We start from the raw sequence: 41806 nt of genomic DNA, 5'->3' as shown, positions 1-41806 counted from the left end.
CTTCACGCGCGCCCCCCACTCCCGGCGGGGTCCCTCGGCGCCCCGGGCCGGGGGGGCCCCCCCCCGGGCCCCCCCCCCCCCCCCCCCCCCCCCGGGGGGGGGGGGCCCCCCCGGGGGGGCCCCGGCCGGCCCCCCACGGCGGCATCCCCCACGGCCCGAACCCTGTGCTCAACGAGGAGGACAGCCATGGCCATCAGCACCTTCGACCTGTTCAAGATCGGTATCGGACCGTCCAGTTCACACACCGTCGGTCCGATGAAGGCCGCGACGACCTTCGTGTCGAGGTTGGCCGACGACGGTCCACTCGACCGGGTCGCGCACGTGCGAGTCGAGCTGTACGGCTCGCTGGCGCTCACCGGTAAGGGGCACGGCAGCGACACCGCCGTGATCCTGGGACTGATGGGGCACACCCCCGAGGGGGTGGACGTGGACGCGGTCCCCCTGCTCGTCGAAGAGGTCCGCTCCTCCCGGACCCTGCGTCTGGGCGGCCCCGACGGCCCGGTGGTCACGTTCGATCCGGCCGTGGACGTGGACTTCCGTCGCAAGGAGAGCCTGCCCGACCACCCGAACGGGATGCGGTTCGTGGCCCTGGACTCCGTCGGGGTGGAGCTGGCCGCCAAGGTGTACTACTCCGTGGGCGGCGGGTTCGTCGTGGACGAGCGGGCCGCGGGCGCGGACCGGATCAAGGCCGACGACACCGAACTGCCCTACCCCTTCTCCTCCGCCGAGGAACTGCTGGAGCTGTGCGAACGGACCGGCATGTCGATCAGCGCCCTCGTGTTCGCCAACGAGCAGGCGTTCGGACGCACCCCCGAGCAGATCCGCTCCGAGCTCCTGGAGATCTGGGCCGTGATGCGCCAGTGCGTGCGACGCGGCGTGATGACCGAGGGCAGTCTGCCCGGTGGCCTGAAGGTGCCCCGTCGGGCGCACCGCCTCTACCGCCAGCTGGGCGGCAACTGCGACGAGAGCGGCCTGCTCGCGCCCACCCACGTCGATCCGGACCCCATGCGCGGCAGCGATTGGATCAGCCTGTACGCGCTCGCGGTCAACGAGGAGAACGCGGCGGGCGGGCGGGTGGTGACGGCACCGACCAACGGTGCGGCCGGCATCGTCCCCGCGGTCCTGCACTACTACCTGCACTTCAGCCCGGGCGCGGGCGACGAGGGCGTGGTGCGGTTCCTGCTGACCGCGGCGGCCATCGGCATACTGTTCAAGCAGAACGCGTCGATCTCCGGCGCCGAGGTGGGTTGCCAGGGCGAGGTGGGTTCGGCGTCCTCGATGGCGGCGGCCGGCCTGGCCGAGGTCCTGGGCGGTTCCCCCGCCCAGGTGGAGAACGCCGCGGAGATCGCCATGGAGCACAACCTGGGCCTGACCTGCGACCCGATCGGCGGCCTGGTCCAGATCCCGTGCATCGAACGCAACGCCTTGGCCTCGGTCAAGGCCATCAGCGCCACCCGTATGGCCCTGCGCGGCGACGGCAGCCACTTCGTGAGCCTGGACAAGGTCATCAAGACCATGCGCGACACCGGCCGCGACATGCACGACAAGTACAAGGAGACCAGCCGCGGCGGCCTCGCCGTCAACGTCATCGAGTGCTGACCGGCGGCATCCGTCGACCTGGGCGGGAATGGACCGGGGCCGAAGCGGGTTGTACGGAGGGCACGGCCGAGGGCCTGGCTAGAGCGTTTCCACCCGTTCGCCGGTCCACGGTCGTCACCCCGGGTCTGGTGGCTTGAGCACCGCTCGCCACCAGACTCGCCCTTTCCGGCCCGGGCCTTCGCGCCCGGTCAGGCCAGGACGCGACGGGGGTTCTTGGCCGGAGCCGTCATCGACATCCGGATGACCGCCGGGACTTTCTCAAGGTCGAGCGCGGACCTCAGGTTGGTGAGCGCCTCCTCGCGTACCCGACGCCACACCCGCGCCACGTCCGCGTCCTCGTCCAGGGTGAGCGCCAACCGCAGGTGCGGTTCGTCGCCGGACTCGGTCAGGCGGGCCTTGGCCCGACGCACACCCGGATACTCGGAGACCTCCTGTTCGAGGGCGCCGCGGGCCGCGCTCTCCTGCATCTCCACGTTGCCCTCGTCGCCTCGGCCCAGATACAGGCGACCCACCGTGTCGTTCATGCCCTGCACCAACAACCAGCGAAGGGCCAGGAACCCGGCGACGAAGGCCACCGCCACGGTCACGTAGGGGACCCACTGCCCGGCCAAGACCCCTCTGGCGGTGTCGCTCAGCAGGGGATCGCCCGCGAGCCCCGAGCCGAAGAGCCCTTGCCCGGCCGCGAGGGCCGCGGCGCCGGCCGCGAGCAGCAACATCCCGACGATCACCAGGCCCAGGCGGTTGCCCCGCGCCGACCTGCGGTACCTGTCGCGAGCCATCGCTAACCTTCCGCGTATCGAACGTTCGTGACGATCCGCATGCTGCGCAGCGGAGCCAACTCTCGCAGTCGTCGCTCCACGGACCGCGTCACCTCGGTGGGCAGGTCGCCCGCCTCGCGCATCCCGGTGCGCACATGGACGCGAAGCCTGTTGCCGCGCACCGTGACGTGTGCGTTGTCGACCCCGCTGACCTCCTGGGCGGCGGCGGCCACCGCGCGACGCAGTGCCGGGCGGGTCAGTCCCACCACGAGCGCGGGGTCGTCGGTGCGCAGCGCGGTCCACCGGCTGCGTCCCGGGGCCAGCGCCACCACGATCAGCGCCAGCCCGATCAGCGCCAGCACCGCGGAGGCGATCTGCACCGAGGGTTCGGACCAGGTGGTGGTGGCCGCGTAGTCGGTGGCCGCACCCACCGGGAAGAGCCGTAGTGGGTTGCCCGCGAGCGCGGCGATGACCTCGGCCGCGGCGATCACCGCCACCGCCAGGACCAAGAACCCGGTGATCACCGCCGGCCACGAACGACGTGGCCGGAACGTGTGAACCGCGACTCGCCTGGCCCGACGGTCCACGCTCTGGGCCGGACGGCCGAGCGCCTCTTCCACGGTGGTCATCGCACCAACTCCGCGATCTCTATGTCGATGTGGTGGACCTGTTTGCCGGTGATCCGCTCGATCCGGCCCTTGACGTGTTCGCGTACGTCACCGGCCACCCGGGTGACCGATCGTGGATAGTCCACGTCGATCCGCAGCCTCAACAGGACCACCTCTCCGCTGACACTCGCCCGGGCCGACCGGAAGCGGGCGGCCCGGGCCCCGGAGACCTCACCGGTGGCCTCGCTCGCGGCCTTCTCCATGACGGATCCGGGGATGTCGACGCGGCCCCCGGGATCGCGCGTACGAGCCTGCCCGCCGCTCGACTCGCTTCGTGGGCCCGGCACCCTGTGTTGAGGAACCGTGTCGCTTCGCACCCCGACCACGTTCACTCCCCCGTCTAGGCCGAACGCCGAGTGAACATCTCGGCCAGGTCGAGTTCACCCTCCATCGCCCGGCCGGCGACGAATCCGACCAGGCCCAGGACCAGAACCAGCGCGAAGGCGGGGAACCCGCCGAACGCCGCAGCCAGCCCCAGTACGGTCCCGTAGGACAGTCCAACGATGGGCCACATGGCTTCCCCTCTCATCAAACGCCCTGCCTTTCGATCGGTGTTCAGCCGGTCGCGCGCGCTCCGTCGTCCAACCCGGCGACCACGTCCTCCACGGATACGTGGACGGTGCGGTCGCCGGCCAGCGGAGTCAGTCCCCGACGGATCTCAGTGGCGATCTCCGGAAGCGGACGCCCGTACCTGACCACCACTCCGACCTCGATGTGGTCCCCACGCACCGCGACGCCGTTGATCCGTCCACCCCGCGTGGCGGTGCTCAGGGTCCCGAAGGGCCCGGAGGACGGTTCGACCACGTCGGGGAAGCGGACCAGCTCTTCGACGATCTCCAGCGCGATCCGGTCGGGTGTCTCGCCACCGGCCATGGCTACTGGACCCTGGGTTCGGAGTCGCCGTTGTCGGAGGAGTCGTCCTCCGGCAGGTGGATGTCGTCCACCTTGATGTTGATCTCGGTCACTTCGAGCCCGGTCATCCGTTCGACCGCGCTGGTGACGTTGCGGCGGACCGCGGCGGCCAGGTCCTGGATGGCGGCCCCGTACTCGACGACGAGGTCGATGTCGACGGCGGCCTGGCGCTCCCCGACCTCGACCGACACACCCTGGGCGACCGTCCCGGAGGAGCCTCCCCCGCTCACTGCGTCGCGCACGACTCCGACCATGCGTGCGGTGCCGCCGCCCATGGCGTGGACGCCGCCGATCTCTCGCGCGGCCATGCCGGCGATCTTGGCGACGACGCCGTCGGCGATCCGGGTGTGTCCCTGTCCACCATCGGTGGCGTCACGCCTACCGCCGGATTCGCGGGCGCTCGGCACCGTGGACTGGGTCTTCATCTCCGACACTGGTCCCCCCTAGACAGTGTGCAAACCGTTCTGAACGTTCGGTCGAGACGCGTCAGTCGCGCTTGAAGACGTTCTTGATCTTGTCGCCCGCGGACCCGGTGCCGTCCTCCGCCTTGTCCTTGAGCTTGTCGGTGGCGTCCTTGGCCTTGGACTTGGCCTGGTCGACCTTGCCCTCGGCCTCGGTGCCGTGATCGCCGGTGGCCTTACCGAAGGCCTTCTTGCCCTTGCCGACCGCGTCGTCGAAGTGCTTGCCCATTTTTCTCCCCCTGATTTGAGCCCGTACGGCTCAAGGTGTGTGGACCGAAACGCCACGCCCTCGCCGATGTGCGGGGGACGCGGTGATTCGACCTCATCACACCATATAGACACTCTTCGTAGGCGCCAAGACACTTAAAGCAATGCTTTGCAGGTGGGAAGGGTCATGTTCTCACCATCCTTGCCCCAAACCCAGCCCAGGGAACCCTGTCCCGGGCAAGAAGAACGCCAGGGGTACCGGCCGGTACCCCTGGCGTCCGAAAATCGATTCTCCGGTCAGTCGAAGATGACCGTCTTGTCCCCGTTGAGAAGAACCCGCCGCTGGGCGTGCCAGTTCACGGCCCGCGACAACGCGACCGACTCAAGGTCGCTACCGATCGCGGTGAGTTGCTCCGGGCTGTGGGTGTGGTCGACCCGGGAGACCTCCTGCTCGATGATCGGCCCCTCGTCCAGGTCGGCGGTGACGTAGTGGGCGGTGGCACCGATCAGCTTCACACCGCGCGAGTGCGCCTGGTGGTAGGGACGGGCGCCCTTGAAACTCGGGAGGAAGGAGTGGTGGATGTTGATGATGCGACCGGACATCTTCGCGCACAGCTGCTCGGAGAGCACCTGCATGTAACGGGCCAGCACCACCAGGTCGACGTCGTAGGAGTCGACCAGTTCCAGGATCCTGCGCTCCTGCTCGCCCTTGGTCTGCGGGGTCACCGGCAGGTGGTGGAAGTCCACCCCATAGGAGTCCGCGAGGAACTCCAGGTCCGGGTGATTGGAGACCACCGCCGCGATGTCGATGTCGAGCAGGCCGCTGCGCTGTCGGTAGAGCAGGTCGTTGAGGCAGTGTCCGAACCTGGACACCATCACGATCATGCGCGGACGCACGTCCCGGGCCTGCAGGCTCCATTCGACGAACGCCCCGTCCGCGCTCCGCCCGAAGTCCCCGGACAGGGCCGCGAAGGCACCGCGCAGAACGTCCTCACCGGTGGCGCCCGAACCGCCGTCCTCGGCCATGAACTGCATCCTCAGGAAGAACCGTCCGGTGTAGTGGTCACCGTACTGCTGGCTCTCCGTGATGTTGCATCCGTGGTCGGACAGAAGGTTGGCCACCCCCGCCACGATGCCCCGGCTGTCGGGGCAGGACAGGGTCAGAACGTACTCACGCTCGCTCATCGAAGGAAACACTCCCGCAGATCGTCGGCCGAACAGCCTGACGACCCAGGATATCCAGGGCCTTCGCCCCTTGGGGTCGTTCCAGTCGTATCCCATGTCACCAGCGGGTACGTCCGAGCGCGCAGATCGGACCCCTCGGACAATATGAAAGAGATTCATGTTCTGGCATGCTCGACTCCATGACAAGCCCGCGTGAGAAGTACGAGGCCGCCACCCGGGAGCTCCAGGCACCCTTCGCCATGGTCGACCTGGCCGCCTTCCGCGCCAACGCCGCCGACCTGACGCGGCGCGCACACGGCCGTCCCATCCGCGTCGCCAGCAAGTCCGTACGCAGCCGCGAACTCCTGCGCCGGACCCTCGAACTTCCCGGATACGCCGGGATCATGGCCTTCACCCTGCCCGAGGCCCTCTGGCTGGCCCAGGCCGATCCCCACCTGAGCGACGACATCCTCGTCGCCTACCCCACCGCGGACCGCCCCGCCCTGGCCGAACTCGTCCGCGACCCCGCCGCCGCCCGCGCCATCACCCTGATGGTCGACGACACCGCGCACCTGGACCTCATCGTCACCGCCGTCCGAGCGGCGGACCGTGGCACCGACGTTCCCCGGATCCGCGTGTGCCTGGACATCGACACCAGCTGGCAGCCGCTGGGATCGAACCTGAGGATCGGCTCCTACCGCTCCCCCGTCCGCACCCCCGAACAGGCCCGGGAGCTGGCCCGCGCCGTGGTCGCCCGCCCCGAACTGGAACTCGACGGCGTCATGGCCTACGAGGGACAGATCGCCGGACTGGGCGACGCGCCCCCCGGCAGGCCTCTGTACGGGAGGATCCTGCGCGTGGTGCAGCGCCGCTCCGCCATCGAACTGGCCAGGCGCCGGGCCGCCATCATCCGCGCGGTCCGCGCCGTGGCCCCGCTGCGCTTCGTCAACGGCGGTGGCACCGGCAGTCTGCACACCACCGGACGAGAGAAGGCCGTGACCGAGCTGGCCGCTGGTTCGGGGCTGTACCAACCGCACCTGTTCGACCAGTACCGGTCCTTCCAGGGCAGACCCGCCGCGCTGTTCGCACTGCCGGTCGTGCGGCGCCCCGCGCCCGGCGTGGTCACCGTCCTGGGCGGCGGCTATCCCGCCTCGGGGCCGGCCGACGCGCACCGTCCGCCCGTGCCGTACCTGCCCGAGGGGCTCTCCTACACCGCCAACGAGGGCGCCGGTGAGGTACAGACCCCGCTGATCGGCGAGGCCGCTCGCGGTCTGTCCGTCGGCGACCGGGTCTGGATGCGCCACGCCAAGGCGGGCGAACTGTGCGAGCGCTTCGACACCCTGCACCTGATCGACTCCGACAGCGGCACCTACGAGGGTTCGGTTCCCACCTACCGCGGCGAGGGCCGCACCTTCCTGTGAGGCACCGGATCCGCCGGACACGGGACGGGGCCCGCGCGACCTACGCGCGGGCCCCGTCCCGTCGTTCCCGGGGGCCGGGAACCTACTTCCGCTTGCGGCGGACCGCCCAGGCCACCACGCCCACGGCGATGACCGTGCCCACCCCGGCCGCGAGGATCAGCGCCTCGGGAGGCAACCGACCGCGCGACTGGTAGGTGGTCACCACCCTGTCGTCGCCCTTGAGCACGATGCTGCCCTCTTCGGGATGCACCAGGTGGCTCTCCACCCGGACCGCTCCACCCCCTATCACCAGCGCACGGGCCTCGTCGAGGAGTCGCGTTCCGCGTTCCTTGGCCTTGTCGACCTGGCGTCGGGCGATGTTGGCGGGGCGAGCCCGCACACCGAGTTCGTCCAAGGTCTCGGCCAACCGGCGCTGCTCGCGGTCGATCTCGGCCTGGATCTCGGCGGCGGTCTGGCGCGGTTCGGTGTCGCCTGCCGTCATTGAGTGCCTCTCTCCACTAGCGCACGATTGTCTGAGAGCCCGAGTCCGAGCCGGTGTCCCGGCCCTGATCCTCCGCGCCGTCGGACGGACCGGAGAATCTCAGCGCGCCATCGATTCCGTCGACCACACGGAAGAAGTCCCGCGTGGACAACCACAGTTTATAGATGATGGCGATCTCGAAGGCGAGCAGCAAAACGCCCACAAAGGCCGTGATCCAGCCGATCACGGGCGGACCGAACAGGACCGCGGCCACCGGCGCGACCACGAAGACGGCCACCTGGAACTCGATGCCGCCCACCAGGTGGGTACGGACGCGGCGGGCGTTCAACGCCGCCCAGAACCGCTGATACCAGGGGAAACGCGTTCGGAATTCCTGGTGCAGGTCGACCTTGGGAAGGGTCAGGTCCGGCTGCTTGCCGGCCGTGCGCTGGTTGCGCGCCTCCCGCTCGTTCTGGCTGCGCAGAATGTGCTCCAACACGCCGATGCCGTGCCGCAGAACCGCCTGCTCGCCACCATCGCTCATCGTGCGGCCACCGCGACCGGTCGCGGCGCCCGTGTCATCGCCGGCGGGGTCCAGCATCGACAGGGCCGCCCGGGCGCGCTCCAACGCCGCCGCCAGGTGCGAACGCATCTCCCGCCGCACCTTGTACACCTGCAGGGCGTTAAGGTAGCGCAGCATGTCCAGGAAGACCACGGCCAACGCCAACCAGACGAACGCCACGTGCCCGGTCTCCCGGTACTGTCCGCCCATCAGCGCGACCACGCACACGAGCACCCGGAACCGGTCGGACACGTAGTCCATCCAGGCCCCGAAGATCGTCTCGGTGTCGGTGAGCCGGGCCAGTTTGCCGTCGACGCAGTCCACGAGGAAGCACACGTAGTACAGCGCGGCGCCCAGAATGAGCAGCGGCCAGTACCCGAACGCGAAACACACGGCGGCGCCCAGCCCGAGGAAGAGCGCGACCACCGTCAGCTGGTTCGGGGTGATGGAGGTGCGGTTGGCGAAGAAGCGGACCAGCCGGACCGCTATCGGGTCCACCAGGTACACGGTCCACCAGGAATCGCGCTCCTTGAGGGTGCGGGCCCTGACCTCGTCGAGTGTGAAACCGGACATCGGCGCGAACTACTCCCAAAGAGAAACGGATGTGCTCCGGCCCGGCTGCGACGCCGGACATGCCGGCGGGTCACCGGCGACCCGCGCACGCTACGGCATGAGGTCCAGAACAGGCCAACCGAGAGCGTTCGGTCAACAATAGGTGATCAGACCGTCGGCCACCCCCAATGCGGATGAACCGAACCGGAATCGCAACCGAAGCACGCACGTCACCCACGACCACCACCACGGATGCGTCCCCCACCCGCACCCCGTACCCACCCGGGCATCTCATACTGTGAGGCATGCAGAACACGGGCCGGGCACGCCCGGCCCACCAGCAGCGGAAGGAAGACACCACGTGAGCGAGACCATCCGTCTGGAGCCCGGAGACCAGGCCCCCGACTTCACCCTCAGCGACGCCGACGGTGACCCCGTCACCCTGAGCAAGGTCCTGGCCGACACCGGCAAGAGCGTCGTGCTGTACTTCTACCCGGCCGCGATGACCCCCGGATGCACCACCGAGGCGTGCGACTTCCGGGACAACATCACCGAGTTCGCCGACGCCGGCTTCACCGTGCTGGGGGTCTCCCCCGACAAGGCCGAGAAGCTGGCGCGGTTCCGGGAGCAGGAGAGCCTGACCTTCACCCTGCTCGGTGACCCAGAGAAGGAGACCCTGACCGCCTATGGGGCCTTCGGGGAGAAGAAGAACTACGGTCGCGTCGTCCAGGGCGTCATCCGGTCCACCTTCATCGTCGGTACCGACGGCAAGGTGCAGAAGGCCTTCTACAACGTGAAGGCCACCGGCCACGTCGACCGGATCAAGCGCGAACTGGGCCTCTGATCCGCGATCGGTCGTCCGGTCACCGAGAGACCGGACGACCGGTGCCCCCGGGTTCCCGTCCACCCCGCCGATCCCGGTAGAGTTACCCCGTTGGGGCCGTAGTCCAACCGGCAGGAGACGGCAGCTTTAGGTGCTGTACAGTGCGGGTTCGAATCCCGCCGGCCCCACTCTACTCGGAAACGACCCGGCTCTCGTCGGGTCGTTCCGTCGTTTCAGGGGTTCCACGGGCCCAGGGTTCTACAGGCCCAGCAGGGCCCACATGACCAGGGCGAGCAGTGCGAGCACACCCACGCCCACACCGACGGCCACCGGAAGCCTGCTCTTCTCCGCGTGCTTGCCCGGGCTGGTCAGCCCCATGTTGTCGGTGGACTCGCGGATCGACATCATGATCGAGTTCATCGCCTCGGGGCTGTTGTGCAGCCGCTCGCTGATGGACTCGGCCAGCACCCTCGCACCCGCGCGGAAGTGCTCACGGGCCGACTCTCGCTCCTCGGCGGTGACCGCGCCGTCGGAGTCGACCTCCGTCGACGACTCCTCCGAGTCCTTCTCCGAGCTCTCGGGCGACCACGGGGCGAGCGCGGCGATCCGCAGCATCTTGGTGGCGTTCTCCGCGCTCAGCCGCTCCGCCGGATCGACCCTGAGCAGACCGGCCAGCACCGGGGCCAGCGGCCCGGCGTTGGCGGCCGCCTTGGGCTCGTGCAGGGGTTCCTGGCGCAGGATCTTGATGTAGCCCTTGCGGTCGTAGGGCGGGTAGCCCTCGACCGCGGCGTACAACGTGGCGCCCAGCGACCACAGGTCGGACTCGGGGCCCACTGGACCGGCCTTGGCCCGCTCCGGCGGGATGTAGGCGGGCGAACCGATGATGCGACCCGAGGAGCTCAGCGCGGACTCGCCGTTCCAGGCGGCCAGACCGAAGTCGGTGAGCACCACCCGACCGGCGGCGCTGATCATCACGTTCTCGGGCTTGACGTCGCGGTGGACGATGCCCTCGCCATGCGCCACCTGCAGGGCGTCGATGAGCTGGAGGCCGATCTCGGCGACCCGCTGGTAGGGCAGGGGGCCGCCCACCTGGATGATCTCCTCCAGGGTGGAGGCCTCCACCAGCTCCATGACGATCCACGGCCGCTCGTCCTCGTCCACCACGTCCAGGACGGTGACCAGGCTGGGGTGCGTGAGGCGCCCGGCCACCCGCGCCTCGCGGGTGGTGCGCTGCAACAGGGAGTCGCGCTCGGAACGGCTCAGGTCCGCGGGCAGTCGCAGCTCCTTGACCGCGACCTCGCGCTTGATGACGAGGTCGGTGGCGCGCCAGACGGTGCCCACACCGCCCCGGGCGATCTCGGAGGTCAGCTGGTAGCGACCCTTGAGAAGTCGACCAACGGGCTCATCCACAGCCGCGTCCGGACGCGCGGAATCGAGCGACGTCTCTGGCCGCTGCGTGTGGGGGTTTTCTAGGGAGGACACGGTTATCCACGGGTCCATTCACCGGCCATGGTGGCCTCCTGCGGAGCATTGCGGTCGCTGTCACCACGTAGGTGCACGGATCACTCGTTATACCAGTATGACGCGGGTAGCACGCCTACGGTTAACCGATGAGTGACACATAGGTTCGGTTTCGTTATGTCCGAGCAAGCACGACACATGCCGTGAGGAGGATCTCCCTTGCCCTCCCTTGACCCGGACGTGGGTTTCGTGCACGCGCCGTTGCGCGTGCACGAAACCCTCAGAGATCAGCTCCAGAGGGACTCGGGGGAACGCACCTCGACCGGACCGATCCCGGCCTTGGTGAGGGGTTCGCGGAGACTGTCGGCGTCACCGACCACCACCACGACCGATTCCTCCGGGTGGAGGTGCTCGACCGCGGCGCTGTTCAGGTCCTGCGCGGTGAGCTTCTCGTAGCCGGCCCGCACCCGGTCGACGTGGTCGTCGGGCAGGTCGTGCACGACGATGTCCACCAGGGCGCCGGCGACCGCGCGAGCGGTGGAGAAGGCGACCGGGAGCCCCACGGTGTTGGACTCGCGGACGGTGGTCAGCTCGTCCTCGGTGACCCCGCCCTCGCGCAGCTTCCGAACCTGCTCGAAGGTGGAGGTGACCGAGTGCGCGGTGGTGCTCGCCTCCACCTGGGTGCTCATGAAGAAGACACCGCTGTCGCGGCGCAGGTCGAAGCGGCTGCCCGCGCCGTAGGTGTAGCCCAACCGCTCGCGCAGCTCCATGTTGAGGCGGGAGGTGAACATTCCGCCCAGGACCTCGCTGATGCCCTCCACGCGCGGCAGGTCCACCTGCGAACGCGAGGGGGCCCGGTGCGCGACCACCAGGGCGGACTGCACCGACCCGGGACGGTCCACGATGAGGACCCGGGGCAGTTCGCCGGGCGGCGGCGCGGGCTCGGTGATCAGGCGCTCGGGGGTGGCGGCGGCGTCGCCGAAGACGCCGCGACCCAGCTCCTCCAGGTCGACCCCGGCCAGGTCACCGACGACCACGAGGGTACCGGCGACCGAGGCGAGGGACTCGGCGTGGAAGGCGGCCACCCGCTCGGGGGTGACGTCGGCGAGCTTGACCGGGCCGCCCGCCAGCGGGGTGGCGTAGCGGCCGCTGAACAACTGGCCACCGAGGCTGCGCATGGCCAGGGTGGACGCGGAGGCGGCCTCCAGCCAGAAGCGCTCCAGGAGTTGTTCACGGCGTCGGAGGATGTCGTCGGGGTTCAGCGCTGGGCGGCGCACCGCGTCGGTGAACAGGCGGACGGCCTCGCCGAGGCGGTTGGTCGGCGCGTCCAGGCCGGTGATGAAACCGTCCCAGTTGACGCGGGAGATCCACTCGGCACCGTAGCGCTCCAGTGCGGGCGCCAGCGAGCTGTTGCCGTCGGGGCCGTCTTCGAGGACCTCACTGGTCAGGGCGCCGACGCCCATGGCGTCGAGGGGTTCGACCGCACCGCCCGCCGGGTGGATGAGGCGGAGCGAGGCCAGCTGCTGGCCGGGCAGGTCCACGGCGACGACCGTGCCGTTGCCGACACGGATGCGCTGGGGCTTGGGAAAGGTGTAGGACGCGGCGGCACCGAGGTCCGGACGGGTCTGCTGCATGCTGCGGCTCTTTCTGTGGCTGGGAACGACGGGGCCTGCGGTCACGAACGGGAAGCGTCGGCTTCTGCCCCGGATTCGGGGTCGAACCGCACGACCAGCATGTTCTCGTCGACCAGGAGGCGCGCGGCGGCGGCACGGACCTCTTCGGCGGTGATGTCGGCCCAGCGCTGCGGCCAGGTGTAGGCGAGCTCGGGGTCGCCGAACAACTGCGTGCAAGCACCGATGGTGTCGGCCAGGCCGGAGGGGCCGGAGATGTGGTGCAGGTGCTCGCGCTCCAGGACGGCGCGGGCCCGGTCGAGCTCCTCGTCGCTCACCCCGTCGGCGAGCTTGGCGATCTCCTCGCGGATGGCCTTCTCCAGCACGTCGCCGTCGACGTTCTCGCGGGCGAGCATGTTCACCAGCAGCAGGCTGTCGGTGTAGCGGAACGGCAGGATGTCCGCGGCGCCACCGCCGTCGTCCGCGGCGATGGGGCGGTCCACGACCAGCGAACGGTACAGGCGGCTGCCCTGGCCTTGTCCCAGGACCGCGGCGGCCAGCTGGGCGGCGTCGTGCTCGCGTTCACCGTAGGCGGGCACCCGGAAGCCGATGAAGACACCGGCGGCGGGGACGGTCTCGGTGACCGCGTCGCCCACCGGGCCGCCCAGCCCACCGGTCAGGGTGGAGTCGGGGACCTCGGGGATCTCCTCGCGGGCCGGGATGTGACCGAAGAACTTCTCCACCCGGGCCAGGACGTCGGCGGTGTCCAGGTCGCTGACGATGGTCAGGACACAGTTGTCCGGGCCGTAGTGCAGCTTGTGGAAGGACTTGACGTAGTCCAGGTCCGCGGCGTCCAGGTCGGCCATAGATCCGATGGTCGGATGATGGTAGGGGTGTCCCTCCGGGTAGGCCAGGCGCAGGATGCGCTCCAGCGCGGTGCCATAGGGCTGGTTCTCGTAGCGCTGGCGGCGCTCGTTCTTGACCACGTCGCGCTGGTTGTCCAGGACCTCCTGGGTCATGCCCTCGCGCAGGGTGGCCAGACGGTCGGCCTCCAGCCACAGGATCAGGTCCAGGGCGTGGGTGGGGACCGTCTCGAAGTAGTTGGTGCGGTCGGTGGACGTGGAGGCGTTGATGTCGCCGCCGAGCCGCTCGACCGCGTCGAAGTGGTCACCCTTGTCGGTGTTTCCGGTTCCCTGGAACATCAGGTGCTCGAACAGGTGGGCGAACCCCGTGCGCCCGGGCACCTCGTGGCGCGAACCCACGCCGTACCAAAGGTTGACCGCGGCGACCTGACCGGTGGAGGCCGGAGCGGTCACAAGACGCAAACCGTTGTCCAGCGTGTACTGCTCGACCCGCCCGGACGTTCCCATGGTGGTCACCTGCGCATGCACCCCATCAAATCGCGTTGACTGCTTCAGCGAATACGAGCCTATGGCCTCAAGGCACCCTCAGGACACGAGGTTCGGGCAATCCGTAGGGGTTTTCGTCGCCCTCGCCGACCGATACCGGGAAGGGCGTGACACCGGTGACGGCCGGATGGTCACCGAAGCGAAGCGGAGGCGCTGGAGGACACGGCCTCAGGAGTTCGCGCGGTAGGCGGTGGTGTCCATCGACGCGGCGATCTCGTCGTAGAGGGCGTCGTACTGGGCGTCGACGGACCACACGTAGAGCATCACGTCGCTCTCGGGCAGGAACCACATGCGCACCTCGAAGTTGTCGCCGTTGGCGCAGGTGACGCTCCAGATCGAGTGGTGGGACTTGAGACCGTCGGCGTGCTCGAAGACGTTGCCGCTGCCGTTGGCCAGGGTCGCCTCGTCCACGCCGATGTTGCCCGAGCCCGCGGTGTTGAGGCTGCGGCAGCCGTCGGTGTTGTCCGCCCAGCCGTCGTCGTCGTAGAAGGCGTCGTCCTTCTTGGGCCAGCTCTGGGGGTGGTCGGCGGCCTGCTCGGGAACCAACCGGACCGAACCGTAGGCGCAGGCGCTCTGCCCGGGCGGGGTCAGGCACACCTGGCCGCCCTCGTTCTGGACCTCCCAGTCGTCGGGGGCCTCGATCTTCACCCCGGCGACCTCGACGTTCTCGAAACCCTCCGGGCCGGGCGGGTCGATCGCGGGCATCATGCCGCTCTCGCCACGCTCCAGTTCGACCTCCTCGGGCCCCCCGGAGCCACAGGCGCCGAGGGTCAACAGTGCCACCGCCGCGATCGCGGCGCCCTGGACGCCCCTTCTCGCACGTCGCCGCACCTGGTCCTTCGCGCCCGTCATGGTGTCCCGCCCTTCTCTGTGGTCTCCGCCGTGTGGGGTCCTCGTCGGCTCGGAGCAAGGTCGACCCTAGCGCTATCCACAGGCTCGACGCACAGTGGAACCGTCGCGACTACCCTGGGCCCATGGTGGACCTCGCGAAGATCACTGAGCCCTTGTCCCTCAACCGTTTCGGCCCTCGACCCCAGGGTCCTCTGGTCCTGGAACTGGATCTGACGGAAGGGGTGGTCGACGAGTCTCCCGGCGACCCCCTGAGCCAGATCATGAACCGACGCAAACAGCAGTACCTGGAGGTACTGGAGGGTATCCGCCGCGGTGCGCGCGACCCGCGGGTGGGTGCGCTCGTCGTGCGGGTGGACGCGCGTTCCCTCGGCCCGGCCAAGGTCCAGGAGCTGCGCGACACCGTCGCCGACTTCCGCGCCACCGGAAAGCCCGCGGTGGCCTGGGCTGACACCTTCGGCGAGGCCGGTGACGGCAACCTCCCCTACTACCTGGCGACCGCCTTCACCCGGATCGTCCTGTCCCCCACCGGCCTGGTGGGGTTGAACGGCCTGATGTCGCGGGCCACGTTCTACAAGGGCGCCCTGGACAAACTCGACGTGAGGTTCGAGGCCGGTGCCCGCCACGAGTACAAGAACGCCATCAACTCCTTCACCCAGACCGGGTACACCGACCCGCACCGTGAGGCGGTCGGTCGGATCATCGAGTCCATGAACGACCAGATCGTCGAGGCGGTCGCCAAGAGTCGCGGTCTCACCGACAAGCGGGTGCGCGAGCTCGTCGACACCGCGCCGATCCTGGCGAAGGAGGCGCTGGAGGCCGGGCTGGTGGACCGGCTCGCCTACCGGAACGAGGTCTACGACGACCTGCTGAAGGAGGTTCGGGGCGAGGAGGAGAAGTCGCCCGAGCCCGTCCTGCGGTTCGTCGTGCGCTACCACCGCGGGCACGTCACCCCGCCCAAGCCCAAGTTCGTCGCCGATGACGCGCACATCGCCCTGATCTCCGCCACCGGTGGCATCACCCTGGGCAAGAGCCGCCGTTCCCCGCTGGGCGGCGCCGTGATGGGATCGGACACCGTCTGCGCGGCGTTCCGGGCCGCCCGCCAGGACCCCCGGGTCAAAGCCGTGGTGTTCCGGGTGGACAGCGGCGGTGGTTCGGCCATCGCCTCGGACCTGATCCGTCACGAGAGTCAGCTGACCCGTGAGGCCGGCAAGCCGGTCATCACGACGATGGGCGACGTCGCCGGTTCCGGCGGCTACTACGTGGCCCTGGGGTCGGACGCGATCGTGGCCCAGCCCGCCACCATCACCGGTTCCATCGGCGTGCTCACCGGCAAGCCGGTCCTGGGCGCCCTCAAGGAACGCTTCGGCATCACCTCGGACTCGGTGCGCCAGGGCGCGCACGCCGCGATGTTCGACTCCGAGAAGGGCTTCAGCGAGTCCGAGTGGGAACGGATCAACCTCCTGCTGGACAGCATCTACGACGACTTCGTCACCAAGGTGGCCGCCGCCCGCGGAAAGACCTGGGACGAGATCCACGAGGTCGCCAGGGGCCGGATCTGGACCGGCGCCGACGCCAAGGAGCGCGGCCTGGTCGACGAGCTGGGCGGTGTGGCGACGGCGGTGCGGCTGGCCAGGGACAAGGCCGGGGCCGGTGCGCTGCCGGTGCGTTCGTTCCCGCGCACCCACCCGTTGGACCGGTTGCGTCCGCACGAGTCCAGTGAGGACATGGCCACGGAGCCGCAGACCGTTCTGAGCGCCTGGGGTCCGCTGGAGCACGTGGCGGCCCGACTGGGTCTGCCCACCGCCGGCCCCCTGAGCATGCCCGGGACGTGGGAGATCCGTTGAGCGTGGACGGTGGCGCCTACTTGGGCGCCATGGCGATGTTGCCGACCGGGGTGACGGTGGTGACCATCGCGGACGGACGTGACGACATCGGGGCGACGGTGAGCGCCCTGGTGTCGGTGTCGGTGGACCCCCCGGTGGTCATGTTGAGCGTGGACTCGGAGGGGTACGTGGCCGAGGTCGTGGCGGAGGTGGGCGCGTTCGCGGTGAGCGTGCTCTCGGCCGACCAGCGCGCCCTGGCCGGCCGGTTCTCCGCCGAGGGCCGCCCCAGCGCCCGTCTGTTGGTGTCGGGGCAGCCGCACCATCGGGGCGAGCACACCAGGGCGATCGTGTTGGACGAGGCCCTGTCGGCCCTGGAGTGCTCGGTGCGGCAGAAGGTGGAGGTCGGCGACCACACGGTGTTCTTCGCCGACGTGGTGGGCCTGCCGGAGGTGGGCACGGACCGCCCCGGCCCCGCGATGGTGCGTTGGGGCGGGCGCTACCACTCGGTGAAGCCCTGAGCGTCGACCACGGTCGACGGCGGGCGGGGGCGGGCGGCCCCGCCCGCCGTTCGTTCACTCGGTGGCGACCAGGGCCCGGAAGTGGGCGGTCAGGTGCTCGGGGTCCGGAGTGAGACCGGTGATCAGCGCGAAGGCGTCACCGGCCTGGTGGACCGCCATCCCGCCGCCGTCCAGGGTCGCGCAACCGCGTTCGGTGGCGGCCGATAGCAACGCGGTGCGCAGCGGCCGGTAGACCACGTCGGCCACCCATACCCCGGGATGCAGAAGTCCCGGGTCCAGGGGCAGCCCGGGGTGGTCGGCCATCCCGGTGGGGGTGGCGTGGACCAACCCGTCGGCCTCGATCGGCCCGACCCGCAGGTCCGCCGGTTCCGTCGTCCCGACCTCCGCTTCGGGGAACACCCCGGACAGTCGTTCGACCAGGGCGGTCGCGTTCGCGGCCGACGTGTCCACCACGGTCAGTCGCCGGGTGCCGGTCCGCAGCAGGGCGTAGGCCACGGCCGCGCCGGCGCCCCCCGCCCCCAGCAGGACGACCCGCTCCCTGGGGGCTTGGGGAAGGCCGTGGCGCAGTGCCGTGGCGAACCCCGACCAGTCGGTGTTGTGCCCGACGGCCCCCTCCGACCCGAAGACCACGGTGTTCACCGCGCCCAGGGCGGCGGCCTCCGCGGAGAGACCGTCCAGGAAGGGCAACACCAGCCGTTTGCACGGGTGGGTGATGTTGAGCCCGTCGAACCCCAGGCGTCGCGCCGACTCCACCAGTTCGCCCACGGACTCCGGGGCCAGCCGCAACCGGTCGATGTCGATGGTCCGATAGACCAGACGGCGCCCGAGCCTGGCGGCCTCCCGTTCATGCATGGACGGGGTGAGCGAAGGCCCGATCCCCGCACCGATCAACCCGGCCAGGAAGGACCGCTCCCGCACGTCGTCGCTCATCCCCGTCAGCACCCGGCCTCCGACCGTTGCGCGGCCATGCGCACGGCGCTGTTGGCGGACCCGTACCCGTCGTATCCACCGATCCGCTGGACCACCTCGAAGAACAGGCGCCCGTCGACGGTGGCGGTGTAGAAGTGCCAGAACTCGCCGTCGTCGTCCCGATCGTAGAGGACGCCGTTCTCCCGCATGCGCTCACGCGTGTCGGGGCGCAGGTCGGTACGGCAGGCGAGGTCGTCGTAGTAGTTGTCGGGGATCGGCAGGGGCTCCACACCGGCGGCGCGCATCGTCTCGGCGACCGCGAAGACGTCGTCACAGGACAAGGCCAGGTGTTGGGCTCCCCCTTCGGCGCCGCCATCGGGTCCTCGCCCCAGGACCGACACGTTGAGGACCACACGTGGTCCCGTGCCCCGGCCGGCCAGGGCGCGGCTGCGCACCAGCCCGTCCGGCGCGGCCATCTCGACGTTCTCCTCGGGGGTCAGCCCGAACAGGGAACGGTAGAACAGCGATGCCTCGTCGAAGTGGTCGAACGGTTGGAACAGGCCGACGTGGTCGATGTGGGCCGCCCCGGAGGACGTCCCCTCGACCCGGTCATGGAGCGCGGGCGCCGAGAAGTCCGCGGTCCAGTCCGGCCCGCCCTCCCCCTCCGCGCAGAAGAACACCGCGGTGCCGTCCGGGGCGGCGACCGCGTGCAACTCCGACTCGGCCGGGTCCCGGCGACGGGGCAGCGCCGGGGCCAGCAGTCGACCGGCCCGCTCCACCGCCCCCTCCGGGTCGGGTACGGCCACGCCCAACGCGGTCACGGACGCCGCTCCGCCCCAGGTGTGCCCCAGCCTGGGATCGGTGGAGTTGAGCAGGACGCGCGCGTCACCGTGGCGCCACAGCTGGACGGGTTTGGAACGGTGGTCGTGGGTGTGCGCGAAGCCCAACGCCGACAGGATCGTGCGCACCCGCCCCGCCGACGCGGCCCCGGCGGCGACCTCCACGAACGCGTACCCGGAGGGACGGACGGGTGCGGGGAGGCGGGACGGCTCCACCTTCGGGCGCGGCCCATCCGGGTCGCGTCCCAGCGAGTCCTCCAACAGGGACAGCGAGCGCATGGCGTCGGCCGCGGTGCGCCGCGCGTCCGAGGCACGGAACACGTCGTTGAAGACCTCCAGGGACAGCGGTCCGGTGTACCCGGCGGCCAGGACGTGGTCGGTGAACGCGGTCAGGTCGAACCCGCCCTGCCCGGGGAAGCACCGATAATGCCTGCTCCACTGGAGCACGTCCATGGCCATCCGGGGGGCGTCCGCGAGCTGCAGGAAGAAGATCTTCTCCCCGGGGATGTCTCGGATCCCCGCCGGGTCGTCGTCCCTGGACAGGATGTGGAAGCTGTCCAGGCACACCCCCAGGGAAGGGTGGTCGGCCATCTCCACGATCCGCCAGGAGTGCGCGTACCGGTTCACCGCCCCACCCCAGGCCAGTGCCTCGTAGGCGACCCGGATCCCGTAGCGTTCGGCGGTCTCGGCCAGTCGCCGCAGCTGGGCGGCGGACCGGGCGTCGTCGTCCACGACGTCCGGTGAGGCGTTGGAGCAGACCAGGATGGTGTCCGCGCCCAGCTCCACCATGAGGGAGAACTTGGCCTCGGCGCGGCGCAGGTTCGCCTCCACCCGGTCATCGGCCACCCCCTCGAAGTCCCGGAACGGTTGGTACAGATCGGTCCCGAGGCCGAGCGACGCCACCAGGTCACGGATCTCGCGTGGCCTCAGCGGCGAGGAGATCAGGTCGTTCTCGAAGATCTCGACGCCGTCGAACCCGGCGCCGGCGGCGGCCCGGAGCTTCTCCTCCAGGGTTCCGCTCAACGAAACCGTGGCGATGGAACGCCTCATGGGTGTTCCCTGCCTTTCTTCTCGTGCTCGTGTACGGACCCCGCGGGTCAGGATCCGGCGTGCAGGGACTCGTAGAGCTCGTGCTGCTCGGCGTCGAGGTTGTCGGCGAAGTAGGCGCGGACCTGCTCACGGAAGGCGTCGACGTCCACGTCGTCGACGACCTCGATGGTGCCGTTGTCGGCCCAGTCCTGGACGATCTCGGCCTCGGCCTCCTCGACGCAGGCGCGGTTCTCCTCACGGACCTCACTGACCGACGTTTGCAGGGCGTCCTGCTGGGACTCGTCGAGCCCCTCCCAGTTCTCACCCGAGACGACGATCATCTGGGAGCCCACCTGGTGACCGGAGAGACTGATGTGGCTCTGGACCTCGTCGAAGCTGTCCGCGGACACGGTGGGGATCGGGTTCTCCTGGCCGTCCGCGGTGCCCTGTTGCAGGGCGAGGTAGACCTCCTCGAACGCGACGGTGGTGGGCGTGGCCCCCATGGCCTCGGCGTTGGCCAGGTAGATCGGGGAGTCGGGGAAGCGCATCCTCAGTCCGTCGAGGTCGTCGGGGGTGCGGATCGGCTGGTTGGCGGTGAAGTGACGGTCGCCGAAGTACCAGACGTCGAGGATCTTGACCCCGGTGGTCTCCTCGAAGTCGCTCTTGAGCGCGGTGGAGTCCTCGGAGTCGAAGTAGTCGAACATCTGGTCGACGTCGTCGAAGGCATAGGCGGCGTCCAGAATGCCGATGGGCTCGTGGGCCGAGCCGAGCGCGGCCGAACCCTGCACGTCCATGTCGATGTCGCCCGACATCACGGACGCGAACGTCTCGGTGTTGTCGCCGAGTTGGCTGTTGGGGAAGGTGTCGACGGCGAGCCCGACCCCGGCCTCCTCGACGCGTTCGGCGACCAGGTCGATGCCGCAGCGGGTATGGGGGTGATCGTTCGTGTAGCTGTTGGCGAAGGACAGGGTGACGTCGGCGTCGGAGTCGCCGGAGCCGCCGCAGGCGGTAAGACCGAGGGCGAGGGCCGGAACGAGGACGGTCCAGCGGTGGGGGTGTCGCATGGGGTACTCCCTGGTTTCGGTGTGCGGGGTCAAAGGCCCAGGTACCTGGGCAGGAACAGGACGAGGTCCGGGGCGACGGTGAGCAGGCCCAGCACCACCAGCAGCGGGACGAGGAAGGGCCCGGTACTGCGGAAGACCTCGTGCATCGGAGTGCGGGTGGCCGAGCCCAGGACGAACAGGACCCCGCCGATCGGTGGTGTGAGCAGGCCGATCATGAGGTTGACGATGACGATCACCCCGAAGTGGACGGGGTCCACGCCGAACTGCACGGCGATGGGCAGCAGCACGGGCACGGTGATCATCAGGGCGGCGATGGGTTCCAGCACGGTGCCGATGAGGATGAGCACCACGTTGACCAGGACGAGGAAGACGATCGGGTTCTCGGTGAGGCCCAGGAGGAAGGACGCGATGTCCTGCGGGACGCGTTCACGCGCCAAGACCCAGCCGAGCAGACCCGACGCCGCCAGGACGATCGCGATCGACGCGGTCGTCGTGGCGGTCTCCACGATGATCCGCCACAGCGAGCGCGGGTCGAGCCGTCGGTAGAGGAAGCCGAGGGCCAGCACGTAGGCGGCACCGACGGCGGCGGCCTCGGTCGGGGTGAAGAAGCCGCCCAGGATGCCGCCGAGCAGGATCACCGGGGCGCCCAGCGGCCCGATGACCCTCAGGGTGGCGGTGCGCGCCTCGGCGAAGGTGGGTTTCTCCCCCACCAGTTCGGGGCGTTTGCGCCCCCACAGGTAGACGGCCAGGGCCAGCCCCGCCGCCACGAGGAAGGCGGGCACGACCGCGGCCGCGAACAGCGCCGCGGTGGAGACCGCCGCCACCGAGGCGTAGACGATCGCCGGAATGCTGGGCGGCATGATCGGGCTGATCAGACTGGAGGCCGCGGTGAGTCCGAGGGCGAAGCGGCGCGAGTAGCCGCGCTCGGTCATCGCGGGCACCTGCATCTTGCCCATGCCGGCGACGTCGGCGAGCGCGGTGCCGCTGACCCAGGAGAACCCGACGCTGACACCGATGTTGACGTAGCCGAGCCCGGCGCGCACCCGACCCAGGAGGACCTGGGCGAAGGCGAAGATGCGATCGGCGATGCCGGTGTGGTTGGCGGCGACGCCGACCATGATGAACAGGGGGATGGCGAGCAGGGGGAAGCTGTTGATCTCCTGTGCCGCGGTGCGCAGGGCCAGGCCACTGGACTGTCCGGTGGAGGCCATGTACACCAGGCAGGGCGCGAGGATGGCGAAGGCGATCGGGACGCGCACCGCCAGCAGCACGACGATCCCCAGGAGGACGAGTCCGGCGCTCATCGGGTGGGCTCCTCGGGGGTGTCGGCGGGTGCGGTCGGGGGCACTTCGGGTTCGGGCGGTCCGGGAAGGAGGACCGCGTTGAGCAGGGCGCGCAGCGCGGCCAGGGCCAGTCCGACCATCGGGATGACGTACGTCCAGGTCAGCGGGATTTCGAGGACCGGGGTGGCCTGGGGTGAGGGCCCGAAGACCTGGTCGGCGGCGCCCAGGGCGAAGGAGAAGCAGGTGGCGGCCACGACGAGGTTGGCCAGGATCCACACCGTGCGCATCACCCACCCCTTGGCGACGAAGTCGACGAGCTTGAGGGTGATGTGGTCGTCGCGGCCCACCAGGTATCCGGCCAGGGAGAAGGCCAGCCACACCAACCCGAAACGGGCGAGTTCGCCGACCCAGACCCAGCCGTCCATCGGCAGGTGGCGTTGGGACGCCTGGACGAGCATCAACGCGAAGATCATGAGGAGCAGGAGGCCACCGACGAGCAGCTCGGCGGCCTCCAGCCACCGAATCGTCGCCGGACGCGAGTGGGGTGGCTCGCCTCCGTCGTTCCTGAGGGGGTCGGTCATCCGGAAGGCTCCAGTCCCAACGTCGGAGGGGCGCATCAGCACAGGTCAGACCCCTGAGTGACCGGGGTCTCATTTCGTTTTCGTGAACTCTAGGTTTCCTCCGAGAGGAATGGCAAGCGATTGCCAAAAGTTGCCATCGGCCCTACAAATGGGGACATGAGTCCCGCCAAGCGCAGCACCGTCTACGACGTCGCGGCGGAGGCCGGGGTAGCCGCCTCCACGGTCTCCCGCGCCTTCAGCAACCCGCGGCGGGTCAACGCCGCCACCCGCGAGCACGTCCTCACCGTCGCCGAACGGCTCGGTTACCGGCCCAACCCCCTGGCCAGCGCGTTGCAGTCGGGGCGTACCGCCACCGTCGCGCTGTTGGTCCCCGACATCACCAACCCGCACTTCTTCGGCACCATCCGAGGCGCGGAGCGGCGGGCCAACGCCTCGGGGCTGACCTTCATACTCAGCAACACCGAGGAGTCCGGCGACAATGAACGCCGCCAGATCGAACGTCTGGAACTCTCGGTGGACGGGTTCGTGCTGGCGGCGGGCCGCATGAGCGAGCGGACCACGGTGGAACTGGCCCGGGAGCACAACCTGGCCCTGGTCAACCGGCGGATCGAGGGGCTGCCCGGCGCGACCGTGGACGACGGGTCCGGCAGCCGACAGATCGTGGAACACCTGGCCTCGCTCGGGCACCGATCCCTGGTCTACCTCAGCGGACCCAAGGAGTCCTGGCACGCGGCCGAACGGTGGCGGGCGCTGAGCGCGATGGCGGGCCGGCGTGGGCTGCGCGCCACCCGCCTGGGCCCGTTCTCACCCAGGATGGAGAGCGGGGCGGCCGCCGCCGACGCGGCCCTGGTGGACGGAGCGACCGCGTTGGTGGCGCACAACGACCTGCTCGCCATCGGTGTGCTGCGACGGCTGGCCGAACGGGGCCTGGACGTGCCGCGCGAACGCAGTGTGGTGGGCTACGACGACATCTTCGGCGCCGACCTTTGCGTGCCGGCGCTCACGACACTGGCGGGACCGCACGAGGAGGCGGGCCGCATGGCGGTGGAACTGCTGTTGGAGCGGGTCACCCGGCCGGGCACCCCGCCCCGACAGGTGGTACTGCCCGCGCACCTGGTGGTACGCGGCTCCACTGGACCGGCCCCGGGGTGAGGACTCAGGCCAGGCCCTGCTCCCGCAGCCACTCCTGGGCGACGTCGGCCGCGTTCTCGTTGTCGACGACGATCCGCTTGTTGAGCTCGGTCAGCTCCTCGGTGGTGAGGGTGCCCGACACCTCGTCGATGATCCCCCGGGCGGTCTCGTCTACCTGCTCGGAGTTGATCAGCGGGGTGACGTTCTGCGCGCCGAAGAGGTTCTCGGGGTCCTCCAGGACCACGAACCCCTCCTCCACGATCTGCGGATCGGTGGTGAACAGGTTGGCGGCCTGGATGTCGTCGTCGGTGAGCGCCTTGGTGAGCAGGGCGACCTCCAGCGAACGGAACTCGCCGAACTCCACCCCGTACACCGATTCCAGGCCCATGACCCCCTGCTGTCGGGTCTCGAACTCCGGCGGCCCGCCCAGCACCAACTCGTCCGCCACGTCGGCGAGATCGGGGAGGGCCGCCAGGTCGTACTCGTCCGCGATCTCCCGGGTGACGGTCACCGAGTCCTTGTTCTCCGCCTCGGAGGAGGCCAGGATCTCCAGGCCCTCGGGCAGAGCCTCCTCCAGCAGGGTGTTGGTCTCCTCCGAGTCGGCGCTGGGCGCCTCGTCGTCCAGGTAGGCCAGGATCGCGCCGTTGTACTCGGGGAAGAGCGAGAGCGCCCCCGCCTCGATCTGGTCGTAGTACACCTCGCGGCTGCCGATGTTGAACTGGTAGTCCACCGGCACCCCCTCGGCCTCCAGCGCACGACCGTAGACCTCGGCGAGCAGGGTGCTCTCGGGGAAGTCCGCGGACCCGACGACGATGGCGTCACCGCCCTCGCCACCCTCGGCGTCACCACCCTCCGCGAAGGGATCACTGCCACCGCAAGCGCTCAGGAGAAGCACGAGGGGGAGCCCGGTCAGGGCGAGTTTCTTGCTCATGTCAGATGCCTCTTTTCGGATCAGCGTTCGGCGGCGGTCTCGGCCCGCAGCCCCGGGGCGACGAGGAGACGCCGCAGCCCGGCGAACAGGAGTGTGGTGACCACGGCCAACCCCACCACCAGGACGGAGCCGCCCAGCAGCATGGAAAGGTCTTGGCGGGCCTGCCCGTCCACGATGTAGCGGCCCAGACCTCCCACTCCCACGTAGGCGGCGATGGTGGCCGTGGCGACGACCTGCACGGCCGCGGTGCGCATCCCCAGGAGGATGAGGGGGGTCGCCACCGGCAGTTCGAGTTTGAACAGGACCTCGCGACCGCGCATGCCCATGCCCACGGCGGCGTCCCTCAGCCGGGGGTCAACCCCCCGCACCCCCTCGTGGGTGTTGACGAGGATGGGCGGGACGGCGAGGGCGACCAGCGCGCACACCACCGGGACCAGACCGATCCCGGCCAGCAGCACGATGAGGAACAGCACGCCGATGGTGGGCAGGGCGCGGGCGAAGTTGGCGAGGCTGGTGGTGAGGAACCCGCCGACGCCGGTGTGCCCGGTGAACAGCCCCACCGGTACGGCGATGGCGGTGGAAAGCAGCAGCCCGAGCAGCGAATAGTAGACGTGTTCACCGAGTCGCACGGGGATGCCGGCGGACCCGGTCCACTGGGCGGGGTCGCTGAACCACTCGACCAACAGGGTCAGGACGTTCACGGCGACTCCCTGTGGTCGGAAACGGTGCCGGAGCCGACCGCGGCGTCGCCGCCGGCGGCCGCCGCCTCGGCGCGGGCCGCCCGCTTGCGGGCGAGCCGACCCTTGCCGGCGTGCGCCCACGGGGTGAGCAACCGCTGGGCGATGACCAGGACCGCGTCGGTGACCAGCGCGAGCGCCACCGTGAGGACGATGCCCACGACGATGGGGGCGTCGAACTGGCGGCGGAAACCCTCACTGACGATCAGCTGTCCCAGCCCGCCCAGTCCCACCAGGGAGGCGACGCTGACCATGCTGATGGTGGCCACGGAGGCCACCCGCAACCCGGCGATGATCACCGGGACCGCCACCGGCACCTCCACGAACACCAGACGACGCAACGGTCCGAAACCCATGGCGACGGCGGCCTGGCGCACGTGCTCGGGTACCTGACGCAGCCCGTCCACCACGTTGGGCAGCAGGATCACCAGGGTGTACAGGGCCAGCGGGATGATCGCCGTCCAGTCGCTGAACCCGGTGTAGGGCAGCATCAGGAAGAACAGGGCGATGGAGGGCACCGAGTACAGGACGTTCACCCCGGTGAGCACCGGCGGGTAGACCGGTCTCCAACGCACACAGGCCAGGCCCAGCGGCAGCGCGATGGCCAGGCCGATGAGGATGGACACGTACGACAGACGCATGTGCTCCAGCAACCGGGCCAGGATGCCGCGGTCCGGCTCTCCCGGATGGCTCCAGTCGGCGACCGCCCAATCGACGATCCCGCCGACCCAGTCGTAGGCCGCGATCATTCGCTCACCGACCAGATCGCGGTGCCCAGGTCGTCCTGGGAGACCACGCCCAGGACCGCCCCATCGGTGTCCACGCCCACCGCCCGACCGGCGGGCGAGAGGACCGCGGCGTCCAGCGCGGCGCGCAGGGAGTCGGTGGCGACGTTGAAGATGTGCCCGTAGGGCGTGAGCCCCAACGACCCCAGGGTGACCCCGGCCGGGGATTCGTTGAGCTGACGCGCGCTCACCCAGCCCAGGGGCGAGCGCCCCTCGTCCACCACCAGTGCCCAGGGTTCACCGTCGGAGACGACGGCGTCACGGGCCCGTTCCACCCGGTCCTCGGCGTCGAAGACCACGTCCTGGCGCAGTGTGAGAGAGCCGGCGGGGAAGAAGGACAGGCGACGCACCCCGCGGTCGTAACCGACGAACGACTCCACGAAGTCGTCGACCGGTTCGGCGAGGAGCCGCTCGGGGGTGTCGTACTGGGCGAGCGTCCCACCAGGGCGGAAGACGGCGATCCGATCTCCCAGACGCACGGCCTCGTCGATGTCGTGGGTGACGAACACGATCGTCTTGTGCAGTTCCTGCTGCAACCGCAGCAGTTCGTCCTGCAGGCTCGTGCGCACCACCGGGTCGACCGCGCTGAAGGGTTCGTCCATGAGCAGCACCGGTGGGTCGGCGGCCAGCGCGCGGGCGACCCCCACCCTTTGCTGTTGGCCGCCGGAGAGCTGGTGGGGATAGCGCTTGGCCTGGGAGCGTTCGAGCCCGACCAGTTCCATGAGCTCGGTCGCCCTGGCCCTGGCCTTGGAGCGGCGCCAACCCAGCAGCAACGGGACGGTGGCGATGTTGTCCAGGATGGTGCGATGCGGGAAGAGCCCGGCCTGTTGGATGACGTAGCCGATGGACCGGCGCAGCTTCGCGGGGTCCTGTTGACGAATGTCCACGTCGTCGACCCGGATGGTCCCCCTGGTGGGTTCGACCATGCGGTTGATCATCCGCAGCGAGGTGGTCTTGCCGCTGCCGGAAGGACCGACGAAGACCGTGGTCCGTCCGGTCTCCAGGGTCAGATCCAGCTCATCGACGGCGACGGTGCCGTCGGGGTAAATCTTGGCGGCGCCCTCGAACGTGATCATGGGCTCTCCTTCGGGGGCGGGGCGATGCCGACCGGCGGCGGTGCCGGGGGGGCGGCGGCCGGTCCGAGACCGTAGCGACGTTACCCGAGCACACTGTGGACAAACCGCTGCGACGCGGCCCGTGACCGAATCGCGCCCGTGTCCTCCATCTCCCGTTTCGGTGGTCAGCCCGCGTTCCGGGCGGCCCATCGGGCGAGCTGGTGGAGGTCGTCGGCGATCACGTCGGCTCGTCGCGCCCGCGGGTCGGCCGCGTGCCGGTAGCCGTAGATGCCCCGGCGCAGCAGGGCCGTGCTCATGCCGGCCGCCCGCGCCGGCAGCACGTCGTTGTCGACCCTGTCGCCGACGTAGAGGATCTCGCTCGGCGCGATGTCGGGGACGTTCTCGCGCACCAGGTCCAGGGTGCGGTCGAAGAACTCGGGGTGGGGCTTGGCCACGCCCCAAACGTCGGAGATGCCGATGCCGTCCACCGGCAGGTCCATCGCCGCCAGCGCCGCACCGGCCTCGACCGGCTGGTTGCCCGCGATGACCAGGCCCAGCCCGGCCTCGCGCATGGTGTCGAGGGCCGGGCGTACGTCCGGGTACAGGTCGCCCTCACCGAAGTGCTCGCGTTCGCCCTCGGGGTCCTCCTCGCGCCATCGGGCGCTCTCGGCCGCCAGGTCGAATCCTGGGACCAGCAGACGGAAACCGTCCGTGAGGGTGCCCCCGGAGGCGATGACGCCGCCGATGGTGCCGAAGAAAGCCATGTGCGGAACCCCGAAACGGTCCGCCCAGCGCGCGAAGATGCGCGTCTCGTCGATCAGGGTCTCGCCGACGTCGAACACCACAGTACGAATTGCCACGATCAGGGAGTGTACCCAGGACGGGACCTAGGCCTGGCCGGGCGGGCGCAGGACGGCGAAGGCGTCGGTCACCTCCATCTCGCGGGTCCGGAACCGGAACAACGCCGCCGGACGGCCGCCCGAACGACCCGACGGCACCGAACGCCCCGTCTCCTCGATCTGCCCTCGGCGCAGCAACACCCGGCGCAGGTTGGTGGCGGCCACGTCGTGGCCGAGCGCGGCCCGGTAGTAGCCGGACAGCTCCGACATGGTGAACTCGGGTGGAGCCAACGCGAAACCGACGTTGGTGTAGCCGAGCTTGGAGCGCAGGCGCCGCCGCCCCGAACGCACGATCGAAGCGTGGTCGAAGGCCATCGGGGGCAGGCCGGAGGCCGGATGCCAGTCGGTGTCGTCGGGCACGACCGGGTCGATGTCCGCGGGGACCAGACCCAGGTAGGCGGTGGCCAGCGTGCGCCGCTGCGGGTCGCGTCGGGGTTCGCTGCGCGTCTCCAGTTGTTCGAGGTGACTCAGGTCACGAACGTCGACCTTCTGGGCGAGTTGTCGTCGGATCGAGGCGCCCAGGTCCTCCTCCGCTCCGAGTCTGCCCCCGGGCAGGGCCCACTCCCCCTCACAGGGCGGTAGGGCCCGTCGCCACAGCAGGACGCACACTTCGCCCGCGCGGATCTGGAGGACGACCGCTAGCGCCTCGTGCGCCGAGAGCGTGGCCTGTCCGTTTACCTCCGAGATATCCACCCTGTCCCTTCCGTTCTCGGTCATGTTAAGCTGCATCAGGTTTGTGCCTGCCAGACGAAAACCTGGTATCCACACCGCCCTCCCACGGCACGGCGCCCGCACGCCGAGCCCACAGCCTCGAGGAAGTAGTAGGACATGGCAACGGTCACCGCGACGGCGGACACCATGACCAGGCAGGAATGGGCCGCCGAGGTCCGCCGCCTGGCGGAGGAGCGCGACGCTGTCATCCTCGCGCACAACTACCAGCGCCCGGAAATCCAGGACGTGGCCCACCACACCGGTGACTCACTGGCCCTGTCCCGCCTCGCGGCGAGCGTCGACGCGAGCACCATCGTGTTCTGCGGCGTGCACTTCATGGCCGAGACCGCCAAGATCCTCGCGCCGGAGAAGACCATCCTGCTGCCCGACCCCAACGCGGGCTGCTCGCTGGCCGACACCATCACCGCCGAGGACGTGCGGAACTGGAAGGCCCAGCACCCGGGCGCGGTCGTGGTCGCCTACGTCAACACCACCGCGGCGGTCAAGGCCGAGACCGACATCTGCTGTACCTCCTCCAACGCCGCCGACGTCATCAGGTCCATCCCGGAGGATCGGGAGATCCTCTTCCTCCCCGACCAGTTCCTGGGCGCCCACGTCAAGCGGGTCACCGGTCGCGACAACATCCACGTGTGGATGGGCGAGTGCCACGTGCACGCCGGTATCGACGGTCACACCCTGCGCGAACGCGTGGCGGCCGAGCCCGACGCCGAGGTCTACGTGCACCCCGAGTGCGGCTGCGCGACCTCCGCCCTCTACCTGGTCGGTAGCGGCGCCGTCCCCGAGGACCGGGTCAAGGTCCTGTCCACCGGCGGCATGCTCACCGCCGCGGAGAACACCAGCGCCGCCAAGGTCCTCATCGCCACCGAGACCGGCATGCTGCACCAGCTGCGCAACGTCAACTCGAACACGGAGTTCGAGGCGGTCAACTCCCGCGCCGAGTGCCATTACATGAAGATGATCGACGCGGACAAGCTGCTGAACTCGTTGCGCCACGGCACCACCGAGATCACGGTCGACCCCGAGACCTCCGAGCGCGCCCGCCGTTCGGTGGAACGCATGGTCGCGATCGGTCAGCCCTCGCGCGGCGGAGAGTGAGGACACACCCGCCCCCACGGGTCGGGTAACAGAAGTCTCACCTTCAGGACACAGCTGATCGATTCCCGCACGCCACGGTTCTCCCCTCGCTACCGTCACCACAGACAGCGGGGGGGAATCGTGACCAGAGGTAACGAAAGAGACGAAGCGGCGGCACCGGTCGAGGAGCTCCACGACGCATACGCGCAGGCGCTCTACCGATACGCGTGGTCCCTGCTCGGTGGTGGCACCCCGGGCGATCCGGAGGACCCCGTCACCGAGGCCGTCCACGAAGGGCTCGTCGCCGGAGTGGTACTGGAGAGGAAGCTCCGCGACCCGGCCGATCGCGGCCCCTGGCTCTACGCCCTGGTGCGCGCCGCCTGCCAACGCCGCGGCTTCGCGCACACCTGTCCCTACACTCGGCTGGCCACCGTGCCCGCCGAGACCCCGGTCGCGCGCATGTTCTCCCGGTTGCCCGCCAGCCACCGCGAACTCGTCGAGCTGAACCTGCGCCACGCGCTGCCCTCCTCCGCGGTCGCCCGAGTACTCGGACTCGAACCGCGGATCTGTGACGAACTGTCCCGTTCGGCGATCCGTCGCGCCGCGGAGGGCCTGAACCGACTGCCCGGGCAGGACGATTCGGAGGACTCCGAGGAGAGCGCGACCCCCAACCGGCGCGACCAGATCCAACAGGTCTCCTCCGCGCTGGCCCTGCTCCGCCCGCCCGGGGCCCCGCCCGGACTACGCGAACGCGTCGTGCACACCTGCCTGGCCCCCGAGGCCGCCGAGGAACGCAAGCGGATCGCCGCAGCCTTGCAACCGCTCACCGAGGACGGTTACCCGGTCCACCGCGCCCGCGTCACCGGCGTCTTCGCGATCGAGGACGAGGGCGAGGAGGTGGACGAGACCCTGGTCCAGGCACCCCCCATCACTCCGCGTCCCCTGCCCGACGATCGGATCACCACCCGGGACCAACCGCTCCACGAGAACACGCGCGCGCCGCTGCCCACACCCGAGCGCAGGCGCTGGCCGCTGCCGGCCGTCTCCGGGCTGGCCACGGTGGCGGTGGCCCTGGGGTTGTGGTGGTGGGCCGGCATGGCGGGCGCTCCCCCGACCACGATCGACGCCGGCCCCGCCGAGACCGGCCGCGGCCACGACGGTTCCAAGGTGGAGACGGTCTCCACCGCCTCCGAGAACAAGCCCGGTGTCGACCCCTCGCCCGAGGTCGAGTCCACTCCCTCGGCTCCCTCCCCGGAGTCGACCACGGGCACCGCACCGGAATCGAACGGCCCCGAGGGCCCCGCCGATCCCGAGGACGGTCAAGGGCCCGAGGACGACCCTGGGCGGGATCCCGAACCGGAACCCGGCCACCCCGAGGCCCCGGAGGACGAGGACGACACCGCTCCGCCGGCGCCGCCCGCGGACGACGAGGCCCCCGAGGAGGAACCCGAGGGCGAGGAGCCGGGCGGTGGCTCCACAGGCCTGCTCGGTGGGCTGTTCGGGCTGTTCTTCGGCGAGGAGTGACCCGGGCGAGGATCAGAAGGAGACGAGGAGGCGTTCGGCGGTCACGTGCAGTCGCCGTTCGACCTCTTCCACGTCGCGCCGGCCCTTGAGCACCTCCACCAGCTCGAAGATCCACACGCTGGTCAGCGATCCGGCCAGGACGTACTCGATACCGTCCCGGTCCACCTCGTCCACGGAGGTGGTCTCCTCCACGGTGTCGGCGGGACGGGCCGCGACGAGGTTGCCGGTGGCCACCCGCCACACCAGGTCGGTGATGCGCACGTCCAGCTCGATCTTGACCTCGGCCATGATCAGCGAACGCACCAGCGCGTCGGCCAGCTCGGGCTCTCGCATGAGTCCGCGGGTGGCGCGCAACAGCACGTCGACGGCACGCCCCGCGGCGGTGTCGGCGGTGGGCGGCCGGCGGACGATACCGCCCTCCAGCAGGTCCAGCTCCTCGGTGACCACGGCCACGACCAGGTCCATCTTCGAGGGGAAGTAGCGATAGAGGGTGCCAAGGGCGACCCCGGCGCGCTCGGCCACCGAGCGCATCTGCATCGCCTCGACGCCGCCACGCACCGCCAGGGCGGCCGCGGTCTGGACGATACGTCGGCGACGCTGTGTCTGATTCCGCGTCATCGTTCCGATCGGTGCCTGCACCGCCACTGGGTCTCTCCCCTTCGTCATCGGTCCACCGCGAACGCGGTGGCCGAGAGCCGCCTCAAGGCCGGCGTGAGATCGCCGACCGTCATGAGAACACGTTATCTAACGCTTTCCCTCTCAGGCAGCCGTTCGAACCCATGATCCGCACCTCATCGCCCGACGTGGCAGAGGTAATACGAGATCGTGGTAGAGATTTTCGGGTCGATCGCCCGGCCAGGTAGAATATGTTCTACTTCGTCGAACACCTAGAGGCTGGACCGCAATCGTCCGGCTTTGGTCGCACTCCGCCCAAAAGTCCCAAGACCCCCTTCCCTAGAATCGAATGTGATTCGGTTTCCAGCGGAAAGGCCGTCCCACAATGCGCGAGGTTCCCCCGGTCGAGGACCTGGGCGAGGGGCTCTGGAGCATCCCGGTGCCCGTCCCCCACAACCCGATCGGCTTCACCTACGTCTACGTGCTCTCGACAACCGGTGGCCCCGTCCTCATCGACACCGGTTGGAACCACGACGACTCCTGGTCGGCCCTGGTCGACGGCCTGGCCCTGGCCGGTCACCGCGTCGACCAGGTCCGGGGCGCCGTCATCACCCACTTCCACGCGGACCACTCCGGCCTGACCGGCCGCCTACGCGAAGCCTCCGACGCCTGGATCGCCATGCACCCCCGGGACATCGCCATCCTGGCCAGGCAGGCGGGACACGGCCAGGAGGAAAGGGCCGCCACGATGATCGCGCAGATGACCCGCGCCGGGTTCCCCACCGAGGACATCGACGCCTTCCGCGCCTCCCCCACCGTCTTCCAGTCTCCCGCCACCCCCGACCTGGCCCTCCAGGACGGCGAGCGGGTCGACACGCCCGGCTCGGACCTGCGCGCCGTGTGGACACCCGGCCACACCCCCGGCCACCTGTGCCTGCACTTGGCCGACCGGGGCCTGCTGTTCACCGGCGACCACGTCCTGCCGCGCATCACCCCGCACGTGGGCCAGTTCCCCCTCGACGCCCCCGAGGGCGACCCACTCGGCGACTTCCTGGCCTCCCAGGCCCGCACCGGACGCCTGCCCGACGCCGAGCGACTGCTATGCCTTCCCTCACACGAGGAGCGCTTCACCGGGCTGCCCGAGCGCACACGAGCGATCACCGACCACCACGAGGAACGCCTGACCCGGATGGCGGAACTGCTCGACCGCGGCCCCACCACCCTGTGGGAACTCACCTCCGGCCTGGAGTGGCGGCGCCCCTGGGAGGACATGCGGATCCTGGCCCGGCACATGGCCGCCTCCGAGACCGCCGCGCACCTTCGCACCCTGGAGGAGCGCGGTCTGGCCAAGCGGGACGGTTCGACGGAGCTCCCCCGGTGGGCCACCACCACCTGAATCGACCACCCGGAATAGGATCCCCCTAGCCGAAGCCCGGCGCCGACCCCGAGTGAACTCGCGAGTAACATATGGGGGCGCCCAAACGGACCCGACGGCGGCCAAGGACGAACGGCGACTACCGGGCACGCGACCCAACGAAGAGGTGGACTCTTGACCCAGTCGGGCACAAGCACGGGACCGACCCCAAAGCCGTCCGGCGAACGCCGCCCCCTACGCGTCGCCCTCCTGTCGTACCGGAGCAAACAGCACGTGGGCGGACAGGGCGTCTACGTACGCCACCTGTCGCGCGAACTCGCCGCGCTCGGGCACCAGGTCACCGTCTTCTCCGGCCAGCCCTACCCGGTCCTGGACGAGGGCGTCACCCTGGAGAAACTCCCCTCCCTCGACCTGTACAACGACGCGAACCCCTTCGTCGCCCCACCCCTGCGCCAATGGCGCGACTGGATCGACGTCCTGGAGGTCGCCACCATGTGGACCGCCGGGTTCCCCGAACCGCTCACCTACTCGCTGCGCGCCAACCGCGAACTCCGCCGCCGCCTCGACGAGTTCGACGTCGTCCACGACAACCAGACCCTCGGCTGGGGCCTGCTCGGCATCAAGTCCGCCGGACTGCCCCTGGTCACCACCATCCACCACCCCATCAGCGTCGACCGCCGCATCGAGATCGCCGAGGCCAAGGGCCTACAGAAGCTCTCCAAGCGACGCTGGTACGGATTCGTGAAGATGCAGGCCCGCGTCGCCCGCCGCCTGGACCCCATCCTCGTACCCTCCCAGTCCTCCGCCGACGACATCACCCGTGAGTTCGGAGTCGACCCCACCGCCATGGAGGTCACCCCGCTGGGCGTGGACACCCGCTACTTCCACCCGCGCCCCGACGTGGAACGCACCCCCGGCCGCATCGTGTGCACCGCCAGCGCCGACAGCCCCCTCAAGGGCGTCACCGTCCTGCTGCGCGCCGCCGCCAAACTCGCCACCGAACGCGACGTCACCCTGACCATCGTCAGCAAGCCCCGGCCCGGCGGCCCCACCGACCGCCTCGTCGACGAACTCGGCCTGCGCGACCGCATCGAGTTCGTCAGCGGCATCGACGACGAGGAACTGGGCCGCCTCATCGCCGGCGCGCAGGTCGCCGTCGTCCCCTCCTTCTACGAGGGCTTCTCCCTGCCCGCCGTCGAGGCCATGGCCTGCGGCACCCCGCTCATCGCCAGCCACGCCGGCGCCCTGCCCGAGGTCGTCGGCACCGACGGCGACGCCGGCCGCCTCATCCCCCCGGGCGACCCCGACCTCCTCGCCGCCGAACTCGCCTCCCTGTTCGACGACGACGCCGAACGTGAGCGCATGAGCGCCGCCGCCTGGCGCCGCGTCCAGGAACGGTTCACCTGGAAGGCCGTCGCCGAGCTCACCGCGCAGCGCTACGCCTCCACCATCACCGCCGTCAAGGGGACCACCCCCGACGGGGACCACCGCCCCGCGCCCGTGCGGGCCCGCGCGAACGGCGCCTGACCCGCAGCACCATCCCTAGGGAGCCTCCACTGATCACCGTCGACTTCAACCTGTTCCCCGTCGGCCCGGGCCACCGCGTTCTCGACCTGGGATGTGGCGGCGGCCGCCACGCCTTCGAGATCTACCGCCGCGGCGCCGACGTGGTCGCCTTCGACCAGAACGTCGACGACCTCGCCGAGGTCGAGACCATGTTCGCCGCCATGGCCCACGAAGGTGAGGCGCCCGCCTCCGCCAAGGCCGAGACCGTCAAGGGCGACGCCCTCGACATGCCCTTCGACAACGACTCCTTCGACCGTGTCGTCGCCGCCGAGATCTTCGAGCACCTGCCGCACGACACCGCCGCCATGAAGGAGCTGTACCGGGTTCTCAGGCCCGGCGGCATCGCGGCCATCACCGTGCCCAGCTTCCTGCCCGAACGCATCTGCTGGGCGCTCTCGGAGGAGTACCACACCAACGAGGGCGGCCACATCCGCATCTACACCCGCGCCGAACTGGAGGCCAAGCTCAAGGCCACCGGATTCGAGATCGGCCCGCACCACCACGCGCACGCCCTCCACGCCCCCTACTGGTGGATCAAGTGCGCCGTGGGCACCGACAACAACGACCACCCGGCGGCCAAGGCCTACCACGACCTGCTCGTCTGGGACATGCTCCAGGCCCCCAAGGTGACCCGGATCGCGGAGAGACTCCTCAACCCGGTCATCGGCAAGAGCGTCATCGTGTACGTTCGCAAGCCGATCACGACCGACGTGTCCGACTGATGGCCTCCGCACCCGCGCCCAGCGACCCCGACGCCCTGCACCTGCCCGGAGTCCTCAGCACCGAACAGCTGTACCGGTCCACCGACTACCTCGTACGCGCCCAGGAGCCCGACGGCGCCATCCCCTGGTTCCCCGGCGGTCACGCCGACGTGTGGGACCACGTGGAGTGCGCCATGGCCCTGACCGTGACCGGGCTGACCGTGCCCGAACACGCCGAGGCCGCCCGACGCGCCTACCGATGGTTGTCGAAGAGCCGCCATCCAGGCGGCGGTTGGCCCGCCAAGTTCCGGCAGGGAACGCCCGTCACGAGTCTGCGCGAGGCCAACCACGCCGCCTATCCGGCCGTGGGTGTGTTCCACCACCTGCTCACCACCGGCGACACCGTGTTCGCCGAGGAACTGTGGCCGACCGTCGAGAGCGGGTTGGAGTTCGTACTGACGCTGCGCGGCGACCACGGGGAGATCCTGTGGGCGCGGGGCGAGGACGGAACGCCCGGCGACCACGCCCTGCTCACGGTCTGCTCCAGCGTGCACCACGCGCTGCGCTGCGGCGCCGCGCTGGGCGCCCGGCTGGGCAGGGAACGCCCTGGATGGGAGGCCGCCGCCGACCGGCTCGCCGTCCTCATCAACGACCGTGAGGAGCTGTTCGCCGACCGCTCCCGCTTCTCGATGGACTGGTTCTACCCGATCCTGGGCGGAGCGGTCCGCGGTGAGGACGCCAAGGCCCGCGTCGCGGAGCGCTGGGACACCTTCGTCGTGCCCGGCCTGGGTGTGCGCTGCGTGAGCGACCAGCCGTGGGTGACCGCGGCGGAGTCCTCCGAGCTGGTGCTCACGCTGACCGCCATGGGCGAGACCGACGCCGCGATACGCATCCTGCGGGAGATCCAGCACCTGCGCGACCCCGACGACGGCGTCTACTGGACCGGCTACCAGTTCGCCGAACAGGTGCGCTGGCCGGTCGAACGCAGCACCTGGACGACCGCCGCGGTCGTGCTGGCCGTGGACGCGCTCACCCGCACCACGCCCGGTTCCCGGGTGTTCCTGCACAGCTGGGACACCGAGCCGGTGGTGACCTGAGGATCCACCCTCACACCCGACGGCGAGGGCCCCGTACCGACGCGGTACGGGGCCCTCTTCCCGTGAGAGCGCTAGCCGTCTTCACTACGGGTCGACGGTGGCATCTCCGGGATTCCCGGCTGCTCCGGGACGCCCGGCTCCTCCGGCTCCTCCGGAATCTCGGGGATCTCCGGTTCCTCCGGGATCTCCGGAATCTCGGGTTCCGGCGGTTCCTGAGGCTCCTGGGGCTCCTGAGGTTCCTGCGGTTCCTGAGGCTCCTGAGGTTCCTGGGTGGCCGGATCCGGCGCCCAGTTCTCCGTGGTGCCATCGAACGCCGGGTCCGGGAACGAACCGCGCTCGTACCCCTCCATCGCGCGGGTCATGTACGAGTTCCACATCGAGGCCGGCAGACCACCACCGGAGATGTTGTGCCCCGGGATGCTGAAGCTCTCGTTGTTCCCGCTGTACACGCCCACCGCCGTCGACAGCTGCGGGGTGTAACCCACGAACCAGGCGGCGACGCTGCCGTCGGTCGTACCGGTCTTACCCGCGACCGGGTGGTCCCACAGTCGTGCCGCCGTACCGGTGCCGCTGTTGACGACCCCTTCCAGCGCGTGGGTGACGTCCGCGGCCGTGGTCTCCTCCAGGGCACGGTTCTCGACGACCTCGGGGCGCTCGTTGTCGCCCGCCTGGTTCACGACCTCCTTGACGACGTGCGCCTCCATGTGCACACCGCCGTTGGCGAAGGTTCCGAACCCACTGGCCTGGTCGACCGGGCGCACGCTGCTCGCTCCGAGCGGCATGACCGGCACCAGCTGGTTGTCGGCGATGCTGCCCTCGGGAAGACCCACGTCGTAGGCGGTCTGGCGGATCTCCTCGAAGCCGACCTCCTGCGCCAGCTCGACGAAGCCCAGGTTGTTGGAGACCTGGGTGGCCTGGGTCAACGTCATGACCCCGCCGGGAGAGTTGCCCGCGTTCTGCACCCGGGACCCTTGAACGTCCCGCGGACCGCGACCGTCCACGGTGGAGTTCAGGCCGTAGCCCTGCTCCAAAGCGGTGGCCAGCACGTACGGCTTGAACGCCGAGCCGGCCTGCGCGGCGCCCAGGAAGGCGCTGTCGTACTGGTTGGCGACGTAGTCGTGACCGCCGTAGAACGCCTTGACCTCACCGGTGGCGGGGTCGATGGTGGTCAGACCGATGTTGACGCCCTCGGGAAGGTTCTCCGGAGGCACCATCGCCTCGACCGACTCATAGGCCGCGTCCATCATGTCCTTGTCGAAGGTCGTGACGATCTTGTAGCCCTGCCGGTTGATGTGGTCCTCGGTGTAGCCCAGACGCTCCAGTTCGCTCAGGGCCTCCTGGAGCATGTACCCCTTGTAGCCACTGATGTCGGCGCCGTCCATGGGCTTCTCCGGCTCAGGGGCGGGGAACTCCATCTGGTCGGCCTCGGCCTGGGTGATGGCCTCGGTCGTGACCAGACCGTTGATGACGTACTGCCACCGGTTCTCCATCGCCGGCGTGGTCTCCACGTCGGCCTGACCGAAGCGGGTCGGCTGTTGGATGGCGGCGGCCAGGAAGGCGGATTCCTCCGCGGTGAGCTCGTCGACGTCCTTGTGGTAGTACGCCTGAGCGGCGGCCTGGATACCGTAGGCCTGACGACCGAAGTAGATGGTGTTGAGGTACTGCTCCATCACCCACTCCTTGTCCTCGTTCTGGTCCACCTTGATCGCGATGATGATCTCTTGGACCTTGCGGGCCACGGTCTGTTCCAGGGACACCCCTTCGTAGTAGTTGCGCACCATCTGCTGGGTGACGGTCGAGCCACCCTGCACCTGCTCGCCGGTGATCGTGGACCACACCGCGCGCGTGGTACCGCTCAGCGAGACACCGGGCTCGGTCCAAAAGCCCCGGTCCTCCGCGGAGATGACGGCTTCGACGACGTGGTCGCCACCGGCGACCATCTCCTCGTAGTCGACCACATCACGGTCCGTGCCGCGATAGGCGAACTCCGTCTCACCATCGGCGAAGTAGAACGTCGACCCCTGCTCGACCGCGTCGGCCTTGGCCGCGTCCGGGATCTCCACCGTGGTGTAGAAGAACGCGAACACACCCGCGCCCGCGATGATCATCAGACCCGTGACGATGAGGAACACGCGCAGGATGCGCCACCACAGCGGCTTCTTGGTCTTCGGCTTCTTGCCGCCCTTGGCCTTGTCGCCGGGACCCTTCGGTCCACCGGGGCCGCCGGGTGGGCCCTTGGGACCTCCGGGGCCGGTCGGACCACCGGGTGCCGCGGCCTGAGCCGAGGCGGGAGCGGCGGACGCTCCCGCGACCCCGCCCGCGGCCGCTGCGGCCGTCGCTGCGGCCGCGGTGGAGGCGTCGTCCTTCTCTGCCTCTTCCCTGGCCTTTTCCTCGCGCTCCGACGTGTAGTCGGAGAACCGTCGAGGCTGCGGCCACATCTCGTCATCGGCCGACGCCGCCTCATGCTCGGCGGTCCGGTCGGTGGCCTCGGGCTTCTCTTCCGGCTGCTCATCCGGGAGAGAAACGAACGCGGTGGCCGCCACCGCGGGCATCGCCTCGGTCGGCTTCGCCTCGTCCGCGGAGCCCGGCTCGTCCTCGGGTTCGGAGTCTGTCTTGTCCTCGGGTTCGGTGGTCGCCTCCGCGGCGGCCACCGGAGAGTCCACCCCGTCCGGCCCTTCAGGACGCTGAGAGCCCTCAGGGCTCCCAGAAGCCGGGGCGGGCGCGGGAGCGTCTTCCTCTTCCGCTGACCCCTCCTGCTCCTCCGCGTTCGCCTGAGAGAGGTTCGGGAGCGGGAAGACACCGGTCGCCTCATTGTCGGGGTCCTCGGCGCGGGCGTTCTCCGCCGCCTCGGTAGCCACCTCCTCGGTCTCCTCCTTGTCCTCCTTGTCCTCTGCCGCGAAGGGGGCGGCGGAGGTGGAGGACTCGGAGTCCGATTCGTTTTCGTCTTCGGCTTCGGCCGTCTCGGCCGTCTCCGAGTCGGTGCTCAAATCAGAAGAGGGCACGTCGTCCAGGCCGTAACCCTGATCGGCCAAAGTCTTGGCCACCCGGTCACGGAAGAACGTGCCACTGGTCTTGAATGCGGCGGCCCCGCCAACGATGAATTCCGGCTCAGGAGTGTCATTCCCTCCGGAATCCCCCTCCGATTTGTCATCATCGGTAGCGGGGACATCACCCTGGGGCGTCGCCTGACTGGACAGCTCCTCTGCAGAGGTGTCGTTCGTCTCCGGCGTATTCGAGTCGGGACGCTGTCCATCCGTCCCGCCGTCGCCGTGTGTGCTCTCGCTCAGCTCCCCGCCCCCATGGCAAATCACGTCCGGCACCGTGCCGTCCTGGTGTTTGACGCGCGAGTGCCCCTGATCGGTTCAGTTCGAGTCAGGACTGAAGCGGTATCCCGGGGAAAATCGCCACCATCATCGCTCCACCCTCACCGTCACGATACCCGCCCGTAACTGTGTCAAGGCCGAATCCGTAACCGCCCGGTGACTTCTTACCAAGGGCTTACCCTCACCCCGCGTGTCACATGGTGTTCGATGAATCACCCCGTGCTCCAAGGGGCGAAGGACCCCTGGAGCCACGAGAACCACGTCGGATCAGGAGGTACGTTCCAACACCCGCATGGAACCGACCACGCGGACCTCCTTGAACCGTCCGGTCTCCAGAGCACGGCGGTAGATGTTGTAGGGCGGACGTCCCCCGTCCTCCGGGTTCGGGAAGACGTCGTGAATGACCAACGCGCCACCGACCGCGATGTGCGGGGTCCAACCCTCATAGTCGTTCTGGGCGGCCTGCTCACTGTGGCCACCGTCGATGAAGAGCATGCCCAACTCGGTGCCCCAGACGGCCGCGACCGCCGTGGACGCCCCCGCGATCGCGATGACCTCCTCGTCCAACCCTGCCCGCGTGATCGTACGTCGGAAGTGCGGAAGTGTGTCGAACTTCCCCGTCTCCGGGTCGATCAGGGTGGCGTCGTGGTACTCCCAACCCTCCTGATGCTCCTCCGACCCCCGGTGGTGGTCCACGGTGATGACCTTCGCCTCCGCCACCCGAGCCGCCGCACCCAGGAACACGGTGGACTTCCCGCAATAGGTCCCGATCTCCACGATCGGCCCCCGGCCGGCGTACTCCACAGCCGTCTCGTACAGGGCCAGGCCCTCATCCGTGGGCATGAAGCCCTTCGCCGCTTCAGCGGCCGCCAACAGCTCCGCCGGGATTGTCTTCGTCATCCGGAGATTGTCCCATTCCCCACCCCCTACTCCCCCACCCCGACCCCGTCATCCACAGGCGGGGAGTTGGGGGTGGTGGTGGGGTTGGTGAGCGTGATCCCATCGATCTTGGGGGAGCCGCTGGTTTCGCCGGTTTCGTGCTGCCCAAGGTCTCCTGGTGGGGTGCCTGGGGTTGGGAGTCTTGGGGTTGTTGGGCGGGGCGGGGGTGGGTTGGTGGGGCGCCTCGGGTAGAGAATCTTCCGGTTGTTGGGCGTTGCTCGGGTGGGTTGGTGGGGCGCCTGGGGTCGAGAGCCTGCCGGTTGTTGGGCGGGGTGGGGGTGGGTTCTCCCTCCTTCCCCGCCGCGTGATTGTTGCCGCCCGCACCGCACGCGTCAAGGCAATGTCGGGTGCTCTGGC

General features: G+C 69.6%; 40 protein-coding genes and 1 tRNA gene. 13 read left to right on the top strand and 28 right to left on the bottom strand.

Annotated elements, in window-relative coordinates; all coding sequences use genetic code 11:
• Window positions 1-186: 186 nt before the first annotated feature.
• Entirely contained in the window at window positions 187-1599 is a 1413-nt protein-coding gene (locus ACWGSK_RS22255; RefSeq protein WP_358504507.1) for an L-serine ammonia-lyase, read from the top strand.
• 188 nt (window positions 1600-1787) lie between these two features.
• Here ACWGSK_RS22255 and amaP read toward each other — a convergent pair whose 3' ends face one another.
• The 8 genes from amaP to purU all read right to left on the bottom strand — a co-directional run bounded on the left by amaP (window position 1788) and on the right by purU (window position 5790).
• Window positions 1788-2378 carry an alkaline shock response membrane anchor protein AmaP gene (amaP, locus tag ACWGSK_RS22250; protein WP_358504510.1) on the bottom strand — a complete coding sequence of 197 codons (591 nt, stop codon included), beginning with the start codon at window positions 2376-2378 and terminating at the stop codon, window positions 1788-1790.
• A gap of 2 nt (window positions 2379-2380) precedes the next feature.
• A complete protein-coding gene (locus ACWGSK_RS22245; RefSeq protein ID WP_452456622.1) occupies window positions 2381-2986 on the bottom strand; it encodes a DUF6286 domain-containing protein in 606 nt (201 codons plus the stop codon).
• Entirely contained in the window at window positions 2983-3351 is a 369-nt protein-coding gene (locus ACWGSK_RS22240) for an Asp23/Gls24 family envelope stress response protein (RefSeq protein WP_358504516.1), read from the bottom strand. The genes ACWGSK_RS22245 and ACWGSK_RS22240 overlap by 4 nt, the downstream gene beginning before the upstream one ends.
• A 14-nt stretch (window positions 3352-3365) precedes the next feature.
• The gene (locus ACWGSK_RS22235) at window positions 3366-3539 is read right to left on the bottom strand and encodes a hypothetical protein (RefSeq protein WP_190318529.1); all 174 of its coding nucleotides are present in this window, start codon (window positions 3537-3539) and stop codon (window positions 3366-3368) included.
• A gap of 41 nt (window positions 3540-3580) precedes the next feature.
• Complete coding sequence (locus ACWGSK_RS22230; protein ID WP_358504520.1) at window positions 3581-3898, bottom strand: hypothetical protein; 318 nt, start codon at window positions 3896-3898, stop codon at window positions 3581-3583.
• Window positions 3899-3900: 2 nt separating this feature from the next.
• Window positions 3901-4362 (bottom strand): Asp23/Gls24 family envelope stress response protein, encoded by a 462-nt coding sequence (locus ACWGSK_RS22225; RefSeq protein WP_358504523.1) that lies wholly within the window; start codon window positions 4360-4362, stop codon window positions 3901-3903.
• Between the two features lie 61 nt (window positions 4363-4423).
• Window positions 4424-4627 carry a CsbD family protein gene (locus tag ACWGSK_RS22220; protein WP_358504526.1) on the bottom strand — a complete coding sequence of 68 codons (204 nt, stop codon included), beginning with the start codon at window positions 4625-4627 and terminating at the stop codon, window positions 4424-4426.
• 275 nt (window positions 4628-4902) lie between these two features.
• Complete coding sequence (gene purU / locus ACWGSK_RS22215; protein ID WP_358504529.1) at window positions 4903-5790, bottom strand: formyltetrahydrofolate deformylase; 888 nt, start codon at window positions 5788-5790, stop codon at window positions 4903-4905.
• A 179-nt stretch (window positions 5791-5969) separates the two neighbouring features.
• Here purU and ACWGSK_RS22210 point away from each other — a divergent pair, with 179 nt between their 5' ends.
• Window positions 5970-7190, top strand: a complete 1221-nt coding sequence (locus ACWGSK_RS22210; protein ID WP_358504532.1) for an amino acid deaminase/aldolase — start codon at window positions 5970-5972, stop codon at window positions 7188-7190.
• Between the two features lie 82 nt (window positions 7191-7272).
• Here the strand turns inward: ACWGSK_RS22210 and ACWGSK_RS22205 are convergent, their stop codons facing one another.
• Window positions 7273-7671, bottom strand: coding sequence for a DUF3618 domain-containing protein (locus ACWGSK_RS22205; RefSeq protein WP_358504535.1), 399 nt, complete (start codon window positions 7669-7671; stop codon window positions 7273-7275).
• A 16-nt stretch (window positions 7672-7687) separates the two neighbouring features.
• Entirely contained in the window at window positions 7688-8785 is a 1098-nt protein-coding gene (locus ACWGSK_RS22200) for a CDP-alcohol phosphatidyltransferase family protein (protein ID WP_358504538.1), read from the bottom strand.
• A 340-nt stretch (window positions 8786-9125) separates the two neighbouring features.
• Between ACWGSK_RS22200 and bcp the strand changes: the two genes are divergently transcribed.
• Window positions 9126-9608 carry a thioredoxin-dependent thiol peroxidase gene (bcp, locus tag ACWGSK_RS22195; RefSeq protein WP_067606639.1) on the top strand — a complete coding sequence of 161 codons (483 nt, stop codon included), beginning with the start codon at window positions 9126-9128 and terminating at the stop codon, window positions 9606-9608.
• A gap of 92 nt (window positions 9609-9700) precedes the next feature.
• Window positions 9701-9775 (top strand) — tRNA-Leu (locus ACWGSK_RS22190).
• A gap of 70 nt (window positions 9776-9845) precedes the next feature.
• On the opposite strand, the gene ACWGSK_RS22185 is transcribed toward ACWGSK_RS22190, so the two are convergent.
• The 4 genes from ACWGSK_RS22185 to ACWGSK_RS22170 form a co-directional block, all read right to left on the bottom strand.
• The gene (locus ACWGSK_RS22185) at window positions 9846-10997 is read right to left on the bottom strand and encodes a serine/threonine-protein kinase (RefSeq protein ID WP_358504541.1); all 1152 of its coding nucleotides are present in this window, start codon (window positions 10995-10997) and stop codon (window positions 9846-9848) included.
• 338 nt (window positions 10998-11335) lie between these two features.
• Window positions 11336-12682, bottom strand: coding sequence for a M16 family metallopeptidase (locus tag ACWGSK_RS22180; protein ID WP_358516258.1), 1347 nt, complete (start codon window positions 12680-12682; stop codon window positions 11336-11338).
• 41 nt (window positions 12683-12723) lie between these two features.
• Entirely contained in the window at window positions 12724-14028 is a 1305-nt protein-coding gene (locus tag ACWGSK_RS22175; protein WP_358516255.1) for a M16 family metallopeptidase, read from the bottom strand.
• 207 nt (window positions 14029-14235) lie between these two features.
• Window positions 14236-14919 (bottom strand): hypothetical protein, encoded by a 684-nt coding sequence (locus ACWGSK_RS22170; RefSeq protein WP_358516252.1) that lies wholly within the window; start codon window positions 14917-14919, stop codon window positions 14236-14238.
• Window positions 14920-15041: 122 nt separating this feature from the next.
• On the opposite strand from ACWGSK_RS22170, the gene ACWGSK_RS22165 reads away from it, so the two are divergent.
• Window positions 15042-16763 carry a S49 family peptidase gene (locus tag ACWGSK_RS22165; RefSeq protein ID WP_452456621.1) on the top strand — a complete coding sequence of 574 codons (1722 nt, stop codon included), beginning with the start codon at window positions 15042-15044 and terminating at the stop codon, window positions 16761-16763.
• Complete coding sequence (locus ACWGSK_RS22160) at window positions 16760-17260, top strand: flavin reductase family protein (protein WP_452456620.1); 501 nt, start codon at window positions 16760-16762, stop codon at window positions 17258-17260. Before ACWGSK_RS22165 ends, ACWGSK_RS22160 begins: the two co-directional genes overlap by 4 nt.
• Window positions 17261-17314: 54 nt before the next feature.
• Here the strand turns inward: ACWGSK_RS22160 and ACWGSK_RS22155 are convergent, their stop codons facing one another.
• The 5 genes from ACWGSK_RS22155 to ACWGSK_RS22135 are packed head-to-tail and all read right to left on the bottom strand — an operon-like array spanning window position 17315 to window position 22965.
• On the bottom strand, window positions 17315-18190 hold the full coding sequence (locus ACWGSK_RS22155; RefSeq protein WP_358514393.1) for a shikimate dehydrogenase: 876 nt from the start codon (window positions 18188-18190) through the stop codon (window positions 17315-17317).
• A 5-nt stretch (window positions 18191-18195) separates the two neighbouring features.
• Window positions 18196-20058 carry a bifunctional sugar phosphate isomerase/epimerase/4-hydroxyphenylpyruvate dioxygenase family protein gene (locus tag ACWGSK_RS22150; protein ID WP_358514395.1) on the bottom strand — a complete coding sequence of 621 codons (1863 nt, stop codon included), beginning with the start codon at window positions 20056-20058 and terminating at the stop codon, window positions 18196-18198.
• A 47-nt stretch (window positions 20059-20105) separates the two neighbouring features.
• Window positions 20106-21101, bottom strand: coding sequence for a DctP family TRAP transporter solute-binding subunit (locus ACWGSK_RS22145; protein ID WP_358514397.1), 996 nt, complete (start codon window positions 21099-21101; stop codon window positions 20106-20108).
• A 29-nt stretch (window positions 21102-21130) separates the two neighbouring features.
• Complete coding sequence (locus ACWGSK_RS22140) at window positions 21131-22405, bottom strand: TRAP transporter large permease (RefSeq protein WP_452456619.1); 1275 nt, start codon at window positions 22403-22405, stop codon at window positions 21131-21133.
• Window positions 22402-22965: a TRAP transporter small permease gene (locus ACWGSK_RS22135; RefSeq protein WP_452456618.1), complete on the bottom strand. Its 564-nt coding sequence runs from the start codon at window positions 22963-22965 to the stop codon at window positions 22402-22404. The genes ACWGSK_RS22140 and ACWGSK_RS22135 overlap by 4 nt, the downstream gene beginning before the upstream one ends.
• Window positions 22966-23121: 156 nt before the next feature.
• Between ACWGSK_RS22135 and ACWGSK_RS22130 the strand changes: the two genes are divergently transcribed.
• Window positions 23122-24117: a LacI family DNA-binding transcriptional regulator gene (locus ACWGSK_RS22130; RefSeq protein ID WP_358514403.1), complete on the top strand. Its 996-nt coding sequence runs from the start codon at window positions 23122-23124 to the stop codon at window positions 24115-24117.
• A gap of 4 nt (window positions 24118-24121) precedes the next feature.
• On the opposite strand, the gene ACWGSK_RS22125 is transcribed toward ACWGSK_RS22130, so the two are convergent.
• The 6 genes from ACWGSK_RS22125 to ACWGSK_RS22100 all read right to left on the bottom strand — a co-directional run bounded on the left by ACWGSK_RS22125 (window position 24122) and on the right by ACWGSK_RS22100 (window position 29220).
• Entirely contained in the window at window positions 24122-25027 is a 906-nt protein-coding gene (locus ACWGSK_RS22125; RefSeq protein ID WP_452456617.1) for an ABC transporter substrate-binding protein, read from the bottom strand.
• A 20-nt stretch (window positions 25028-25047) separates the two neighbouring features.
• The gene (locus ACWGSK_RS22120) at window positions 25048-25728 is read right to left on the bottom strand and encodes an ABC transporter permease (RefSeq protein ID WP_452456616.1); all 681 of its coding nucleotides are present in this window, start codon (window positions 25726-25728) and stop codon (window positions 25048-25050) included.
• Window positions 25725-26513 carry an ABC transporter permease gene (locus tag ACWGSK_RS22115; protein WP_358514409.1) on the bottom strand — a complete coding sequence of 263 codons (789 nt, stop codon included), beginning with the start codon at window positions 26511-26513 and terminating at the stop codon, window positions 25725-25727. The genes ACWGSK_RS22120 and ACWGSK_RS22115 overlap by 4 nt, the downstream gene beginning before the upstream one ends.
• Window positions 26510-27625 carry an ABC transporter ATP-binding protein gene (locus ACWGSK_RS22110; protein ID WP_358514411.1) on the bottom strand — a complete coding sequence of 372 codons (1116 nt, stop codon included), beginning with the start codon at window positions 27623-27625 and terminating at the stop codon, window positions 26510-26512. The genes ACWGSK_RS22115 and ACWGSK_RS22110 overlap by 4 nt, the downstream gene beginning before the upstream one ends.
• A gap of 164 nt (window positions 27626-27789) precedes the next feature.
• Window positions 27790-28464: an HAD family hydrolase gene (locus ACWGSK_RS22105; RefSeq protein WP_358514413.1), complete on the bottom strand. Its 675-nt coding sequence runs from the start codon at window positions 28462-28464 to the stop codon at window positions 27790-27792.
• A gap of 27 nt (window positions 28465-28491) precedes the next feature.
• Window positions 28492-29220 carry an NUDIX hydrolase gene (locus ACWGSK_RS22100; RefSeq protein ID WP_358514415.1) on the bottom strand — a complete coding sequence of 243 codons (729 nt, stop codon included), beginning with the start codon at window positions 29218-29220 and terminating at the stop codon, window positions 28492-28494.
• Between the two features lie 111 nt (window positions 29221-29331).
• On the opposite strand from ACWGSK_RS22100, the gene nadA reads away from it, so the two are divergent.
• A complete protein-coding gene (gene nadA / locus ACWGSK_RS22095) occupies window positions 29332-30330 on the top strand; it encodes a quinolinate synthase NadA (RefSeq protein WP_358514417.1) in 999 nt (332 codons plus the stop codon).
• Window positions 30331-30450: 120 nt separating this feature from the next.
• Window positions 30451-31833 (top strand): sigma-70 family RNA polymerase sigma factor, encoded by a 1383-nt coding sequence (locus tag ACWGSK_RS22090; protein ID WP_358514419.1) that lies wholly within the window; start codon window positions 30451-30453, stop codon window positions 31831-31833.
• A 12-nt stretch (window positions 31834-31845) separates the two neighbouring features.
• Here the strand turns inward: ACWGSK_RS22090 and ACWGSK_RS22085 are convergent, their stop codons facing one another.
• Window positions 31846-32478, bottom strand: a complete 633-nt coding sequence (locus tag ACWGSK_RS22085; protein WP_358514421.1) for a TetR family transcriptional regulator — start codon at window positions 32476-32478, stop codon at window positions 31846-31848.
• Between the two features lie 355 nt (window positions 32479-32833).
• On the opposite strand from ACWGSK_RS22085, the gene ACWGSK_RS22080 reads away from it, so the two are divergent.
• From ACWGSK_RS22080 to ACWGSK_RS22065, 4 genes are all read left to right on the top strand, one after another.
• Window positions 32834-33844, top strand: coding sequence for an MBL fold metallo-hydrolase (locus ACWGSK_RS22080; RefSeq protein WP_358514423.1), 1011 nt, complete (start codon window positions 32834-32836; stop codon window positions 33842-33844).
• A 153-nt stretch (window positions 33845-33997) separates the two neighbouring features.
• Window positions 33998-35350 carry a glycosyltransferase family 4 protein gene (locus ACWGSK_RS22075; protein WP_358514425.1) on the top strand — a complete coding sequence of 451 codons (1353 nt, stop codon included), beginning with the start codon at window positions 33998-34000 and terminating at the stop codon, window positions 35348-35350.
• Between the two features lie 29 nt (window positions 35351-35379).
• The gene (locus tag ACWGSK_RS22070) at window positions 35380-36111 is read left to right on the top strand and encodes a class I SAM-dependent methyltransferase (RefSeq protein WP_358514436.1); all 732 of its coding nucleotides are present in this window, start codon (window positions 35380-35382) and stop codon (window positions 36109-36111) included.
• Window positions 36111-37187, top strand: coding sequence for a prenyltransferase (locus tag ACWGSK_RS22065; protein WP_358514427.1), 1077 nt, complete (start codon window positions 36111-36113; stop codon window positions 37185-37187). The genes ACWGSK_RS22070 and ACWGSK_RS22065 overlap by 1 nt, the downstream gene beginning before the upstream one ends.
• 71 nt (window positions 37188-37258) lie before the next feature.
• Here ACWGSK_RS22065 and ACWGSK_RS22060 read toward each other — a convergent pair whose 3' ends face one another.
• The gene (locus tag ACWGSK_RS22060; protein ID WP_452456615.1) at window positions 37259-40507 is read right to left on the bottom strand and encodes a transglycosylase domain-containing protein; all 3249 of its coding nucleotides are present in this window, start codon (window positions 40505-40507) and stop codon (window positions 37259-37261) included.
• Window positions 40508-40777: 270 nt separating this feature from the next.
• Window positions 40778-41410: a class I SAM-dependent methyltransferase gene (locus ACWGSK_RS22055; protein WP_358514431.1), complete on the bottom strand. Its 633-nt coding sequence runs from the start codon at window positions 41408-41410 to the stop codon at window positions 40778-40780.
• Window positions 41411-41806: the final 396 nt, after the last annotated feature.

Source organism: Nocardiopsis sp. NPDC055551 (genome assembly GCF_053619415.1).
The sequence above is the reverse complement of the archived record's forward strand: the minus strand, read 5'-3'. Positions and strand labels throughout refer to the sequence as shown.

Coding starts and splice junctions, on each gene's coding strand:
- ACWGSK_RS22255 (WP_358504507.1), top strand. CDS start 187: ATGGCCATCAGCACCTTCGACCTGTTCAAGATCGGTATCGGACCGTCC.
- amaP (WP_358504510.1), bottom strand. CDS start 2,378: ATGGCTCGCGACAGGTACCGCAGGTCGGCGCGGGGCAACCGCCTGGGC.
- ACWGSK_RS22245 (WP_452456622.1), bottom strand. CDS start 2,986: ATGACCACCGTGGAAGAGGCGCTCGGCCGTCCGGCCCAGAGCGTGGAC.
- ACWGSK_RS22235 (WP_190318529.1), bottom strand. CDS start 3,539: ATGTGGCCCATCGTTGGACTGTCCTACGGGACCGTACTGGGGCTGGCT.
- ACWGSK_RS22230 (WP_358504520.1), bottom strand. CDS start 3,898: ATGGCCGGTGGCGAGACACCCGACCGGATCGCGCTGGAGATCGTCGAA.
- ACWGSK_RS22225 (WP_358504523.1), bottom strand. CDS start 4,362: ATGAAGACCCAGTCCACGGTGCCGAGCGCCCGCGAATCCGGCGGTAGG.
- ACWGSK_RS22220 (WP_358504526.1), bottom strand. CDS start 4,627: ATGGGCAAGCACTTCGACGACGCGGTCGGCAAGGGCAAGAAGGCCTTC.
- purU (WP_358504529.1), bottom strand. CDS start 5,790: ATGAGCGAGCGTGAGTACGTTCTGACCCTGTCCTGCCCCGACAGCCGG.
- ACWGSK_RS22210 (WP_358504532.1), top strand. CDS start 5,970: ATGACAAGCCCGCGTGAGAAGTACGAGGCCGCCACCCGGGAGCTCCAG.
- ACWGSK_RS22205 (WP_358504535.1), bottom strand. CDS start 7,671: ATGACGGCAGGCGACACCGAACCGCGCCAGACCGCCGCCGAGATCCAG.
- ACWGSK_RS22200 (WP_358504538.1), bottom strand. CDS start 8,785: ATGTCCGGTTTCACACTCGACGAGGTCAGGGCCCGCACCCTCAAGGAG.
- ACWGSK_RS22180 (WP_358516258.1), bottom strand. CDS start 12,682: ATGCAGCAGACCCGTCCGGACCTCGGTGCCGCCGCGTCCTACACCTTT.
- ACWGSK_RS22175 (WP_358516255.1), bottom strand. CDS start 14,028: ATGGGAACGTCCGGGCGGGTCGAGCAGTACACGCTGGACAACGGTTTG.
- ACWGSK_RS22170 (WP_358516252.1), bottom strand. CDS start 14,919: ATGACGGGCGCGAAGGACCAGGTGCGGCGACGTGCGAGAAGGGGCGTC.
- ACWGSK_RS22165 (WP_452456621.1), top strand. CDS start 15,042: ATGGTGGACCTCGCGAAGATCACTGAGCCCTTGTCCCTCAACCGTTTC.
- ACWGSK_RS22155 (WP_358514393.1), bottom strand. CDS start 18,190: ATGAGCGACGACGTGCGGGAGCGGTCCTTCCTGGCCGGGTTGATCGGT.
- ACWGSK_RS22150 (WP_358514395.1), bottom strand. CDS start 20,058: ATGAGGCGTTCCATCGCCACGGTTTCGTTGAGCGGAACCCTGGAGGAG.
- ACWGSK_RS22145 (WP_358514397.1), bottom strand. CDS start 21,101: ATGCGACACCCCCACCGCTGGACCGTCCTCGTTCCGGCCCTCGCCCTC.
- ACWGSK_RS22140 (WP_452456619.1), bottom strand. CDS start 22,405: ATGAGCGCCGGACTCGTCCTCCTGGGGATCGTCGTGCTGCTGGCGGTG.
- ACWGSK_RS22135 (WP_452456618.1), bottom strand. CDS start 22,965: ATGACCGACCCCCTCAGGAACGACGGAGGCGAGCCACCCCACTCGCGT.
- ACWGSK_RS22130 (WP_358514403.1), top strand. CDS start 23,122: ATGAGTCCCGCCAAGCGCAGCACCGTCTACGACGTCGCGGCGGAGGCC.
- ACWGSK_RS22125 (WP_452456617.1), bottom strand. CDS start 25,027: ATGAGCAAGAAACTCGCCCTGACCGGGCTCCCCCTCGTGCTTCTCCTG.
- ACWGSK_RS22115 (WP_358514409.1), bottom strand. CDS start 26,513: ATGATCGCGGCCTACGACTGGGTCGGCGGGATCGTCGATTGGGCGGTC.
- ACWGSK_RS22110 (WP_358514411.1), bottom strand. CDS start 27,625: ATGATCACGTTCGAGGGCGCCGCCAAGATTTACCCCGACGGCACCGTC.
- ACWGSK_RS22100 (WP_358514415.1), bottom strand. CDS start 29,220: ATGACCGAGAACGGAAGGGACAGGGTGGATATCTCGGAGGTAAACGGA.
- nadA (WP_358514417.1), top strand. CDS start 29,332: ATGGCAACGGTCACCGCGACGGCGGACACCATGACCAGGCAGGAATGG.
- ACWGSK_RS22080 (WP_358514423.1), top strand. CDS start 32,834: ATGCGCGAGGTTCCCCCGGTCGAGGACCTGGGCGAGGGGCTCTGGAGC.
- ACWGSK_RS22065 (WP_358514427.1), top strand. CDS start 36,111: ATGGCCTCCGCACCCGCGCCCAGCGACCCCGACGCCCTGCACCTGCCC.
- ACWGSK_RS22055 (WP_358514431.1), bottom strand. CDS start 41,410: ATGACGAAGACAATCCCGGCGGAGCTGTTGGCGGCCGCTGAAGCGGCG.